Annotated in this window: 54 protein-coding genes, 2 tRNA genes and 1 pseudogene (2 of these 57 only partly in view); 27 read left to right on the top strand and 30 right to left on the bottom strand. The window is 61.4% G+C overall.

Features of this window, described 5'->3' with window-relative positions; genetic code table 11:
* From P3T43_RS22560 to P3T43_RS22550, 3 genes are all read left to right on the top strand, one after another.
* Positions 1-846, top strand: the 3' portion of a protein-coding gene (locus P3T43_RS22560) for a recombinase family protein (RefSeq protein WP_429283253.1). 771 nt of this gene lie to the left of the window's left edge; 846 of the gene's 1,617 nt are visible here — the last part of the coding sequence; its start codon lies beyond the left edge, outside the window; its stop codon occupies positions 844-846.
* Between the two features lie 121 nt (positions 847-967).
* Positions 968-1,156, top strand: a complete 189-nt coding sequence (locus tag P3T43_RS22555; RefSeq protein WP_429283252.1) for a hypothetical protein — start codon at positions 968-970, stop codon at positions 1,154-1,156.
* A gap of 92 nt (positions 1,157-1,248) precedes the next feature.
* Positions 1,249-1,752: a hypothetical protein gene (locus tag P3T43_RS22550; protein ID WP_429283251.1), complete on the top strand. Its 504-nt coding sequence runs from the start codon at positions 1,249-1,251 to the stop codon at positions 1,750-1,752.
* A 60-nt stretch (positions 1,753-1,812) separates the two neighbouring features.
* Here the strand turns inward: P3T43_RS22550 and P3T43_RS22545 are convergent, their stop codons facing one another.
* On the bottom strand, positions 1,813-2,232 hold the full coding sequence (locus P3T43_RS22545) for a hypothetical protein (protein WP_429283250.1): 420 nt from the start codon (positions 2,230-2,232) through the stop codon (positions 1,813-1,815).
* Between the two features lie 65 nt (positions 2,233-2,297).
* Positions 2,298-2,673, bottom strand: a pseudogene (locus P3T43_RS22540) (transposase); the annotation flags it as partial.
* Between the two features lie 311 nt (positions 2,674-2,984).
* On the opposite strand from P3T43_RS22540, the gene nthA reads away from it, so the two are divergent.
* Genes nthA through P3T43_RS22525 form a run of 3 tightly spaced genes read left to right on the top strand, consistent with a single transcriptional unit; the run spans position 2,985 to position 4,691 of the window.
* Positions 2,985-3,653, top strand: a complete 669-nt coding sequence (gene nthA, locus P3T43_RS22535; protein WP_429283249.1) for a nitrile hydratase subunit alpha — start codon at positions 2,985-2,987, stop codon at positions 3,651-3,653.
* On the top strand, positions 3,650-4,321 hold the full coding sequence (gene nthB, locus P3T43_RS22530; protein ID WP_429283248.1) for a nitrile hydratase subunit beta: 672 nt from the start codon (positions 3,650-3,652) through the stop codon (positions 4,319-4,321). The genes nthA and nthB overlap by 4 nt, the downstream gene beginning before the upstream one ends.
* The gene (locus tag P3T43_RS22525) at positions 4,224-4,691 is read left to right on the top strand and encodes a nitrile hydratase accessory protein (RefSeq protein WP_429283247.1); all 468 of its coding nucleotides are present in this window, start codon (positions 4,224-4,226) and stop codon (positions 4,689-4,691) included. Before nthB ends, P3T43_RS22525 begins: the two co-directional genes overlap by 98 nt.
* 511 nt (positions 4,692-5,202) lie before the next feature.
* On the opposite strand, the gene P3T43_RS22520 is transcribed toward P3T43_RS22525, so the two are convergent.
* Both P3T43_RS22520 and P3T43_RS22515 read right to left on the bottom strand, forming a co-directional pair.
* Positions 5,203-5,880 carry an MgtC/SapB family protein gene (locus P3T43_RS22520; protein WP_429269921.1) on the bottom strand — a complete coding sequence of 226 codons (678 nt, stop codon included), beginning with the start codon at positions 5,878-5,880 and terminating at the stop codon, positions 5,203-5,205.
* 55 nt (positions 5,881-5,935) lie between these two features.
* A complete protein-coding gene (locus tag P3T43_RS22515; protein WP_429283300.1) occupies positions 5,936-6,367 on the bottom strand; it encodes an NUDIX hydrolase in 432 nt (143 codons plus the stop codon).
* Positions 6,368-6,564: 197 nt separating this feature from the next.
* Here P3T43_RS22515 and P3T43_RS22510 point away from each other — a divergent pair, with 197 nt between their 5' ends.
* Positions 6,565-6,738 carry a hypothetical protein gene (locus P3T43_RS22510; RefSeq protein WP_429283246.1) on the top strand — a complete coding sequence of 58 codons (174 nt, stop codon included), beginning with the start codon at positions 6,565-6,567 and terminating at the stop codon, positions 6,736-6,738.
* Between the two features lie 1,151 nt (positions 6,739-7,889).
* On the opposite strand, the gene P3T43_RS22505 is transcribed toward P3T43_RS22510, so the two are convergent.
* Positions 7,890-8,195 carry a hypothetical protein gene (locus P3T43_RS22505; RefSeq protein ID WP_429283245.1) on the bottom strand — a complete coding sequence of 102 codons (306 nt, stop codon included), beginning with the start codon at positions 8,193-8,195 and terminating at the stop codon, positions 7,890-7,892.
* On the opposite strand from P3T43_RS22505, the gene P3T43_RS22500 reads away from it, so the two are divergent.
* On the top strand, positions 8,194-8,652 hold the full coding sequence (locus P3T43_RS22500) for a hypothetical protein (RefSeq protein WP_429283244.1): 459 nt from the start codon (positions 8,194-8,196) through the stop codon (positions 8,650-8,652). The two genes, P3T43_RS22505 and P3T43_RS22500, sit on opposite strands and share 2 nt — an antisense overlap.
* A gap of 123 nt (positions 8,653-8,775) precedes the next feature.
* Here the strand turns inward: P3T43_RS22500 and P3T43_RS22495 are convergent, their stop codons facing one another.
* Positions 8,776-10,005: a tyrosine-type recombinase/integrase gene (locus P3T43_RS22495; RefSeq protein WP_429283299.1), complete on the bottom strand. Its 1,230-nt coding sequence runs from the start codon at positions 10,003-10,005 to the stop codon at positions 8,776-8,778.
* A gap of 173 nt (positions 10,006-10,178) precedes the next feature.
* Positions 10,179-10,263 (bottom strand) — tRNA-Leu (locus tag P3T43_RS22490).
* A 313-nt stretch (positions 10,264-10,576) separates the two neighbouring features.
* Here P3T43_RS22490 and P3T43_RS22485 point away from each other — a divergent pair.
* From P3T43_RS22485 to P3T43_RS22475, 3 genes are all read left to right on the top strand, one after another.
* Positions 10,577-10,888: a YkgJ family cysteine cluster protein gene (locus P3T43_RS22485; RefSeq protein ID WP_429283243.1), complete on the top strand. Its 312-nt coding sequence runs from the start codon at positions 10,577-10,579 to the stop codon at positions 10,886-10,888.
* A 116-nt stretch (positions 10,889-11,004) separates the two neighbouring features.
* Positions 11,005-11,589: a DUF1439 domain-containing protein gene (locus tag P3T43_RS22480; protein ID WP_429283242.1), complete on the top strand. Its 585-nt coding sequence runs from the start codon at positions 11,005-11,007 to the stop codon at positions 11,587-11,589.
* Between the two features lie 77 nt (positions 11,590-11,666).
* Positions 11,667-12,503 carry an undecaprenyl-diphosphate phosphatase gene (locus P3T43_RS22475; protein ID WP_429283241.1) on the top strand — a complete coding sequence of 279 codons (837 nt, stop codon included), beginning with the start codon at positions 11,667-11,669 and terminating at the stop codon, positions 12,501-12,503.
* Between the two features lie 110 nt (positions 12,504-12,613).
* On the opposite strand, the gene trmB is transcribed toward P3T43_RS22475, so the two are convergent.
* The 4 genes from trmB to P3T43_RS22455 form a co-directional block, all read right to left on the bottom strand.
* Positions 12,614-13,426, bottom strand: a complete 813-nt coding sequence (gene trmB / locus P3T43_RS22470; RefSeq protein WP_429283240.1) for a tRNA (guanosine(46)-N7)-methyltransferase TrmB — start codon at positions 13,424-13,426, stop codon at positions 12,614-12,616.
* A gap of 163 nt (positions 13,427-13,589) precedes the next feature.
* Positions 13,590-13,663: transfer RNA gene (locus tag P3T43_RS22465), tRNA-Gly, on the bottom strand.
* A gap of 195 nt (positions 13,664-13,858) precedes the next feature.
* Complete coding sequence (locus tag P3T43_RS22460) at positions 13,859-14,422, bottom strand: YggT family protein (protein ID WP_429283239.1); 564 nt, start codon at positions 14,420-14,422, stop codon at positions 13,859-13,861.
* Between the two features lie 146 nt (positions 14,423-14,568).
* A complete protein-coding gene (locus P3T43_RS22455) occupies positions 14,569-15,507 on the bottom strand; it encodes a Rossmann-like and DUF2520 domain-containing protein (RefSeq protein WP_429283238.1) in 939 nt (312 codons plus the stop codon).
* Positions 15,508-16,350: 843 nt separating this feature from the next.
* On the opposite strand from P3T43_RS22455, the gene P3T43_RS22450 reads away from it, so the two are divergent.
* Entirely contained in the window at positions 16,351-16,662 is a 312-nt protein-coding gene (locus P3T43_RS22450; protein ID WP_429283237.1) for a hypothetical protein, read from the top strand.
* 161 nt (positions 16,663-16,823) lie between these two features.
* Positions 16,824-17,789 (top strand): threo-3-hydroxy-L-aspartate ammonia-lyase, encoded by a 966-nt coding sequence (locus tag P3T43_RS22445; RefSeq protein WP_429283236.1) that lies wholly within the window; start codon positions 16,824-16,826, stop codon positions 17,787-17,789.
* Positions 17,790-17,805: 16 nt separating this feature from the next.
* Here the strand turns inward: P3T43_RS22445 and P3T43_RS22440 are convergent, their stop codons facing one another.
* Positions 17,806-19,374, bottom strand: coding sequence for a UbiD family decarboxylase (locus tag P3T43_RS22440; protein WP_429283235.1), 1,569 nt, complete (start codon positions 19,372-19,374; stop codon positions 17,806-17,808).
* A gap of 578 nt (positions 19,375-19,952) precedes the next feature.
* Between P3T43_RS22440 and P3T43_RS22435 the strand changes: the two genes are divergently transcribed.
* Positions 19,953-21,104 carry a transglycosylase SLT domain-containing protein gene (locus P3T43_RS22435; RefSeq protein ID WP_429283234.1) on the top strand — a complete coding sequence of 384 codons (1,152 nt, stop codon included), beginning with the start codon at positions 19,953-19,955 and terminating at the stop codon, positions 21,102-21,104.
* Between the two features lie 94 nt (positions 21,105-21,198).
* Here the strand turns inward: P3T43_RS22435 and P3T43_RS22430 are convergent, their stop codons facing one another.
* The 4 genes from P3T43_RS22430 to ribBA form a co-directional block, all read right to left on the bottom strand.
* On the bottom strand, positions 21,199-22,392 hold the full coding sequence (locus P3T43_RS22430) for a pyridoxal phosphate-dependent aminotransferase (RefSeq protein ID WP_429283233.1): 1,194 nt from the start codon (positions 22,390-22,392) through the stop codon (positions 21,199-21,201).
* A 99-nt stretch (positions 22,393-22,491) separates the two neighbouring features.
* Entirely contained in the window at positions 22,492-22,926 is a 435-nt protein-coding gene (nusB, locus tag P3T43_RS22425; RefSeq protein WP_429283232.1) for a transcription antitermination factor NusB, read from the bottom strand.
* A complete protein-coding gene (gene ribH / locus P3T43_RS22420) occupies positions 22,923-23,441 on the bottom strand; it encodes a 6,7-dimethyl-8-ribityllumazine synthase (RefSeq protein WP_429283231.1) in 519 nt (172 codons plus the stop codon). Before ribH ends, nusB begins: the two co-directional genes overlap by 4 nt.
* A gap of 76 nt (positions 23,442-23,517) precedes the next feature.
* A complete protein-coding gene (gene ribBA, locus P3T43_RS22415; RefSeq protein ID WP_429283230.1) occupies positions 23,518-24,654 on the bottom strand; it encodes a bifunctional 3,4-dihydroxy-2-butanone-4-phosphate synthase/GTP cyclohydrolase II in 1,137 nt (378 codons plus the stop codon).
* A 279-nt stretch (positions 24,655-24,933) separates the two neighbouring features.
* Between ribBA and P3T43_RS22410 the strand changes: the two genes are divergently transcribed.
* Complete coding sequence (locus tag P3T43_RS22410) at positions 24,934-25,701, top strand: hypothetical protein (protein ID WP_429283229.1); 768 nt, start codon at positions 24,934-24,936, stop codon at positions 25,699-25,701.
* Positions 25,702-25,876: 175 nt separating this feature from the next.
* Here P3T43_RS22410 and P3T43_RS22405 read toward each other — a convergent pair whose 3' ends face one another.
* The 7 genes from P3T43_RS22405 to hemL all read right to left on the bottom strand — a co-directional run bounded on the left by P3T43_RS22405 (position 25,877) and on the right by hemL (position 32,440).
* On the bottom strand, positions 25,877-26,638 hold the full coding sequence (locus P3T43_RS22405; RefSeq protein ID WP_429283228.1) for an ATP-binding cassette domain-containing protein: 762 nt from the start codon (positions 26,636-26,638) through the stop codon (positions 25,877-25,879).
* A complete protein-coding gene (locus P3T43_RS22400; RefSeq protein ID WP_429283227.1) occupies positions 26,635-27,609 on the bottom strand; it encodes an ABC transporter permease subunit in 975 nt (324 codons plus the stop codon). The genes P3T43_RS22405 and P3T43_RS22400 overlap by 4 nt, the downstream gene beginning before the upstream one ends.
* A gap of 89 nt (positions 27,610-27,698) precedes the next feature.
* Entirely contained in the window at positions 27,699-28,679 is a 981-nt protein-coding gene (locus tag P3T43_RS22395) for an ABC transporter substrate-binding protein (protein WP_429283226.1), read from the bottom strand.
* 284 nt (positions 28,680-28,963) lie between these two features.
* On the bottom strand, positions 28,964-29,245 hold the full coding sequence (locus P3T43_RS22390) for a hypothetical protein (protein WP_429283225.1): 282 nt from the start codon (positions 29,243-29,245) through the stop codon (positions 28,964-28,966).
* Positions 29,246-29,322: 77 nt separating this feature from the next.
* Positions 29,323-29,940: a riboflavin synthase gene (locus tag P3T43_RS22385; RefSeq protein ID WP_429283224.1), complete on the bottom strand. Its 618-nt coding sequence runs from the start codon at positions 29,938-29,940 to the stop codon at positions 29,323-29,325.
* 16 nt (positions 29,941-29,956) lie between these two features.
* Positions 29,957-31,090 carry a bifunctional diaminohydroxyphosphoribosylaminopyrimidine deaminase/5-amino-6-(5-phosphoribosylamino)uracil reductase RibD gene (gene ribD, locus P3T43_RS22380; RefSeq protein WP_429283223.1) on the bottom strand — a complete coding sequence of 378 codons (1,134 nt, stop codon included), beginning with the start codon at positions 31,088-31,090 and terminating at the stop codon, positions 29,957-29,959.
* A 57-nt stretch (positions 31,091-31,147) separates the two neighbouring features.
* The gene (gene hemL / locus P3T43_RS22375) at positions 31,148-32,440 is read right to left on the bottom strand and encodes a glutamate-1-semialdehyde 2,1-aminomutase (protein WP_429283222.1); all 1,293 of its coding nucleotides are present in this window, start codon (positions 32,438-32,440) and stop codon (positions 31,148-31,150) included.
* A gap of 364 nt (positions 32,441-32,804) precedes the next feature.
* Between hemL and P3T43_RS22370 the strand changes: the two genes are divergently transcribed.
* Positions 32,805-34,025: a Bcr/CflA family multidrug efflux MFS transporter gene (locus tag P3T43_RS22370; protein WP_429283221.1), complete on the top strand. Its 1,221-nt coding sequence runs from the start codon at positions 32,805-32,807 to the stop codon at positions 34,023-34,025.
* Positions 34,026-34,860: 835 nt separating this feature from the next.
* Here P3T43_RS22370 and P3T43_RS22365 read toward each other — a convergent pair.
* The 3 genes from P3T43_RS22365 to zwf (P3T43_RS22355) all read right to left on the bottom strand — a co-directional run bounded on the left by P3T43_RS22365 (position 34,861) and on the right by zwf (P3T43_RS22355) (position 39,106).
* A complete protein-coding gene (locus P3T43_RS22365) occupies positions 34,861-36,777 on the bottom strand; it encodes a bifunctional transcriptional regulator/glucokinase (protein WP_429283220.1) in 1,917 nt (638 codons plus the stop codon).
* Complete coding sequence (pgl, locus tag P3T43_RS22360; RefSeq protein ID WP_429283219.1) at positions 36,755-37,459, bottom strand: 6-phosphogluconolactonase; 705 nt, start codon at positions 37,457-37,459, stop codon at positions 36,755-36,757. Before pgl ends, P3T43_RS22365 begins: the two co-directional genes overlap by 23 nt.
* A 186-nt stretch (positions 37,460-37,645) precedes the next feature.
* Complete coding sequence (gene zwf / locus P3T43_RS22355) at positions 37,646-39,106, bottom strand: glucose-6-phosphate dehydrogenase (protein WP_429283218.1); 1,461 nt, start codon at positions 39,104-39,106, stop codon at positions 37,646-37,648.
* Between the two features lie 505 nt (positions 39,107-39,611).
* Here zwf (P3T43_RS22355) and P3T43_RS22350 point away from each other — a divergent pair.
* The 5 genes from P3T43_RS22350 (at position 39,612) to P3T43_RS22330 (ending at position 45,823) form a co-directional block, all read left to right on the top strand.
* Complete coding sequence (locus tag P3T43_RS22350) at positions 39,612-40,859, top strand: ABC transporter substrate-binding protein (protein WP_429283217.1); 1,248 nt, start codon at positions 39,612-39,614, stop codon at positions 40,857-40,859.
* Positions 40,860-41,007: 148 nt separating this feature from the next.
* Positions 41,008-41,949 (top strand): carbohydrate ABC transporter permease, encoded by a 942-nt coding sequence (locus tag P3T43_RS22345; RefSeq protein ID WP_429283216.1) that lies wholly within the window; start codon positions 41,008-41,010, stop codon positions 41,947-41,949.
* On the top strand, positions 41,939-42,796 hold the full coding sequence (locus P3T43_RS22340; protein ID WP_429283215.1) for a carbohydrate ABC transporter permease: 858 nt from the start codon (positions 41,939-41,941) through the stop codon (positions 42,794-42,796). Before P3T43_RS22345 ends, P3T43_RS22340 begins: the two co-directional genes overlap by 11 nt.
* A gap of 116 nt (positions 42,797-42,912) precedes the next feature.
* Complete coding sequence (locus P3T43_RS22335; RefSeq protein WP_429283214.1) at positions 42,913-44,031, top strand: ABC transporter ATP-binding protein; 1,119 nt, start codon at positions 42,913-42,915, stop codon at positions 44,029-44,031.
* Positions 44,032-44,272: 241 nt separating this feature from the next.
* Positions 44,273-45,823 (top strand): hypothetical protein, encoded by a 1,551-nt coding sequence (locus tag P3T43_RS22330; RefSeq protein WP_429283213.1) that lies wholly within the window; start codon positions 44,273-44,275, stop codon positions 45,821-45,823.
* 31 nt (positions 45,824-45,854) lie between these two features.
* Here the strand turns inward: P3T43_RS22330 and zwf (P3T43_RS22325) are convergent, their stop codons facing one another.
* A complete protein-coding gene (gene zwf, locus P3T43_RS22325; RefSeq protein WP_429283212.1) occupies positions 45,855-47,318 on the bottom strand; it encodes a glucose-6-phosphate dehydrogenase in 1,464 nt (487 codons plus the stop codon).
* 397 nt (positions 47,319-47,715) lie between these two features.
* On the opposite strand from zwf (P3T43_RS22325), the gene P3T43_RS22320 reads away from it, so the two are divergent.
* Genes P3T43_RS22320 through P3T43_RS22300 form a run of 5 tightly spaced genes read left to right on the top strand, consistent with a single transcriptional unit; the run spans position 47,716 to position 51,544 of the window.
* The gene (locus tag P3T43_RS22320) at positions 47,716-48,549 is read left to right on the top strand and encodes a transporter substrate-binding domain-containing protein (RefSeq protein ID WP_429283211.1); all 834 of its coding nucleotides are present in this window, start codon (positions 47,716-47,718) and stop codon (positions 48,547-48,549) included.
* A gap of 40 nt (positions 48,550-48,589) precedes the next feature.
* Positions 48,590-49,306, top strand: a complete 717-nt coding sequence (locus P3T43_RS22315) for an amino acid ABC transporter permease (protein WP_429283210.1) — start codon at positions 48,590-48,592, stop codon at positions 49,304-49,306.
* Between the two features lie 23 nt (positions 49,307-49,329).
* Entirely contained in the window at positions 49,330-49,980 is a 651-nt protein-coding gene (locus P3T43_RS22310; RefSeq protein ID WP_429283209.1) for an amino acid ABC transporter permease, read from the top strand.
* Positions 49,977-50,738 carry an amino acid ABC transporter ATP-binding protein gene (locus P3T43_RS22305; protein ID WP_429283208.1) on the top strand — a complete coding sequence of 254 codons (762 nt, stop codon included), beginning with the start codon at positions 49,977-49,979 and terminating at the stop codon, positions 50,736-50,738. Before P3T43_RS22310 ends, P3T43_RS22305 begins: the two co-directional genes overlap by 4 nt.
* A 44-nt stretch (positions 50,739-50,782) precedes the next feature.
* Positions 50,783-51,544, top strand: coding sequence for an IclR family transcriptional regulator (locus P3T43_RS22300; RefSeq protein WP_429283207.1), 762 nt, complete (start codon positions 50,783-50,785; stop codon positions 51,542-51,544).
* 33 nt (positions 51,545-51,577) lie between these two features.
* On the opposite strand, the gene P3T43_RS22295 is transcribed toward P3T43_RS22300, so the two are convergent.
* The 3 genes from P3T43_RS22295 to trxB form a co-directional block, all read right to left on the bottom strand.
* Entirely contained in the window at positions 51,578-52,198 is a 621-nt protein-coding gene (locus P3T43_RS22295) for a trimeric intracellular cation channel family protein (protein ID WP_429283206.1), read from the bottom strand.
* A 13-nt stretch (positions 52,199-52,211) separates the two neighbouring features.
* Positions 52,212-52,970 carry a Smr/MutS family protein gene (locus P3T43_RS22290; protein WP_429283205.1) on the bottom strand — a complete coding sequence of 253 codons (759 nt, stop codon included), beginning with the start codon at positions 52,968-52,970 and terminating at the stop codon, positions 52,212-52,214.
* Positions 52,971-53,218: 248 nt separating this feature from the next.
* Positions 53,219-54,220, bottom strand: a complete 1,002-nt coding sequence (gene trxB, locus P3T43_RS22285; protein ID WP_429283204.1) for a thioredoxin-disulfide reductase — start codon at positions 54,218-54,220, stop codon at positions 53,219-53,221.
* Positions 54,221-54,559: 339 nt separating this feature from the next.
* On the opposite strand from trxB, the gene P3T43_RS22280 reads away from it, so the two are divergent.
* On the top strand, positions 54,560-56,285 hold the 5' portion of the coding sequence (locus P3T43_RS22280) for a DNA translocase FtsK (RefSeq protein ID WP_429283203.1). Its footprint extends 596 nt past the window's final position; the window shows 1,726 of its 2,322 coding nt (coding positions 1-1,726); its start codon is at positions 54,560-54,562; its stop codon lies beyond the right edge, outside the window.

Below are 56,285 nucleotides of genomic sequence, written 5' to 3'. Positions count from 1 at the left end.
CAGATTCTGCGCAACGAGAAGTACATCGGCACAAATATCTATAGTCGCACCTCGTCGAAACTCGACTCGGCCTGGGAGCAGCTACCTGAAACGGAGTGGCTCCGGGTACCCAATGCTTTCGAGCCGGTTGTCGATAGGCGTGCTTTCGCTGCGGTCCAGAAGAAGCTACGCCAGGCCCGGCGTGTTCCGACGCGGGAGGAGCTTGTCGCGGATCTTCGCAAGGTAATCGCGAGAGCCGGAACCCTGAATCAGGCCACATTGCAACGATATGCAAGTGCACCGTCTGTCAAGAGTGTGATGCGGGAGTTCGGAAGCCTTTACGAAGCCTACAAGGTGGTCGGGTACACGCCCAAGCTGAATCCGGAGCGATCCGAAAACCGATTTTTCGAACGTCGAATGGAACGGCTGTTGGCCGATATCACAATCGAGGCACTGGAAAGACTGGGACATGACGTAGCGTACGCGAAGCATACGGATACGCTGTGCATCGATCACGCGCTGAGGCTCCAGCTCGTGGTGAGAAGCCCATGGTTGATTCACGACCACCTGCCTTACTGGGTTGCCCGCTGGCCAGACTGTTTCGCCATCGACTTCCTGATATATGGCCGGATTGAGAGAGCCGGTACAACACTACTTGACTTTCACGTCTTCCCACGCGGCAGCCTCAAACCTGGAACGTACACGGTGATTCACCGCAATGGTATATCGCACTTCGAGGCCTTCAGGCGCGAGGACCTCAAGGCACTTATCGAACTTTCGGATGCGGTTCCGCTCGAGTCACTAAACGACGCTACCTTGCGCAATAGAGCCTCTATCAAATCGGGAGCCTCTCGTGGACCAGAGTAAATCAGCAAGCGGGCACATCACCCATCGGAGATGGACAGAGGCGGGTCCGGCCGCACCCCAATACACTGGAACGCGCACTGTTCCGCGCAAACCGGCACGTACAAGGGAAAGGAATGCACTTATGCATGAGCTGACGCGGCAGCAGACCGCAGTGATGACCATGGAAGCGACCTGTGCCGAAAGCACCTTGTTGGCAAATATCCTTGAGGCGTTGCTGTCTGACGCCGATTTCGTCACAACACTTACGGCTCATGGATTTGACACTTTACCGCGCGTTCTCTACGAGCGCCTGCTCCAGGGACGCTCATGACCTCTCACCCACCAGACGCACCCGTAGCCGAATCAGGAACGGCGCGAGGAGGGCATGTCACTGAGCCACATCTTTGTGAGGCAGCCGCATTGATGGTCGAGGGAACCAGGCTACCCGTCAGAACCATCGGCGCAATCACGCAGATGACACCTGCGCGCCAGTTTGTCGTGGTCAAATTGATGTGCGCCTGCAATAACTTTGGAGGCGATTTCGCGCGCGCACTGCTGTCAGCGACGCCGCGGGCGCAGATGATCGCATCCGGGCCGCACAAACGGTCAGGGGGCGACCGTGCAAGGCGGTTCGCCGGAGCCGAGTGTCAGCTTCTCGAAATGCTTGAGCGTGCAAAGAACCTTGCGACTGGGTACAACATCGAGCTCGTCTACCTGGCGGTCGCCGGCAGCGCGGTGAGAAGCTGGCTGCTTAACGATGATGTGGTCGCCTGGATTGCCTCGCGTTATCCGATGTACCTTCCGAACCTTATGCGCCTAGCGGGTAACGCGGACGAGGCGAAGGAGGCAAAACGTCCGATGACGTTACCGTATGGACGAGAACGGGTAATAGTCCCGAAGAAAAAATTAACAGAAAAGCGCAATTAACCATCCGCTACCGTTGGATCAACACCAACACATATCACTCCGTCAATTGAGGCCATCTGCTTAGTTATGGCCGCCTGTGTCGTCGCCCTCGGCCAGGTGTTCGCAGCAGATGTCACATATCCCCCGCACAACTGGTAACTCGTAGTCCAATGCCCAGCCATCCGTGAACAGGGTGGCAAGCATTGCTTTGTCGCGGAAACATGAAAACGCGAGGAACTGCGGCGCAAGATCCACTGAGGCGCGTGCCAGTTCGATCCGCTCTTGCCACCCGCAGGCTTCCGGAGCTGATCCCAGACCGATGCGCGCGGCCTCAACCAGGTGATCTGTTCTCAGCCACTGTCCGGTCGTTGCACGTCCCACGAGTTGGGCAACTACAAGATAGCAGAGCAAACGCGTCCGGGCAGCGGGTTGGAGCCTGTATAAATTGTCGTCTGTCACATCGCTCTCGCAAGTCGCCGCACCAGTCTGATAATAAAGCATGCCGCTTTCAGGCTAATTTCGCATAACGCCAAGACTTAAGGTCATTCGCATTTTATCGACTGTCGCTCCAGCAACTCCTTCTTTAGCGCACCGCGGGCCTGTATATAAAGGCTCCGGTAGATCGTCCCGTGCGACACCTGATAGTCCTTGTTGACCGCGTATGAGTGCTCGAGCCAACCGGCAATCTGTTCTGGCGCCCAGCAACTGAAGTTTGCTGGCCACGACCCGGGCGAGTTCACGGTTCCTGACGAGCTTACATTCCTTGAGACGGCGGGCACGATCCCAGGCAAGCGCGTCAGCCTGATTTGCCCGATAACCCTGCGATCCACCATTTCTCCGGATTTCCCGGCTGATGGTCGAAGGTGCCCGTCCGAGCCAGCAGGCCACCGCACGGATCTAGTGTCCGGCCATCAGTGAAGGCGATATCTCCTCGCCGAGGGTGATAACGCTACGTGCTGTCAACGCCGACGGCGACGTCACGCGGCGAGTTTGAATGGACGTACATAAAAATTGCGATTGTCGCTTGCGGGGGAACGCGGCCCGTCGCCGCTACCAGGATAGGGCTTAGCCCCAGCGGGAAAAAACGCTCACATCCATCAGAGCCCGTAGCCGCCTGTTCACGGCGGACTGACATTACTAACCGCGAACTCGTTTCCGCTGTCGGGTGGTTCGGCGGCGCACCCAACGGTTTTGCATTTGCGTCCTGTACCAACCATACTGGTTCTGTCTGGCAATCGTCCGAGCGGACTTCGATGAGCCGAAACGATCCTGAAGGCAACCCGCAAGAACATGTGCATGCCGACGCTCACGACCACAACGGTAGTCCGTTGTCGGAAATGGATTTGCGCGTGCGTGCGCTGGAGTCCCTGCTAGTAGAGAAGGGGTACGTAGATCCCCATGCCCTGGATATTCTGATCGAGACATACGAACACAAGGTCGGGCCGCGTAATGGCGCGCGCGTGGTCGCGAAGGCATGGCGCGACCCGGCGTACAGGCAATGGCTGTTGGACGATGCTACCGCCGCAATTGCTTCGCTCGGCTACACCGGCAGGCAGGGCGAACACATGGTGGTGCTGGAGAACACACCCGCCCTGCACAACATGGTGGTCTGTACACTGTGTTCGTGCTATCCATGGCCGGTGCTTGGGCTTCCGCCGGTTTGGTACAAGTCGGCGCCGTATCGGTCGCGTGCGGTTATCGACCCGCGTGGTGTATTGAAGGAGTTCGGCTTCGAATTGCCCGCCGAAGTGGAGTTTCGAGTGTGGGACTCCACCGCGGAGGTTCGGTATCTGGTGTTGCCCATGCAGCCTCCCGGAACCAGTGGCTTCTCTGAGGAGTCGCTGGCTGAATTGGTGACACGTGACTCAATGATCGGCACAGGATTGCCGAAGACACCGGAATCGAACAGGGAGCCTGCGTGAACGGCGCACAAGACCTTGGCGGCATGCAGGCATTCGGCCCGATACAGTCGGAAGCCGACGTCTCTCTCTTTCACACCGACTGGGAGCGCCGGGTGCTGGCGATCACGCTGGCGATGGGCGCGGTCGGCAAATGGAACATCGACATGTCTCGTGCCGCACGCGAGAGCTTGCCACCTGCGCAATACCTTTCCAGCAGCTACTACCAGATCTGGTTCGAAGGACTAAAAAAGCTGCTGTTGAGTACGGGGCTGGCAACGGCGGAGGAAATCTGGACTGGTGAGTCGAGGAGTGCGGCGACGCCAGTCCCTCGTGTAATGAGGGCCGACGAGGTAGCCTTCGCGTTGCTCCGCGGCAGTCCTGTTAATCGCCCCGCGACCACCGGCGCACGCTTTAAGGTCGGTGACAGGGTACAGACTCATCAGCTGAATCCATCCACGCATACCCGTCTGCCGCGCTACTGCCGCGGCAGACGAGGGCGCATTATCGCAGTGCACGGCGCGCACGTTTTCCCCGATGCCAACGCGGTTGGGCTCGGCGAACAACCGCAATGGCTCTATACGGTGTGCTTCGATGCCGCCGAACTCTGGGGGACGAATACGACAGCGGCATCGGTCTGCGTCGATTGCTGGGAGCCGTATCTCGACGACCCGAACTCCGGGTCTACCTGACATGACCTCCGCCCGGTCGAAGTTGCCTGAAAAACGTACCGCCTCGCCAGCGTTGCCTTGCGACGACGCAGGGCCCGTTTTCAGTGCGCCGTGGGAAGCCCAGGCGTTTGCCATGACAGTCGCCTTGCACAAGCGCGGCATGTTCACTTGGGCGGAATGGGCAGAATGTCTGAATCAGGCAATCTTTGATGCGCGGGTCGCTGGTGACCCGGATCGTGGCAACACCTACTACAGTCATTGGCTGACGGCACTGGAGCACATCAGCACCATCAAGGGACTGGTGACAGACGACGTGCTCCGGCAGCGTCGCAATGCGTGGGACGACGCTGCACGCCAGACCCCGCATGGGCAGCCGATCGAGCTCAGGTGAAAATGCCCCTTCCACGCCAGTGAGAGGTCTGTATCCGGCGTCCCTTGCTTAGAATGCTTCCCAGAATTTGTCTTGCGTCGGGGTTCGGCCACAAGGAGTCCGTCAATGCCGAACGGCGGATGGCTGGTGACCGTTTATAAGCAGCCCTTGACGTATTTGTCGAACCAACGAGCTCCCTTGTCAATCGGCGATGCTATCGGCAAGGGAAAACAGGTCGTGCGAGATCAGTGAGTCTCTTGCCCGAAGAGGTCGTCAACGATTCTGCGTGCCGCACTGTAGCCGCCCATGAGCGCGTCGACCTCGGTATCGAATGGGCGGCCCCCAGCCTCACCAAATCTAAGCGGAGAAAAGATCGCAACCGCATTGCCGGCCTGGAAAACCCGGACGACAGCGACGTACCCAGGACGGGCCTTCGGCTGCTTGATTGGTAGAAAGTTGAAGTCTGACTCAACAGCTACCTGAAGAGTGAAGCCGTGATATTCATACGTTCGCATCATGAGCCGTTCCGCTGTTACTTTTCCTGGCGACACTCGCGAACGCCTGTCATCGCGCCAAGCCGTGCACAGATGGCTGCAAACTCGTTTGAAGATGCGCGAGACAGCGCAATCTGGACGTCGTCAAGCTCAGGGTCATCCTCAGACTGTTGAACAATGAACTGTTTGACCCGAATGCTCCCTATGCCCAGCGCGCGATGCAAACTGTCCAGTGAAACGCTTCCCCGTTCCGCCAGCAGTTGTATGTTGCGCTGTTGTTTGACCGAGATAAAGCGCCGCTCAAGCGGCTTAACCCCGGCGAGAATAACGAGAATGATGATCGTGGCACCAAAGGCCGCGGTGTACATCCCTCCGCCAACGGCGAGCCCGATTCCCGCTACTGACCAGAGGCTGGCGGCCGTTGTAAGACCCCGGACAACCTCTCCGCGGAGAAGAATCGACCCGGCGCCAAGAAAACCAATCCCCGACACCACCTGGGCGGCAACGCGCGACGGGTCCAGCACAACGTTTTTCTGGGTCAACGCGTCTGCGAAGCCGAACGCGGACACCATCATCATCAGTGACGCGCCGACACACACCAGCATGTGCGTACGCAAACCAGCGGCCCAGTTCAGTCGCTCGCGCTCAAAGCCAATGACGCTTCCGAGCAGCGCCGCCATGAGAAGACGGGACAAGATTTCGAGATTACCTATCACACTGAAAGTCCAGATAGCGTCCGTTCATACCGTATTACCGTTTTGGCACGAGCGGCTAGACGGTCGTTTGCACGCTAGCCACAGTTTCAGTGCCAAGGTCGACGGCGGGGAGCACTATTGTGACATTTTTGTGACTAATCAGCAGCCGGACAATTTCTCTGGTCGGCACGCTTGTGACGACGTTAGATACGTGAGATGGGCGAATCCAGCGGCACCGCGAGATCTCATTGCTCGCAGCGGGTGTCAGGTGATGCGGCAGGTCCACCAGGAACACGTGATGCCGCTTCGTCAATCCGCCAAATTCAAACAGAAACATGAAGTCGTCGACACCAAGGGCTGTTTCCTCAGTCAGCTCTCGTCTTGCCGCCTCTATCGGTGACTCGGAGCGCCGGATTGTGCCGCCCGGTAGCGACCAGCGCGACCGTCCGCGAGTCACGAGGAGTATTTTGTCGTGCTGCCTGCACACGATGGTCGCTCTTTCTTTCATCGTCACCCAAACTTCCTTCCGGTGCTATCTTTTAATGGTTGAATCGCGGCTTCCGTTCGATACGGGGTTGGACGGGTACCGCACTCGCTCGATTCGGGAATGAGCTTGCTGATAAAGAACCCTGACACCGCCTTCGCCCGTCAGGAAAACCAGCCGGCCATCTGCCCTCGACGTTATTGTGACGGGGAGAATATTCGATGAAAACCCGCAAGTCATTCGAGATCTGCTTGCCGCTTGTCTTGTGCGTGGCGGCATGCCTGGTGTCCCTGCCGACTCTCATCCTTACCCTCATCTGGCTCACTCTCGGTGCCGCTTCGATAGGCTACCGCTCTCTGGCTGAATTGCCCACCGATGGCATCCCGCGCCAGTGACTTCGCGGTCCCCGCAGCATATGCCTTTGGTTCTACCACCTGACATGGTGGCCATGGTACATGCGGGCTGAACTACGGGAGATCGCCGCTCGGGTCGGACAAGCTATCGAGTCGGGTTACCACCGACTCGCCCCAAAGGAGAGGCCCAGCAAGTCAAAACGAGGTTCCGACAGCGACGATAAGTAAGGCCGGGCGTCTGGCACGGTCAGGCCGAGATTCAGCGAACGGGTCAACCAATGTCCGGTTTCGAAGGTGGATGAGGCGTTCGACCGCGGCCGCTCTACGGCCGAGTTGGGTCGATTTCACCCACTCGTCGGCATGGTCGCTGCCGTTCGATTCGTGCTTGTGACAAATGACCGGTCTGGACCCTTGACCGGCCGCCTGAACTCGGTTCGTTTAACGTCAGCAATGGCCGACAAGCGTGCGTCGCGCATCGCGCGGGTTTCGGGGTGGACCAGCCCTTTGAGTGATTACTGCATGGCTCAGGCGAGCGGCAGAAAAGTGGTCGACGGACACTGCCTGACGACGACCGATCGGCAACTCGCGGCCGAATTCCGTCTGATACATCCGGCTGATACCAGATAGCCGCCCTCCTTGGTGAGGCTCGGCGAGAAACGTGCGCGCCGGGAGCGTTCGTGCGGAACCACCTCACGCGTATAGGTCACTCGCTCGAGACGCTCGGCCTCCATAAGCAGCGCGCAGATACAGTGACGTGTTCGTTGCCGATACGTTGCGAGGCAATGGATTGTGAGCGCTGGGCGCGTGATGCGGGGGCTGGCGTTGCTACGATTGCGATAGCGTGACAGCGCAAGCCTGTCGAAATCGACTCGCATTTGCTTCGGGGGACGAAATCGACTGTCTCTCCCGATGCCGTCAACGTTAGTGGGCCGATGTCGCAATGCGCATGGCGCCCAAAACCGGCGGTTGCCTATCCTGCAGTACCTATTTTCTTTGTTGTTTTTATCGTGCGATTTCAAATGTAATTGGATCAGCGTAGGACGCTGTTGAATCGTTGCTAAGTGGAGTGCTAACCGGATCGACACTATTCGCGTACTGGTGCGCCCTCTGTTCTCAACGCAGGACAAGTACGAGCAAACTGTGAAGCAATCGTCTCAGATCCAGTGGTGACGCGCGAGAGTAAGTACCTTAGATCAGGCGATGTAGAAATGATTGACCGTCGGTTTCGGCACAAACCAACCCGGCATCCCCTGCTCGCCTACAGAACTACATATTTCAATTCTCACGCGCAAGTTTGCGGTAAAGCAGCCAACGACGACTGCCGTTGCATGCTCACCACGAAACAAAAAATAGTGCGTTGTTCCAACGAATTCCATACGTGGTCGAGGTAGTCCTAATACGTCAACGTTCGACGTGACTGCGGCATTGACGCACTCGCCGATGGCGTAGACGATTGGCTCAAACCCTCTCGTCACCAAATGCAAACGGAAGGTCGTCATGCCTGCATCGAAGACTTACACAAAAGCGCAATGGGATGAGTTTGCCCGACGACTCGATGAGTTACCGGAAAAGCCACCATCGGAACAGCGCGTCACCGTACGCGATGCAATGCCGAAGTTTCGCGCCCATATCAATGCAGCTCGTGCGAAGGGGTATTCGCTTGAGCAGCTAATCGATCAGGCGAAGGAGGCAGGTATGGACATAACGGCGAGTGCGCTTCGCTACGCGCTCCAGGATACGACGAAACGACGAACGCACACCCGCCAGATACCTGGCTCGCAACAATCGCAACGCAAAGTGAACCCGCCTGTCACTCGTTCAGACCCGCAGAAGTTCGGTCAGCAGTCCGGTACGCCTTCGCGAGCAAAGAGAGAGCCCGGCAACAACAAACCCGGATCGATGGTCATTCACGACGAATTCAGTTTCGAGATCAGACCGGATACGGAGAATCTTTGAACACGAGACGATGAAGACTATCCCGATAATCGAACCTGTTTCGACCATGTGAAAGTTGACTCAGCGCAGCAGCATCAGCGGATGCGCACGCATTGGCACGCCTGAAGTCGCACAACGCAGTCGTCAAGTCGCAGCTTTCCCGCTTCCAATACCAATAACCTGCGCACCTAAACGGAGGCGATCCAGATAGTCCGCCCATTTCTGCATCATTGCCCGGCGTTCCTTGATGAACTTTGTGCGGTTATAGGCTGTGCCAAGGTTGTCCGGCACTGTGTGCGCGAGTTGATGCTCGATCACTTCCGGTTTCTGATCGAGTTCCTCATGCAGGATCGTGCGCGCCATCGCACGAAAGCCGTGTCCCGTGATCTCCGTGCGGGTGTCGTAGCCGAGCCGGCGCAGTGCTGCATTGATCGTGGCCTCGCTCATCGGTCGCTTGCGATCGCGCGCGCCCGGGAACACATAGCGGCCTGCACTCGTAAGTGCGTGCAGTTCATGCAGAATGGCGATCGACTGTCTGGAAAGGGGCACCACATGTTCAGTCCCAGTCTTGGTGACGAGGTAGCGCCATTCGCCCTTGTCCAGATCGAATTGGGACCATTCAGCCTGGCGAAGCTCACCGGGCCGGACGAACAGTAATGGTGCAAGCCGGAGCGCGCAGAGGACAGGGAAGGTGCCAGCGAACCCGTCGAACGCCCGCAGCATCTCGCCGACCTTGGTCGGCTCTGTGATTGAAGCGAAGTGGGTTGTTTGTGCCGGGGGAATCGCGCCGACCAGATCCCGAGCGGGGTCGGCCTTGCAATGTCCCTCCTTGATTCCGTACCGGAATACCCGGCTGATCTCGCTACGCACACGATGGGCTGTGAAGCGGGCGCCGCGATTATCGACGCGCTTTAGGACAGCCAGAACGTCTGGCGCGTCGATGTCGGTAACTGGGCGCTTGCCAAGCCACGGGAACACGTCGTTTTCCATGCGGGCGAGCGTCTTCACGTGCTGGGCTGGCTCGACGCTGCTCTTGCGTTCGTTCATCCAGCCGCGCGCGACTGCCTCGAAAGAGTTGGACGCGGCGAGCCTGGCGGCTCGTTTTTCGAGGCGTTTGACGTTACTTGGGTCCAGTCCAGCTGCCAGCTTTTCGCGGGCCTCGTCTCGCTTTTTACGCGCTGCCGCGAGTGACACGTCCGGATAGACACCGAGCGCTAGCGTCTTGTCCTTGCCCGCAAACCGGTAGTTCATCCGCCAGTATTTCGCGCCGGACTTGTCGAGCTGGAGATACATGCGGCCACCGTCTGCGAGGCGGTTGCCGATGCCATCCGAGTTGTAGCGGGCGTTCCTAACCTGGACATCGGTCAACGACATGGTGGTATCTTTCTCCGGAAAATTCCAGAAACGAGCCAGATACCACCAAAAATACCACCAGATACCACCAGCTGTCGACGAGTCAACGCGGATCGCCGGGGAATAAAAAACCCCGCAAGACATTGATCTTGCGGGGTTTTTCGGAATTTATCGGCTCTCGCCGGAACAGCTTTTGGTGCCCAGGGCCGGACTCGAACCGGCACGCCTTGCGGCGGGGGATTTTGAGTCCCCTGCGTCTACCTGTTTCACCACCTGGGCTTGTCTTGCGACACGTGCGCATGGAACTGCGCGCGGCGGGAAACGCAGATTATGTCCGAAAATGTCGCGCCGGGCAAGTTGCCTGCCAACTACGACCACTCTGGCCTTTGCGGACCCAACCGGCCTGCGCCGCGCAGCCGGTTGATGCCAGCCGTGCGCCCATGCACGAGGGTTCTCGCCGACGCTTCGCGCAGGTCGGCGCGCGCGCCCCGCATTGTGTACAAAGGTCGTCGACGGCGCAGTGGCACAATGCGGGGTTGGCGTGCCGTTGGGGCATCGTCCACGCGTGTTGGGGCGTTTCAGGAAGAGTGTGGTGACTGTCGAATCTCCGTTGAATGTTGCGGCTCATGCCTGCCGTCCCGATTGCGGCGCGTGCTGTATCGCGCCGTCGATCTCGAGTCCGATTCCGGGCATGCCGCACGGCAAGCCGGCGGGCGTGCGCTGCGTGCAGCTCGGCGACGACCTGCGCTGCGCGATCTTCGGTCAGCCCGAGCGGCCGGCCTGCTGCTCCGGCCTGCAGCCGCAGGACGAAATGTGCGGCGCGACGCGCACGGAGGCGCTCGCCTGGCTCACTGAACTTGAAACGCTGACGCAACCTGCCGCACGTGGCCGCCGGCTCGGCTGATGCAGCGGCGCTGCGTACTTGCGGCTAACGCTGCTGCTGCACTAACGGCGGTGCCGCGCCAATTGACAACCATGCTTCGATCCCCGCAACGGGGCTGTCTCAACAGGAGAATGTGCATGACTCAACCCGTTGCGCCGACCCGGCGCCGATTCCTGCTCGCGGCCGCTGCGGCTGCGGCTATCTCGGTGTCGCTGGCGGCTTGCGCGGCATCGACTTTTCCGTTCATCCCGTCGCACTACACGTTCTCGCAGCAGCAGGTGCAGGAAGCCGTGCAGCGCAAATTCCCGTATCAACGGACGATCTCGCAGGTCTTCGACGTGGCGCTGACCAACCCCGTGGTCGGCTTCCTGCCGGACACCCATCGCGTCTCGGTGCGGCTCGACGCGCACCTGGCGAGTCCCTTCCTGCGGCAGCCGGTGGACGGCGTGTTCACGTTGTCGAGCGAGCTGGCCTATGACGAAGCCAGCAAGTCCGTGGTGCTGAAGACGCCCAACGTCGACAGCGTCAATGTCAGTGGCGACGCGCAGGCCTATACCCAGCAGATCAACGCCGCTGCAGCATTGCTCGCCACCCAGCTGCTGACCAACTACCCCATTTACACCTTCAAGCCCGAGCAGTTGCAATTCGCGGGCGTCCACTACGAACCCGGTACAATCACCATCCTTACAAACGGCATACGCGTGCAGATCGTCGAGAAATGACGCGTGCGGCCGCCAGGGCCGCGCGTCGCTTGCCGGACTAGCCCTGATTCGACAACCGTTGGCGATGAGAGGGATGGATGGACGGGTTACTGGCTGGCAAGGCGCTGATTCTGGGGATTGTCGAAGGTCTGACTGAATTTTTGCCGGTGTCGAGCACTGGTCACCTGATCGTCGTGGGCAATCTGCTCGGTTTCAACGGCGAGCATGTAAAAAGCTTCGATGTCGTGATCCAGCTCGGTGCGATTCTGGCGGTGTGCTGGGAGTATCGGCGGCGCATCGGCAGCGTCGTGGCTGGCCTGCCGGCGCGGTCCGATGCGCGGCGTTTTGTACTCAACGTGGCGATCGCAAGCATTCCGGCGGTCGTACTCGGCCTGCTGTTCGAAAAGGCCATCAAGGCCGCTCTGTTTTCGCCGCTGCCGGTGGCTTACGCGCTGGTGGCGGGCGGTCTGGTGATTCTGTGGGCGGAGGCGCGGCAGCGCGCACGGGGCAGTGTGCCGTCGCGCGTGCAGTCGGTCGACGCGCTGAGCCCGCTCGATGCGCTGAAGGTCGGCCTGGCGCAGTGTTTCGCGCTGATTCCTGGCATGTCGCGCTCCGGCTCGACCATCATCGGCGGCATGCTGTTCGGCCTCGAGCGCCGGGTGGCCACCGAGTTTTCCTTTTTCCTCGCCATGCCGATTATTTTCGGTGCGACGGCCTTCGAGTTGGTGCGGGGCTGGCATCTGCTATCGGCAGATGTAGTGGGGATGTTCACGCTGGGATTCGTCGCGGCGTTCATCAGCGCTTTCGCCTGCGTGCGCTGGTTGCTGCGCTACATTGCTGCGCATGATTTCACGGTGTTCGCGTGGTATCGGATTGCGTTCGGCGGGCTGATTCTGCTGCTGGGGTATGTCAGCGCGCTGGACTGGTCGAAGTAATGGGCTCTTTCCTGGCCGCCTGCACGGCTTGCGCCACTCGCGCCATAAACGAAAAGGTCCGCGTTTGAGCGGACCTTGCTTGACGCTTTTGACTGGCGGCTGGCGGATAACTAACTTCCCACGCGCCGCCTGAGAACCAGGTCCCAGACGCCGTGGCCGAGCCGCAAACCGCGTCGCTCGAATTTCGTCACCGGACGATACTCCGGGCGCGGCGCGTAAGCGTCGGCCGTGTTTTCGAGCGCGGGGTCCGCGCCGAGCACTTCGAGCATCTGCTCGGCGTAGTTTTGCCAGTCGGTGGCGCAGTGCAGATACGCGCCCGGCTTCAGGCGCGACACGAGCAGCGCGACGAACTTCGGCTGAATCAGACGGCGCTTGTGATGACGCGCCTTGTGCCACGGATCGGGGAAAAAGATGTGCACGCCGTCGAGGCTGTCCGGCGCGATCATATGCTCGAGGACTTCGACGGCATCGTGCTGGATGATGCGGATATTCGACAGTTCCTGCGCGCCTATCAGCTTGAGCAAGGCGCCCACGCCCGGTTCATGGACCTCGACGCCGAGAAAATCGTCCCCGGGACGATGCGCCGCGATTTCAGCGGTCGTTGCGCCCATACCGAAACCGATTTCCAGCACGCGCGGAGCCGCGCGGCCGAACACGCTGTCCCAGTCGGGCTGCTGCGGCGCATAGGGCAGCACGAAGCGTGGACCAAACTCGTCCATGGCGCGGCGCTGGCCGGTGGATACACGCCCCGCGCGCGTCACGAAGCTGCGGATGCGGCGCAGACGCAAGGCCTCTTTGGGATCGTCCGACTCGCTCGCTGCGCTGCCGTCTTCAGCTTGCGGCGCGGACGGTTCGAGGTTGGTGTCGTCGGCGGTTTGGGGGAGCTCGCCTGGCTGGCCGGCTTGATTCGGATCGTGGATCATCTTCGATGGCTACAAGGGTAGCGGCAAGGGTGAGGGCGGTGGCGCGGCGGGCACCGGAAGGCGCGAGCGCACGGTTTGCCACACATTACCGCCCTCAGTATGAAAAAGCCGCCTTCTTGGAGGCGGCTCTCGTGCTGGAATTCCGCTGACGGCCAGCTGAATGTGGAGCGGGCGATGGGAATCGAACCCACGGCTCTAGCTTGGGAAGCTAGGGTATTGCCATTATACGACGCCCGCAGAGCGCGTCATTTTACGCGGGTTTGGGTCATTTAGGCAAATCTGGCGCGGGTGGACTGGCCCGAAAGCACGGTCAACAATGAATCTCCCCTCCGGCACGGCCGCGTGATGCACAACGATGGCTACCCGCAGCGGTGCGAGGCGCATCAAGGTCGCGTCGAGGTCGCAACACTGCGCCGCGACCTCGACAGCCGCTCAAATAACGAAATACGTCAGTTGCACAGCGGCTCGCGTGACGATCATCAACAGCACCTGCACGATCACGAACAGCAGGATCGGCGACAGGTCGATGCCGCCGAGATTCGGCACGACGCGGCGCAGCGGATTCAGAAACGGCGCGGTGAGCTGGAACAGAATCGGCATGGCGGGCGAGCGCGGATTGAGCCACGACAGCAGCGCCATCAGGATGGTCAACCAGATGATGAGGTTGAGCGCCCACTTGATGAGCGTCAGCAATGCGACGATCAGCAAGGTTGGCCAGAGCATGAGCGGATCCACGCCGGTCACGGCCACCATCAGCACCACATAGACAATCGCGGCGATCAGCGCGGCGAGGACGCTCGCCCAATCGATACGCCTGGCACTGGGCACGATATGCCGCAGCGGCAGCACGATCCAGTTGGTGGCGTGCAGCACGGCGTTCGAGACCGGGTTATACGGCGGCAGGCGGACGACTTGCAGCCATGCGCGCAACAGCAGCGCCGCGCCGAACAGCGTGAAAACGGTATTGAGCAGAAAACGGGCGATATCGCCGAACATCTTGGGTCCTTTCCTTCAGGTAGCGTTGTGTGGTGTGCGAAAAGGTTGCTAGGCCGTGACCTTGGTCATTATGTGTTTTCGTCGATCGATCCCGGCGCGCGCCACAGACGGACTGTGCCCCGCGCCGGTCGTCACATTATCACGGCTTACTTGACGCTAGTACCCGCCAGAACGTGATTCACCGAACGCTCGAGCGATTCCTCGACAGCCTCGTCGATGGCGTCGAGCGTCGCCGGCGGCGTGGCGCGACGGCGCGCCAGCGCCACCGCCCGCCGGGTCATCAGTCCGTACAGCGCCGCATGGTCGCCGCCGAGCGCTTCGAGCAGTGCGAGCTGTGCGCGCACGACGCCCGTATCGCCGCGCGACACCGGGCCGGCGAGGGCGCCTGGCAAGCCTTTGTCGCGGGCTGTCTGAAGCGTGCCGGTCAGCATCGGCAAAAGCGCGCGCAACGCGTCTTCTTCCGCAAAGCCGAGCGTGCGCCAGAGCGCCACACATTCGGCGAGGCTGCACAGCGCGAAGCTGGCCGCGTAGTGCGCCGCACCGTGGTAGAGCATGCGGCCGCCGGCCGGAATCGACAGTGGATGGCAATGCAGCGCCTGAGCGAGCGCCGTCAGTGCCTGCTTGAGCGCGCCATCGGCTTCGATGGTGATGGAGCAGCCGCCGATGCGCTCGATATCTGCGAGATCGCCGCTAAACAGGTAGAGTGGATGAAAACCACCAATCGATGCACCGTGCGACTGTGCCGTCGCAAGCAATTCCACCGGCGAGGCGCCGCTGCAATGCACCAGCGCGCGCAGCCGTCCGGTCGAGCCGTTGGCGCTATTGAAACGCAAAGTGTTGGCCGTCGAACCGATACTGTCATCGGGAACGGATAGAAAGACGATATCGGCAGCGTCGACAACGTTTTGCGGCTCGTCGTACGCTGTGCATCGCTCGATCTGACCGGCGAGCCGGCGCGCCGATTCCGGCGTGCGGCTGGCAATCGCCGTGACCGGATAACCGGCCCGGGTGAAGCCGAGCGCAAGGCACCGCGCAAGGCGTCCCGCGCCAATGAAGCCGAGACGCGGCAAAGAGGACTGGGACATGGTTCCTGCTCCAGGCAGCACGATGAACTTGAACGGAAAGCTGGAGTATCGCGCATTCATTCAGCGCTCGCGAGCCGGGGCCGTGCCCCGTGCAGCGCAAGCTGGGCAAGCGTCATGAGTACGACGGTGCTTTCCTCGGATCAATTCTGCGCGATATGAGGCGCATGGTGGAGTATCGGCCCGCGTGAACCCCGCAGGCCCGGAAACTGCTCACAATGAATTTGGTCAATGGAGTATGGGGTTGCTGTTCGAGTTTTTTCTGTCTCGCAGTCAGATTCGGGAGGTCATTATGAGCATCTTTTCTTACCGAAAGCACTTGCGTTTCTTGACGCATTCACAGCGCCGACTTTGGTGGGATCAAAAAAAGCGCCTGAAGCCACGCGTCAAGATCAGTGGGGCTTACGTACCGCCGAATATCACCCGCGAGTTCACTTACGTAAAAGTAGGTTGAACATTTGTCCCTCAAAGAATGAGCAATGCCTGGCCATCGCGCCAGGCATTTTGCGTTTACAGCTCAGTGACGGTTAACTGATGGCTGCCGTGTCCAATCGCACAAACGCTGAAGTGAATTTGTAATTAAAGATTACCGGTAAAGATCGTTTGATGAAGCGTCGCCCGGTAATTCCTGCTCGATGCTGTGAGCGACCCCGCGCAAACCCTTGGTTATCGAGATATCGCGCGTCGCATGCGCTTCGCAACATCGTGCTGCGTATTTCAGCGCCTACACACGGATTGCAATTTGCAACAAATGTGCACACCCGTGCCGATCCTTTTTCGATACATTGAATTCCATAGCATGCACGTCATGCGACACGGTCATCCGGCCGCGCTTGGAGAAGAAAAGTGAAAAAGATCGTTCCGCTTGTTGTTGCCGCTGCACTGGGTGTGGGCTTCGCAACCGCCGCGCAGGCACACGTGTCCGTTGGTATCGGGATCGGCGTGCCGCTCGCGCCGGCTTACCCGGTTTATGCCGCGCCGCCGCCGGTGTATTACGCACCGCCGCCGGTGTATGCGCCGCCTCCCGTTGTGGTGGTTGGAGGAGGTTACGGTGGCTACTACGGCTATCACGGCGGCCCGTACTATCACCGTGGCTACTACGGCCATGGTTATTACGGTCACGGTTACGGTTATGGGCACGGCTACTATCGCCGCTAACAACCGCGCATGGGATATGCGCTGCGGAATTTGACCCGCAGCGCACGAGTCACCGCAACGGCGTAACGCAGGCTTGATTGCCGCGTTGCGCCGTTTCTATTTTGTGGCCGAAGCTGGGAGAATCCTTTCAGTTCATCCTGTTGCCCTGGAGTTCGCCGCCCATGCATATGCTCCCTGCTCCGACCTATGTCGATATCGTCGACGCCGCCGCGCGACTCGAGGGCGTCGCGCATCGCACGCCGGTTCTCACGTCCACGACGGCGAACGAACGTACCGGCGCGTCGCTCTTCTTCAAGTGCGAGAATTTTCAGCGCATGGGCGCGTTCAAGTTTCGTGGCGCTTATAACGCGCTATCGCAATTCGACTATGCGCAACGGGATGCAGGGGTGCTGACTTATTCGTCGGGCAATCACGCGCAGGCGATCGCGTTGTCGGCGCGCCTCGAAGGCATTCGCGCGACGATCGTCATGCCGCACGACGCACCCGCCGCGAAGGTCGCCGCCACGCAAGGTTACGGCGGCGAAGTCATCATCTACGACCGCTACAAGGAAAATCGCGAAGAGATCGGCCAGCGGCTTGCGCGCGAACGCGGCATGACGCTGATTCCGCCGTACGACCATCCGCATGTGATCGCCGGGCAGGGTACGGCGGTGACGGAACTGATCGAGGAAACCGGTCCGCTGGATCTGCTGTTCGTGTGTCTCGGCGGCGGCGGTTTGCTTGCCGGCAGCGCACTGGCGGCGGCCGAACTCAGCCCGCATTGCAGAGTCATTGGCGTGGAGCCGGAGGCCGGCAACGATGGTCAGCAGTCGCTGGCGCGCGGGGAGATCGTGCGCATCGAGGTGCCGCACACCATTGCGGACGGCGCAGCGGCGACCCATCTGGGCCTATACACCTTCCCGATCATTCAGCGTCTGGTAGAACAGGTCGTGACGGTGACGGATGCTCAACTGATCGAGGCGGTGCGCTTTTTCGCGCAGCGCATGAAGCTCGTCGTGGAGCCGACCGGTTGCCTCGCCGCCGCAGCCGTGATGAGCGGCATCGTGCCGGTAGAGGGCAAGCGGGTCGGCGTGCTGGTCAGCGGCGGCAATGTGGATTTGGCACGCCTCGCAGAATTTCTCGGCTAAGGCTGTGTGGATAACACTACAAGCCCAACTCGCTCCACAACGCATCGACGCGCCGTTTGACGGCGGCGTCCATCTCGATTGGACGGCCCCATTCCCGATCGGTTTCGCCGGGCCACTTGTTGGTGGCGTCGAGACCCATCTTCGAACCGAGACCCGCTACCGGCGAGGCAAAATCCAGATAGTCGATCGGCGTGCGGTCGACCAGTACCGTGTCGCGCACCGGATCGATGCGCGTCGTGATGGCCCAGATCACTTCTTTCCAGTCGCGAATATTCACGTCCTCGTCGACCACGACGATAAACTTCGTATACATGAATTGTCGCAAGAAACTCCAGACGCCGAACATCACCCGTTTGGCATGTCCGGGGTAGCTTTTCTTCATCTGCACGATCGCCATGCGGTAGCTGCAACCTTCGGGCGGCAGATAGAAATCGGTGATCTCGGCGAACTGCTTCTGCAACAGCGGCACGAACACTTCGTTGAGCGCCACGCCGAGCACGGCGGGTTCGTCAGGCGGTTTGCCGGTGTAGGTAGAGTGGTAGATTGCGTCGCGGCGCATCGTGATCCGCTCGACCGTGAACACCGGGAACCACTCCTGTTCGTTGTAGTAGCCGGTGTGGTCGCCGTAGGGTCCTTCGAGCGCATGTTCGTATGCCGCGCTCGCCCCTTTCGCCGGGCGTGGTGGCGCGCCGGCCGGTGCCGGCTCGGGCGTGCCTTCCTGCGGATAGATGAAGCCTTCCAGAACGATCTCCGCGCGCGCCGGCACCTGCAGCGTACCGACGCCCGGTGTGATGCATTTCGCGAGTTCGGTGCGTGCGCCGCGCAGCAGGCCCGCGAACTGATATTCGGAGAGCGTGTCCGGCACCGGCGTGACCGCGCCGAGGATGGTGGCCGGGTCGGCGCCGAGCACGACGGCCACCGGGTACGGCTTGCCCGGGTTCTGCAGCGCGAACTCGCGGAAATCGAGCGCGCCGCCGCGATGCGCGAGCCAGCGCATGATGAGTTTGTTACGGCCGATCAGCTGCTGGCGGTAAATGCCTAGATTTTGGCGGCTCTTGTTTGGGCCGCGTGTAACGGTCAGGCCCCACGTGATCAGCGGGCCGGCGTCGCCCGGCCAGCAGGTCTGGATTGGCAGCTTTGCGAGGTCCACGTCGACGCCTTCCCAGACGATTTCCTGGCAAGGCGGCGCGCTCACCGTTTTGGGCGCCATGTCCCAGACCGCCTTGGCAAGCGAGAACAGCTTGCCGGCGTCCCTGAGGCCCTTGGGCGGTTCCGGCTCCTTCAATGCCGACAACAGCCGTCCGACGTCGCGCAGTGACTCCAGCGCGCCGCTATCGCCGTCCTGCTCCCCGCTTTCGATCCCCATGCCGAGCGCGACGCGCCGCGGCGTGCCGAACAGGTTGCCGAGTACCGGGAACGCATGGTTCTGCCGGCTTTCAAACAGCAACGCGGGGCCGCCGGCGCGCAGCACGCGGTCGCATAGCTCGGTCATTTCCAGGACGGGCGAGACGTGTTGCGGGATACGGCGCAGCTCGCCTAGCGTTTCAAGACGGCCAACGAAGTCGCGCAGGTCTTTGTATTTCATCGGGTACGGAGCAAAGCCGCAGAGCGCGGCGGAAAAGTGGGGCGCGACGTCAAACGGCGCGCAGGAACGATTGTCGATTTTACCTGCGTTAGTTAGCGCACGTTCTTGACGCAAAACTGTAACTGAGCCGAAACGCGCACGGCGCGCGGGTTTCAGGCCGCTGAACAGTGTTCGTTATTACAATTAGTTATAGATTTGACCATCTATAGTGTTGACGAACTATTTAAGCCTGCTAAAATCCGGTCACATTGGTTGCAGGGCGTGAACCTTTTTACCGCCGCCCCCCGGTCCTTACGACGCAACGCGTCACCGCTTACCGACCCCCTGCACGGTATTTGTCGGCTTTTTGCAGTCCTCGTCAGCGCGACCTAGCGCTGGATTTTCGCGTGGGAGTCTCTGCGTGCGTGCTTTTTAGGCACGACGCTGAGCTTTTCAAGATGGCTCCCACCGACGGTTATGCCGTATTCCCGACGCCGCAGCTGCCCTAACCAGAGCACGCGACGTCTTGATTCTGCGAATGTGTTTTGATGCCGGCTCAACCGGCGGGGTTCGCAGATCATGCAAGATGGGAGATCTGAATGAACGCCTGGTTAACGTGGCGTCCCGACGAAAAATTAGCGCATGCCATGCGCGGTGTTTTGCGTCGCGGTACGCGTATGAGTCATCATCTGTTCAGCATTGTTGGCGGTTCCGCCGTCGTGCTGGCGCTCGCGCTGTGGCTGATGCCCGCCTGGCGCGGTACGCTGGCTGCCAAACTGATGCCGGTCATTTCTGCCGCTGTGCAGGCCGGCCCCGCCCGTTTGTTGCAGGGCAACCCGCTGCCGTCGTTCGCGCCCCCCAACGTGGTGCAACCGTCCGACGATTCGCTATCCGCCAATACGGCCCCGAGCGACGCCAGCAATGGCGCAAGCAGCACCAATACGAGCTATGACGGCGCCTTTGACGGCAGCGGCACGAGCGGTCTCGGTGTCACGGCATTCAACGCGCTCGACCCGCATTCGGTACAAAGCATCAGCGCGCTGGCGCGTCTGATTCCCGCGCAGCGCGTCGCCGCCGACGCCCGAGACGACCGCGTGCTGGTCTCCACCCGTGAGCAGGATATGGTGGCGTCCTATCTGGCCCGGCGCTATCGCGTCGCCCAGGAGCCGGTGAGCGAACTCGTGAAGGCGGCGTTCGATACCGGCCGCGAAGTCGGACTCGACCCGCTGCTGCTGCTCTCCGTGATGGCGATCGAATCGGGCTTCAACCCGTATGCCGAAAGCGGCGTGGGTGCGCAAGGCCTGATGCAGGTGATGTCGAAGGTGCACTCGGACAAGTTCCAGTATTTCGGCGGCGAAAGCGCCGCGCTCGATCCGCTCGCCAACATCAAGGTTGGGGCGCTCGTGCTGAAGGACTGCATCGCGCGTGGCGGTACATTGCCGGGCGGCCTGCGTCTCTATGTCGGTTCGACCTCGCAGGACGACGGTGGTTATGGCGCGAAGGTGATGGCTGAACGTGGCCGTCTGCGTGACGTGGCGCGCGGCCGCAAGGTGCCGATCAATGCACCGCAAGCGCCGGTGACGACTACGGCGTCGGTGGCGACACCGGCTGCTGCAGCGCCGGGCAAGCGGGTTCAGGTGACGCTCGAAGCGCATCCGCTGACCGCCGCCTCGCCGGTGAAGGCGCCGGAGCAGGACGACGCCAGCGCTACGGCGACCAAGCATGCTTCGACGTCGGAATTCGGCGCCTGAGTGACTGCAGAGGTATCGCGGTAAAAACAGCACTGGTAGTACAAATCAGAAAGGCACCCGCGGGTGCCTTTTTTCATGGCTCGACGCTTTTGGGTCAGTGGCCGAAAAACCCGTGCAACCGTTCGACTGCTTCTTCGAGCTTTGCATACGCCGTGGCATACGACAGGCGGATATACGAGCGCGGAGCATGATTGCCGAAATCCATGCCCGGCACCAGCACGACGCCCGCGTCTTGCAGCATGGCTTTGGTGAGCGCAGCGCTGTCGCCGGCGGCCGCGTGGGAGACCTGGCTACAGTCCGCGTACACATAGAACGCGCCGTCCGGCATCACCGGCACGGAGAAGCCCAGCGATTCGAGCGCCGGAGCGATGAAATCGCGGCGCCGCTTGAACTCGATACGGCGTGCTTCGTAGATCGCGAGCGTGTCCGGTTCGAAGCAGGCGAGCGCGGCGTGCTGCGCCAGCGCTGAGGCGCAGATAAAGAGGTTCTGCGCGAGTTTCTCGAATGCGCCGACCAGCGACGGCGGCACCACGAGCCAGCCAAGGCGCCAGCCCGTCATGTTGAAGTACTTCGAAAAGCTGTTGACGGTGATCACGTCCTCGCCGAACGACAGCGCGGAGACGGGCGGCTCGCCGTAGCTCAAGCCCTGGTAGATCTCGTCGACGATCGTGAAGCCGCCGCGCGCGCGAACCGCTTCGACGATGCGCTTCAACTCCGCAGGCTCGATCGAGGTGCCGGTCGGGTTCGACGGAGACGCAAGCAGTACGCCGCGCGTGCGTTCGTTCCAGAGGCGCTCGACATCGGCTGCGGTCAACTGGAAGCGCTCCGCCGGGCCGCTTGGCACCAGCACGGGCTTGCCTTCGGCAGCGGCGACGAAGTGCCGGTTGCACGGATAGCAGGGATCGGGCATCAGCACTTCATCGTCGCGATCGACCAGCGCCGCGCACGCGAGCAGCAGCGCAGCCGAAGCACCGGCGGTGACCACGATGCGGGCAGGATCGACCTCGATGCCATAGGCCTGCGCATAGTGGCCGGCAATGGCCTCGCGCAGCGTATGCAGTCCGAGTGCGCTGGTGTACTGCGTGACGCCGCGGCGCAGCGCGCTCGCGGCCGCTTCGATGACCAGTTCGGGGGCGGTGAAATCGGGCTCGCCGATTCCCATGTGGATGATGTCGCGCCCCTCGCGCTCCAGCAGGGCGGCTTCCTTCGCCAGTTCCATCACGTAGAAAGGCTGGATGGCGTCGACACGCGCAGCAAGCCGCACCAATGGTTCGGTCACGGAGTTCATACAGTCAGTACAGTAAGTGCAATTTCAAAAGCCAGGCGGGTGGTGCGAGGTAGCGCCGCCCGCCGCCCTGCCGTGCGGGGCAGGGTCTGGCGAGACGGCTTAGCGCTTGCGGGCCGCCTGCGTTTCGTCGACGCGCAGTTGCGCTGCCAGCTTGTCCAGCACGCCGTTGACGTACTTGTAACCGTCCGCGCCGCCAAAGGTCTTGGCGAGTTCGACGGCTTCGTTGATGACAACGCGGTACGGAATGTCGACGTGATTCTTCAACTCGAATGCCGCGACGAGCAGCACCGCGCGTTCAACCGGCGAGAGTTGCTCGATCGGGCGGTCGAGACACGGCGTGAGATCGGCCGACAGCGCTTCCGAATCGCGGATCACGCCGTGCAGCAGCGCATCGAGGTGCTCGTGGTCCGCCTTGTCGAAACCTTGCGCGCCGCGCAACTGCGCGTCGATCTCGCCGCCGGGCGCGCCCGACAGCAGCCACTGATACAGCCCCTGCGTGGCCAGTTCGCGGGAACGTCGGCGAGCGCTTTTCATGCCTGTTCCTCTTCGTCGTCCTCTTCTTCTTCCTCGTCGTCATCGTCGCCGCCGAGCTGTTCGAGGGCGACCGAGAGGTTCGCCATTTCGACGGCCACGCGTGCGGCGTCACGACCCTTTTCGGTCATGCGCGCGACGGCTTGTTCGTCGCTTTCAGTGGTCAGCACGGCGTTGGCGACCGGAATGCCGAAATCGAGGCCGACGCGCGTGATGCCGGCGCCGCTTTCGTTCGACACCAGTTCAAAGTGGTACGTCTCGCCGCGAATCACCGCGCCGAGCGCGATCAACGCGTCGAACTGGCCGCTTTCGGCCAGCTTTTGCAGGGCCAGCGGGATTTCCAGCGCACCCGGCACGGTGACGAGCAGCACGTCTTCACCGGTCACGCCGAGGCGTTCGAGTTCTTCGATGCACGAATCCGCGAGGCCGTTGCAGACGGGCTCGTTAAAGCGCGCCTGGACGATGCCGATACGCAGGCCGTCGCCGTCGAGGTTCGGTTGGTATTGTCCGATTTCCATAGTCAGTCCGTAGTGTGTTTGAGTAAGCGCCAAGGCGCGTGAAATGGTCGGATCAGCGTTGCAGCGCGGGTGCCGGTCAAGGCGTTTGCGGCGACTGGGAAGGGCAGCCGGGCATCGGCACGAAGCCTGTGACTTCGAGACCGTAGCCCGACATGCTGCCCAGCTTGCGCGGGTTGGACAGCACCTGCATCTTGCCGACACCCAGTTCGCGCAGGATCTGCGCGCCGATGCCGTAAGTCTTGAAGTCGACCGGACGGCGCTTGAGCGCGTCGGCCTTGTCCTTCGAATCGAACGCCTTGAAAACGTCGATCAGGTGATCTTTAGAATCGCCGCAGTTCAGCAGCACGACGACGCCAAGATCGCGTTCCGCGATCTCTTTCATCGCGGCGTCCAGCGTCCACGAGTGGGTGGACGTGCTCACTTCGAGCAGATCCAGCACCGACAGCGGTTCATGCACGCGTACCGGGGTTTCCTGCTCCGGCGTGGGATTGCCGCGAACCAGTGCGATGTGCGGCTGGCCGCTCGGCTGGTCGAGGTACATCACCGCGCGGAACGGGCCGTGCGCGGTCTGCATGGTGCGCTCGCAGATTCGCTCCACGATCGATTCGGTGCGGCTGCGGTAGTGAATCAGGTCGGCAATCGTGCCGATTTTCAGGCCGTGTTCCTGCGCGAACTCCATGAGGTCGGGCAGACGCGCCATCGTGCCGTCGTCCTTGATGATCTCGCAGATCACCGCGGCGGGCGTCAGACCCGCCAGCGCCGTGAAGTCGCAACCGGCCTCGGTGTGGCCGGCGCGCACTAGCACGCCGCCAGGCTGCGCCATGATCGGGAACACGTGACCGGGCTGGACGATATGCTCGGCCCGCGCGTCGTGCGCGACGGCGGCGAGGATCGTGCGGGCCCGGTCGGCCGCCGAAATGCCCGTGGTGACGCCTTCAGCCGCCTCGATACTAACGGTGAACGCCGTGCCGTACTGGGTGCCGTTGCGGTAGGTCATCAGCGGCAGGTTCAGCAGCTTGCAGCGTTCCTGGGTGAGCGTCAGGCAGACAAGCCCCCGGCCGTAGCGAGCCATGAAGTTGATCGCTTCCGGCGTGACGAATTCGGCGGCGATGACCAGGTCACCCTCGTTTTCGCGGTCTTCTTCGTCGACGAGTATCACCATCCGGCCGGCTTTCAGTTCGGCGATGATCTCAAGTGTGGAGGAGAGCGTCATGGTGGCGAGAATTTCGGGAAAGCGCGTATTTTACGCCAGGCGCGGGTCCGCGTCGTTCCCCCGAACGGGATAGGCCATTTGGCGCGGTGCGGCGGAGTTTTAACGGGGCGAAACATGGCCGCGGCTGGTCTTCGGTAAACTGTGGCATCTGCCATGCAGCAAATCGACGGATTACCATCCGTTCAGGGGCGCCGGGCATCTCCAGGTCCTCTTTGGTGACTGCGCCTTTGTGCGGCGCGGTCGTTCATCGCTTCGCCAAGTGCTTCAAGTCGAATCAACATGTCATTTTTCGGAATCGGTCTTTACGTCATCGTTGCACTGTTCTTTGCCGTGCATGTGGTGCGTACTCAACAGAACATGTACTGGCTATTGCTGCTGTTCGCTTTTCCGCTGTTAGGCAGTCTCGTGTATTTCTTTGCGATCTATTTGCCGGGGCTGCGTGGGTCGCGCGGCGGGCGGGCTGCTACGCGGGCCATTTCGCAGCTGGTGGATCCGAATCGGGCCGTGCGCGAGGCGCGGGCTAATTTCGACCGTGCGCCGACTGTCGAGCATCGGATGCGGCTTGGGGCGGCTCTGCTGGGAGCCGGTCAGCCTGAGGAGGCGCTCGAGCATTATCAGGCGGCTGCCAATGGGCCTTTCGCTACTGATCCGGCGTTGCTGTTTGGAATGGCCAAGGCGCAGTATGCCGTGCGGCAGTATGCGGCCGCTGAAGTGAGTCTGGGGCGCTTGTTCGATGCCAGTCCGCAGGCGCGTCAACAGCCTGAGCCGGCTTTACTCTATGCGCGGACCCTCGCCGCGCTGGATGCGCCCGGGACGCGGGCTGCTTTTGAGCAATCGCTTGCCTGTGCTAGTGATGCGGCGCCGCGGTGTCTGTTTGCGGATTGGCTCGCCGCGCAGTCGAGTGAGGCTGATTTGCAGCGGGCTCACGGGCTTTATGCGGATATCGCTCAGGATGCCAGGCATTGGCCTCGGCATGCGCGTGAGCATAATCGGGAGTGGTTGATGCGGGCTCAGGCTGCATTGGCTGGGGCGCCTTCGCGGCGCTGAAGGGTTGGTTGTTGTTGTTCCTTTCTGGTTTTGGCCTTTCCTTGGTTTGTTTGTGGTTTATTTGCGTTGCCCCTGTGCGGGGCGGCACCTACTTTCTTTGCCGCCGCAAAGAAAGTAGGCAAAGAAAGCGGGCTCACACCGCCAGCTCGTAGCGAGCCATCTCGGTCTTCCGTCTCTATCCCGGGCTCACGTAGGTGTCTCCTACCATCAGGTGCACGACCTCGTCGCCGTTGGTTTGCTGAACCTGTCGCTCGCCCGCTACCTCGCCGCGGCGCAGGACTACGATGCGGTCGGCGATTGCAAAGATGTCGTGCAGGTTGTGCGAGATCAGAATCACCGAGACGCCCTGCGCCTTCAACGTCGCAATCAACTCCATCACCTTGCGTTGTTCCGGCACGCCTAGCGCCGCGGTGGGCTCGTCCATGATGAGCACCCGCGCGTTCCAGTAGATGGCCCGGCCTATCGCAATCGCCTGGCGCTGGCCGCCTGAGAGCATTTTCACCGGACCGCCCAGTTTGCCTTCGGGAATCACGATGTCGAGACGCTCCAGCACCTCGCGTGCAACCTGCGCCATGCGCGATCGATCGATCACCTGGAAGCCCAGTTGCCGGCGTAACGGCTCGCGTCCGAGGAAGATATTGCTGCCCACGTCGAGGTTGTCGGCCAGTGCAAGGTCCTGATAGATCGTCTCGATGCCGCGCGCACGCGCGTCCTGCGGATCGCGCAATTGCAACGGCGCGCCGTCGAACAGCAGTTCGCCCTGATCCGCGCGGTATACGCCGGACAAAATCTTGATGAGCGTCGATTTGCCCGCGCCGTTGTCGCCGGCGAGCGCCAGCACTTCGCCCGGCAATAGCTGCAATGACACGTGCTTGAGCGCCTCCACGCCGCCAAAGCGGATCGAGACGTCGCGTACCTCCAGTATCGGCGTGCTCATTGGGCGCCTCCCAGACGATCCTTGTATTGATCGATCAGTACCGAGAGGATGATGACGATGCCCACCACGATGAATTGCCAGAACGCGTTGACGTCGATAAACACCAGACCGAACTGGATCACCGCGATGATCAGCGCGCCAATCAGCGTCCCAACCACATTGCCGGTTCCGCCGAACAGGCTCGCGCCGCCAATCACCACCGCGGCGATCGAATCGAGCAACATCGGTTCGCCGGCGTTGGCGGCCCCCGCGGCAAAGCGCGCGGTATAAATGATCCCGCCCACCGCGGCGAACGCGGCTGCGATCAGATACACCACGAGCAGATGACGCTTTACATTGATGCCGGCGCGTACTGCCGACTGCGGATTGCCGCCGATTGCGTAGGTGTACTGGCCAAACCGCGTCTTCGAGAGCAGCAGATGCATGATCACCAGCAACACGGCGGTCAGCACCACTGGCGTCCAGCCGGCGCCAAGCCAGACGAGGCCGGTGTTGTCCACCGAAACGGTCATGCCGCTGCCGGCCGCCAGAAAGCCCGCACCGCGAGCCACGCCGTACATGCCGAGCGTGCCGATAAAGGCCGGCACGCCGAGCCACGCAATCAGCACGCCGTTGACCAGACCAGGAATCAGACACACCACGATGGTGAGTGGAATCGACGCGATCAGGATCCACGGCGAGCCGCTGCCGAACAGCGTGAACTGCGCCACACAGACGGCCGCGAGGCCCATCACGAAGCCGGCGGACAGATCGATGCCGGCCGTGATGATGACGAAAGTCTGGCCGATGGCCAGCAGCAGCGGAGCGGCGGCGGCCAGCCCGATCGATTGCAGGTTGTAGGCATTAAACAGAAACGATCGATGAGCCGAGATTTGCGCGAATCCCTCGAAAAAAGCGAGCAGAGCGCACAGGAACAGCCACGGCCATAGTTTGGTAATCAGCGCGATCTTGTCGAGACGCGAGTTATCCATGGAGTTATCCGCGTTATCAGGAGCAGAACCCGCGTGCGCAGCCGCGCACGCGGTGGAGACGATCTGGCGTGTCAGCCAGCCTGCTTCAGCTAGTTCGAATAGATGTACTGCTGCATGTCGGGCTGGTCGATATTGTTTTTATCGAGGACCTCGAAGCCCGTACTCTTGAGCGTGGGGATCTTCTTGCCATGGATCACATCGGCGGCGAACTTGACACCGTAATAGCCGATTTCATCCGGACGCTGTGCAATGGCGATATCGACGAGGCCGCTTTTGATCTGCTTGTCGATACCCGGCACCGCGTCGAATACGACCACCTTGACGGAGCCTTGTTTGCCGGCCGCCTTGACGCCCTGGGCCGCGCCGCTGCCGGAGAACGTGTTGGCGCCGAACACGCCGGCGAGGTTCGGATTGCGCGCCAGTACCGCGGCGACGTGGGCCGCGGCCTGATTGGCGTCATCCTCGTTGTAGAGCGTCTGCAGCACGGTGATGTTCGGATGCTTCTTCATCTCCTCCGCGAAGCCTTCCGCGCGGGCGTCGGTGCTGGAGATGCCAGGCTTGTTGTTCTCGCAATAGACGGTGCCCTTGTCGCCGATGGCTTTGGCAAGCGCGCGCGCGGCGACCCGGCCGCCTTCCAGGTTGTCCGAAGCAATATACGAAAGCGGGAAGTCCGCGTCGCCCTTGCCGGTCTGATAGTGGCCGTCGCCGATATAGGTGTCGACGGTGATGACCTTGATGCCGGCGTCGGCGGCTTCCTTGAGCGGTTGAATCAGCTGTTGCTTGTCGACCGGCGAAACCAGCAGGACGTCAGGGTGTTTGGCGATGAACGCCTTGAGGATCGGCACCTGTTCACTGGTGTTCCACTCTTTGGGAACCTGGAAAAGCAACTCGACGTTTTCTTCCTTGGCAGCCCGTTCGGCGCCGCGATGCATCGTGAAGTAGAACGGATCCACCACGCCCGGCAGAAGTGCCACCACCGGATGCGCGGCATCCGCGTGCGCCAGACCTGACAGCGAACCAACCATGATCGTTGAGACGACAACCATACAGCGGGAAACGAATCGCTTCATTTTGTCTTCCTCCAGGTTTTTTGAGTCCGACACGCGACGCCCGACTTGTTCTACACGCTCCATGGCGACGGCAATCGGCTGTCGGCCAGTATAGGCGTGAGTGCTGTCAGTGACTATTGGTATGACGAGGCTTGTTGCGATGCAACGGGTAAAGCGGATAGCGAGTTCGACCTGCAAGGGCCGAACTGCTTCAAGGAAGGGTGGCGCGACGGGTGTCGCCTGCGCGGCGCCCCGCAACGCCAGATGAAGGTTTGTGAGTCCGAAAGATTCGCGCAGCTTACGGATCAGGGATAAAGCGTATCGCGTGGGAAGAACATCTTCGGTTCGTAGGCGGGCAACCTCACCGTTGCGCCTGCCGGGGTCAGCACGACATTGCAGGTCTGATCGATCTGCTTACCCTGCCTGTAAATGAACGCACCGGGGCCGCCATCGCATGCGGCTGTACTTTGGATGAGGCGCAACTCACGCCCGTTCGAGAGCGATCTCGTGATATCGAACCCGTCCGCATAGGCGGCGGTGACGCCGACGAGGGCGGCGACTCCGATTACGACTTTCGCGATCTGCATGATGGAGATCTCCGAGGTCGGCTGGGTCGTGCGCAGTGGCCAGCCGCCGACGGGCCGCAGCCGCTGCGGGCAGGCATCTACTGCTGCTGCGTGGACAGCATCCGCTCCACATACCGCGCAATCAGATCGATCTCCAGATTGACCTTCGTGCCGTCCCGCAGATGCTTGAGCGCAGTCACTTCCACCGTGTGCGGAATCAGGTTGATCGAAAATTCGCAGCCGTCAGCGCGATCCGTCACCGAATTGACCGTCAGGCTCACACCATTGACGGTGATAGACCCTTTATACGCCAGATAGCGGCCGATTTCACGCGGCGCCAGCACGCGTAATTCATGCGACTCGCCCACCGGCGCGAAATGCGTGACCGTCCCGAGTCCGTCTACGTGACCCGAGACGATATGCCCGCCCAGCCGGTCATGCGCACGCAGCGCCTTCTCGAGATTGACCTCGCCGGGCTCGCCGAGTCCGGCCGTGCAGTTCAGGCTCTCGCGCGAGACGTCCACTTCAAATGAGTTCGACGTCTTGGCCACCACCGTCATGCAGGCGCCCTGAATCGTGATGCTGTCGCCAAGCTGGACGTCTTCGAGATCGAGACCGCCTGCGTTGACATTCAGGCGTACGCCCGCATCCCCGTCGGTGCCGAGGGGTTTGACTGTTTCGATGCGGCCGACCGCCGCGACGATTCCGGTAAACATCGTGCTGATTCCTTGGTTAATTCTCAGTAGGGTGGGGCGCGGAAAGCGGCGCGAAGCGCGCCAGAATCCGCAGATCGTCACCGATCCGGTCGACGGCGTGGAAGTTCAGGCGCAGCCGGTTATCGAGCGCTTGCGGGGCGATCAGACTGAACATGCCCATCGAGTCGATGCCGAGCAGACTCGGCGCCAGATAGACCAGCAGCTCGTCGACGCAACCCTCGCGCAGCAACGAGCCGTTCAGCTTGTAGCCGGCCTCGACGTGCAGTTCGTTGACCTGACGTTCGCCGAGCACCTTCAGCATGGCGGGCAGATCCACTTTGCCGGCCGCATTCGCCATTTGCACGATTTCCGCGCCACGCTCGCGCAGCACGTCGGCACGTGCGGTGTGACGCTCATCCAGATTGCCGCAGAAAATCAGCGTCGGCGCTCCGGCGAGAATCTGCGCGGTGGGCGGCACATCGAGCTGGCTGTCAATCAGGACGCGTTGTGGCTGGCGCGGCGTATCCACGGCCCGCACGGTCATACGCGGATCGTCTTCCCGCACGGTGCCGATGCCCGTCAGGATCGCCGACGCGCGGGCGCGCCATGCGTGACCGTCGGCGCGTGCGGACTCGCCGGTGATCCATTGGCTCTCACCGGACGGCAAGCCGGTGCGGCCGTCGAGCGAGGCCGCCACCTTCATGCGCACCCATGGCCGGCCGCGCGTCATGCGCGACACGAAGCCGATATTCAGTTCAGACGCTTCATGGGCGAGCAGGCCGCAGCGCACTTCGATGCCCGCGTCGCGCAGCATCTTGAGGCCGCGTCCCGACACCTGCGGGTTCGGATCTTCCATGGCCGCGACCACGCGTTCCACCTGCGCCTCGATCAGCGCATTCGCGCACGGCGGCGTGCGGCCGAAGTGGCTGCACGGTTCGAGCGTGACGTATGCCGTGGCGCCGCGCAGATCGTGGCCGCGTGAACGCGCATCCTTGAGCGCCCGTACTTCGGCATGGTCCTGGCCGGCCGGCTGCGTGAAACCTTCGCCGATCACTTCGCCGTTCTTGACCAGCACGCAGCCCACGCGCGGGTTCGGATCGGTCGTGTACATACCGCGCTTCGCCAGAGCGAGCGCGCGTTCCATATGGACGAAATCGGTTTGCGAGAACATCGGCGTCCGTTGAGTGCTGTGGCGTGTGCGGTCGTAAGGGATGGGCAGGCGTTTGCCTCAGGCGGCCAGCGCGGCGAAGGCGGCACCGGCCGCTTCGAGCGTCGCGTCGATGATCGCGTCGTCGTGAGCGATCGACACGAAACCGGCCTCGTAAGCCGACGGTGCGAAGTACACGCCTGCGTCGAGCATCTTGTGGAAAAACGCGTTGAAACGCGGCACGTCGCTCGTCGTAACTTCGGCGAAGCTGGTCGGGACCTTGTCCGCGAAGTACAGGCCGAACATGCCGCCGAGCGCATCCGCCGCGAACGGCACTTGTGCTTCACGAGCCGCCTGGCTGAGACCTTGCACGAGACGCGCGGTGCGTGCGGTGAGGGTGTCGTAGAAGCCGGGCGCCTGGATCAGTTGCAGCGTCTTCAGACCAGCCGCCACGGCAATCGGGTTGCCCGACAGCGTGCCTGCCTGATAAACGCCGCCAAGCGGCGCGAGGTGGGCCATGATGTCGCGGCGCCCGCCGAATGCCGCTGCCGGCATGCCGCCGCCGATGACTTTGCCGAGGCAGGTGAGGTCCGGCGCAATGCCGTAGACCTGCTGGGCGCCGCCCAGCGCGACGCGAAACCCGCACATCACTTCGTCGAAAATCAGCACAGAGCCGTACTCGGTGCACAGGCGCCGCAGGGCGTTGAGGAATTCCGGCGTGGCGCGCACGAGGTTCATGTTGCCCGCGACCGGTTCGACGATCACCGAAGCGATCTCGTTGCCGAAGGCCTTGAACGCTTCTTCGAGTGCGGCGATATTGTTGTATTCGAGCACCGTGGTGTGCTTGGCGATATCCGCCGGCACACCGGCCGAAGTCGGGTTGCCGAACGTCAGCAGGCCCGAGCCGGCCTTGACCAGCAGACTGTCTGCGTGACCGTGATAGCAGCCTTCGAACTTGACGATCCGGCTGCGGTTGGTGAAGCCGCGTGCGAGGCGCAGGGCGCTCATGGTGGCTTCCGTGCCACTCGATACCATCCGCACCTGTTCGATCGACGGCACCAGCTTGCAGATTTCCTCGGCGATCACGACCTCGGATTCGGTCGGCGCACCGAACGAGAAACCGTTGACCAGCACCTTCTGCACGGCTTCGAGCACTTCAGGATGGACGTGGCCGAGGATCATCGGGCCCCAGGAACCGATGTAGTCGATATAGCGCTGGCCGTCGGCGTCCCAGAAGTAAGCGCCTTGCGCACGCTCGATAAAGCGCGGCGTGCCGCCAACCGAGCGGAAGGCGCGCACAGGCGAGTTGACGCCACCGGGGATGGTGCGCTGGGCGCGTTCGAAAAGAGCTTCGTTCCTGGAATTGCTGGACATGGACGTTGGACCTGTCTGATATCGGATAGGGATGCACCGGGGCGCGCGGGATCGACCGGCAGCCGGGGCGGCTTGCCCGGCCTGCTCGCCCGCTGCGCGGCGGCTGAATGGTTATCTGAAATTGTACCGGAGTCGCGGGTAGTCGGCCGGGGGCCACGGCAGAGGGAAGTGCAGCGGCGCAGGGGGCGGGGTCGGTTGGCGGCTTCGAGGCGCGTCCGGCACCTCTGATACTGAGCGCCCGCACAACGCCCGGTTAACCGTCGCGTACAATTGCGGCTGCCCATGCAGCAGGTTACGGCTGCGATTTTCACCGTTTGCTCAAGGTCCGACGCATAGGTTGGCGGGCCGCTTCTCCTGGATTCCCATGTCTCACGTCACCCGCCGCCGGCCCGATGGCCGGCTGATCCTGTTGCTCGGCGCGTTGGCTGCGTGCGGACCGATCTCCATCGACATGTACCTGCCGAGCCTGCCATCGATCGCGCAGGCTTTCCTGGTCAGCACGAGCGCAGCGCAGACGACGCTCACGAGTTTCATGCTCGGCTTCTCGATGGGGATGCTGCTATACGGACCGCTTTCCGATTCGTTTGGCCGTCGACCGGTGCTGCTGGGCGGCATCATCATGTATGCGCTGGCGAGCATTGCGTGCGGACTGTCGTTCTCGATTGGTTCGCTGGTGACGTTCCGCTTCGTGCAGGCACTAGGGGCGGGCGCAGCATCGGTGCTCGCGCGGGCGATTGCACGCGACGCGCACGAGCCGACGGATGCGGCGCGCGTGTTGTCGATGCTGGCGATCGTCACCTCGATCGGGCCGCTGCTGGCGCCGCTGATCGGCGGTCAGTTGTTGCTGCTGGGCGGCTGGCGGGTGGTCTTCGTTGCGCTGACGCTGTTCGGAACTGTGTGCGCGGCGACGGCATTCCTGAAGGTGCCGGAGACGTGGCCGCGAGAAAAGCGCAAGCATTCGGCGGTGCTGCAGTCGTTCGGGGCGTATGGAAAGCTGTTGCGCGACCCGGTGGCCTGGGGGCATATGTTGTGCGGCGGGATGGCGTTTGCCTCGATGTTCGCATACATCACGGCGACACCGTTCGTGTACATCGAGTACTTCCATGTTTCCGCGCAGCACTATGGGTTTTTGTTTGGGCTGAATATCGTCGGGATCATGTTCGGCAACTTCATGAACACGCGTTTGATTGGGCGCTTGGGATCGTTGCCGATCATTTCGTTTTCGGCGACGGTCAGTTGTGTGGCTTCCCTGTTCGTTTCTTTGGTCTGCCTGACCGGGTGGGGCGGGTTATGGTCGATCGTGGCGGGGCTGTTTTTCGTGGTTGGCGTGGTGGGGTTGTTGTCGGCTAATTGCACGACGGATCTGATGCATCGGTATCCGCATAATGCGGGAGCGGCTGCCGCGGTGTTTGGGGCTGTGCAGCTGGCGCTGGGGGCGGTTGCCAGTCTTGCTGTGGGTCTGTGGCAAGGGGCGTCGCCAACCGGCATGGGGGTCACGATTGGCGTGGCCGGCGTGCTGTGTTATTGCGGGCGGTTGCTGGTTGTGCGGTGGCATGGGAGGGGAGCGCCGGGGGCGGGGGTTTAGGTTTTTTTGCCTGCGGCGGCCTGGTTGTTTTTTTGGGGCGTTGGCCTTTTCTCGTGTTGTTATCGGGCTGTCTTGCCTGCGGCGCTTGGGGCTGTTTTCTTGTCGCGTTGGCCTTTCCTTGTATTGTTAGTGGTCTATTCGCTTCGCCCCTGTGCGGGGCAGCACCTACTTTCTTTGCCGCCGCAAAGAAAGTAGGCAAAGAAAGCGGGCTCACACCGCTAGCGCTTAGCGAGCCATCTCTCTCTTGAGTCGGAAACGGCCCAACACGAGAACAGCCTTCGCACAGCACGCACTAGTGACAAGGCAGTCATGCGTTCCAGCGTTGCGCTGCGCGCCCCGCCGTCGGGTATAAAGCGGCTCTGCTTAATTTGTAGGGATGCTAACTAAGTTGGCTTCTTTCAGGTGTTGCAGTCTGTAGGTTTTGCGTTTCGGGGTGTTGTAGTGTGGGGAGCTTTTGCGTTCCGCCAACGCCGGCCTTCCCGGGCAAACCCATCCGCGACGCACTGGTGCGGAGTGGGATGGATGAGCCCTTTGTCACTAAGGTGGGTGGTGCGAGAGAAGGTCTCGTGTTGGGCCGTTTCCGGTTCAAGAGAGAGACGACCTGCTAAGCGCTAGCGGTGTGAGCCCGCTTTCTTTGCCTACTTTCTTTGCGGCGGCAAAGAAAGTAGGTGCCGCCCCGCACAGGGGCGAAGCTAATAGACCGATAACAAAGCAAGGAAAGGCCAACGCCGTAGGCAAACAACCAAACACGACCTGACCAGACCACTAACAAATCAAGGAAAGGCCAACGCCGCAGGCAACCCACCGACCCCGCCGGCAAGGCAAAAAACAACCCCTAATCCCTCGCCGAAGAAGCCGCCCCATGACTCAACCAGTCGAGCACAGCAGTCGCATCATCATCCGCCCCGCTACGAGCCTTGGCGACAGCCTCAGCCACATCTTCACTAGGCACAGCCCGCCGAATAGCGACCCCAACAGCCAGAATATCAATCATCACCAGATGCAGAATCCGCGAAATCATGGACAACTGCGACTCGCGAATTTCAATGTGATCGGTCTCCAGCGCAACCGTAGCCCGTTTCGCCAACGGCGTATTGCTAGACGTAATCGCAATCACCTGCGCTCCAGCCTGCATCGCCACTTCCAGCACGCGCAGCAATTCAGGCGCACGTCCTGACTTCGACACTGCAACAATCACATCGCCCTTGCCAAGCAGCGCCGCCGACGCCGCCTGCATGTACAGATCGCCATAAGCAATCGTCGGGATTCCGAAGCGGAAGAATTTGTAGTGCGCATCCTGCGCGACAATATTCGAATTGCCGAGCCCATAGAACTCAATACGTCGCGCGCCGTTCAACAGATCGATCGCCCGCTCGACATGCTCGAAGTTCAAATGCTCGCGCAACTGCAGAATCGCCGAGATCGTGTTGTCCAGCACCTTCGCGCCAAAATCCGTTGCCGTGTCGCCCAGGTGCACCTGGCTGTGACTCACCGGAATCGTTCCGGTCAAACCCGTCGCCAGTTTCAGCTTGAAATCCGACAGTCCCTGGCAACCCAGCGAGCGGCAGAAACGGATCACCGTCGGCTGGCTCACGTCGGCCTTGCGCGCAATGTCGACGATCGGATCGTTGATGATCGAACGCGGATGATTCAACGCCAGATCCGCCACGCGCCGCTCCGCCGGCGTCAACGCATCACGCATCTGGCGGATCCGCTCGAACACCGCGGAGGAACTGCCGCCCGCGCGATTCGACAACTGCTCCGCCAGAATCGCGGAGACGCCGAGGAACGCCGGATACTCGGCGGTAATCACATAGGTGGGTACGTTCTGCAGATACGCCTCGAAGCGGCCCTTCGCCTCGAAGCGCTTGCGGAACGACGACCGCGCGAAGAACTCGCCCAGCCGCGGCACCACGCCGCCGCCAATGTAGATGCCGCCAAGCGCGCCCAGCGTCACCGCAATGTTGCCCGCGAAAGTGCCGAGGATGCCGCAGAACACGTCCACCGATTCCGCCGCCAGCGGCTCGCCCTCGAGCGCGCGCTTGACTACGTCGGACGTATCGAAGTTCGAGGGCACACGCTTCTTGTCGCGTGCCGCCAGCGCCCGATAAATCACTTCGATGCCAGGGCCGGCCGCGACGCGTTCGAACGACACGTGCGGCCATTTCTTGCGTGCGTACTGCAGCACCAGATCTTCGCGTTCGTCAGCCGGCGCGAAGGTGGCGTGGCCGCCTTCACTGCCCAGCGCAATCCAGCGGTCGTCGGCGGGAATCAGGCCGGAGACGCCCATGCCCGTTCCCGGCCCCAGCAGGCCGATCACGCTATGCGGCCGACGCGTGCCGCCGCCCACCTGCACGCGCTGCGAATCCGTCAGGCCCGGCAATGCCATGGCCAGCGCGGTAAAGTCGTTGACGACCAGCAACGTGTCGAAGCCCAGCGCGCGGCGCGTGGCTTCGATTGAGAAAGTCCAGTCGTGGTTGGTCATGCTGACCTGGTCGCCGTCGACCGGATTCGCAATCGCAATCGCCGCGTGGTTCACACGGCCGATCTTCGTGTCTTTCAGGTACTTCTTGATGACCTCGGCCACACCCGGATAGTCGGCGCACGGATACACCTGCACCTGCCCAATCTCGCCCGGCCCTGTCTCCAGTGCAAAACGCGCATTCGTGCCGCCGATGTCGGCTAACAGCCGCGGTCCGTCGGCGTGCTGCCCCGCGCCAGGGACAGCGTTACTTTTCACACCAGTAGACATCGAGTCTCACTCCCTTGTCGTTTGCCAACTGTGAGATGGCATTTTTTTGTGGCGCAGCGGCGGCGGCATTCAGCACATCCAGCTTGCGCGGTCCTGCAATCAACAGAAATAGCCGGCCCATCTGCTTCAACGCGGACATGGACCAGCTCACGCGCGCATGCGGCGCGCTGCCGGGATGGACCGCGACAAAGCGCTCGGGCGTCGTGATGGAAAAGTCCCACTCCGGCGAATCCGCGAAGATCGACGCCGTATGGCCGTCTTCGCCCATGCCCAGCACGGCGACATCCGGCAAGGTGCGGCGCGGGTCGGCATTCAGCGCGGCGACGTGCGCCTCGAGCGACTGGCTGGTGTCGACCAGCGGCCAGAAGGTCGCGCCTTGCGCGGCGTTTTGCAGCATCGTTTCGTGCGCAAAACGCGAATTGCTGGCGCTGTCCGTGTCGGGGACCCAGCGGTCGTCGACCAGCGTCACGACAATGCGCGACCAGTCGAACGGTTGCGTGGACAACGTCTGCAGGAACGGCCGCGGACTGCTGCCGCCGGACACGGCAAGCGTTGCATGGCCCGTGCCGGTAGCGGCCGCGGTTGCCTGAGCGGCGAGGGACGCGTGTAAAGCGTCGCCCACCGCTTTCGCCAGTGCGTCCGATTGGGCGCGCTGGTCGTCGAAAGCGTGAAGCTCGATCACATCTCCTCCGTACTGCTTTTTGTTGGGTCTGCGCAATATGCCTTGACGCACTGCAACGACTGCGTGCTGGACGCTGTCCGCTGCTGCCATTGCGCCCGTCAAGGTGCCACCCCGTTCAGTCCATCGTTCAGGTCTTGCAGGCGGCGCAAGCGGCGCGCGCGTTCAGGCGCGCCGCATCGCCACCTATCAGTTTTCTTCTTCGAGCCAGCAGGTTCCATGCTGCGCCAGCATCGCGCTCGACGCCGCCGGTCCCCACGTGCCTGCTGCATAAGGTTTCGGCGGCTTGTTGGCGGTCGCCCAGTCATTCAGGATCGGTTCGACCCAGCGCCATGCCGCTTCCTGCTCATCGCGCCGCACAAACAGCGCGAGCCGGCCATTGATCACGTCGAGCAGCAGACGCTGATACGCCTCCATCTGGCCTTCGCGGAAGAACTGGTCGAACGCGAGGTCGAGGTGGACACTGGCCAGGTTCATGCCCTCGCCGGGCTGCTTGGCGAGGCAATACAGGCGAATCGTTTCGTTCGGCTGCAGCCGGATCACGAGGCGATTGGCACCCGGGCGCAAGGCGGTGGGGCCGAGCGCCGAGTGCGGCACCGGACGGAAATTCACGACGATTTCAGCGACGCGGTCCGCAAGGCGCTTGCCGGTGCGCAGGAAGAACGGCACGCCGGCCCAACGCCAGTTTTCGATTTCAACCTTCAGCGCAACGAAGGTCTCGGTGCTCGTATTTTCCTTGACACCCGGCTCGCTGGCGTAAGCCGGCACCGAAGTGCCGCGGATGCCGCCCGCATGATACTGGCCGCGCACGGCGATCTTGCTGATGTCGCGCGGATCAATGGGCTTCAACGCGCGGAGGACGCGCAGCTTTTCGTCGCGAACCGAATCCGAGTCCATCGAATGAGGCGGTTCCATTGCCACGATCGAAAGCAGTTGCAGCAAATGGTTCTGCACCATGTCGCGCAGCGCGCCGGTGTTGTCGTAGAAGTCGCCGCGCGCTTCCACGCCCAGTTCTTCGGCAATCGTGATCTGGATGCTTTCCACCCACTCGCGGCGCCACAGCGGTTCGAACAACGCGTTGCCGAAGCGCAGCGCGAGCAGGTTCTGCACCGGCTCCTTACCGAGGTAGTGGTCGATCCGGTAGATCTGCTCTTCAGCGAAGATTTCGCCCACGGCGTCGTTGATCGCGTTGGACGACTTCAGGTCGTAGCCGAGCGGCTTTTCCAGCACGATGCGCGAATTCGTATTCAGGCCGACCGCGGCCAGCGCACGGCAGATCGGCACGAACAGCGAGGGACCGGTGGCGAGATAGAACACGCGGATGCCCGGCAGCCCGCTGACCGCGTCGCGCAGCAGCGCGAAGTCCTCGGCCTTGCCGAGGTCGAGCTTGACGTACTGGATGCGCTCGAGGAAACCGGCCCACGCTTTTTCATCGAGGCCGCCCTTGGAGACGTGCGGCTTGACGTGTTCGTTCACCCATTCGATATACCCTGCGCGATCTTCGACATGACGCGTCACCCCAACGATCTTGCCGCCTTCCGCCAGCATGCCCGCACGGTGTGCTTCATACAGTGCAGGCAGAATCTTGCGCATCGACAAATCGCCGGTCCCGCCGAAGAGAACGAAGGTAAAACTTGAATCGGTAAACATGAGTCTCCGTCGATATCCAGGGGGTCGCCCCAGGCGACCGTAGTCCGATAAAATTTTTTTTGACACTGAATTGTAGTTTAACTACAATCCAAATCAAGAGGTAGCGATAAATCGATGAAAAAAGCGTGCGTGCTTAGGCAAGATGCGCGTTTTCCCGAATCGGACCGCGTCCCTTCATGTTAATAGACATTGCGTTTTTGCACGTGTTAGCCGCCTTCGGGGCGGCACCTGCGCGGTGATGTCAGGGTTAACCTGTGAGGAACCTCGAGTCTGCCGCGCGCGACGCGGGCAGGCAAAAATCAAAAGAGGAGACAGTCAAGTTGCATCCCGAACCACTCATCTTCTGAGCTTCCTGCGGCCGAACGTCGGCTCGCCGGCACATGCGTGCGCATGCGTCTGCCCGAGGCTCGATCGCCCAGTGTTTTGCCTGTTTTGAACCAACCACAGCACCCTGGAGAATCAGGGGCCATTCGTTTTTTGTTCAGGTGTCTGGAGGAGATAAGCAATGAAATTTCGCGCGATCATGGGCGCTTTGTGCGCCGCAGGTCTGATGTGTGGTGTAACCGCAGTGCAAGCTGCCGAGTCGATCGAAGTGCTGCACTGGTGGACCTCGGGCGGCGAATCGAAAGCCGTCGGCGTGCTGAAAGACGACATGCAGAAGCAGGGCTACACCTGGAAGGACTTCGCGGTTGCGGGCGGCGCAGGTGCTGCGGCCATGACGGCATTGAAGACGCAAGTGATCTCGGGCAATGCACCGAGCGCTGCGCAGATCAAGGGTCCGCTGATTCAGGAATGGGCGGAGCAGGGCGTGCTGGTGCCGATCGACTCGGTCGCGGGTGACTGGAAGAAGAACCTGCCGCCGCAGATCGACAAGGTCGTGCACGCAGATGGTCACTACGTCGCAGCACCGTTCTCGGTGCACCGTGTCAACTGGATCTGGATCAACAAGGCAGCACTCGACAAGGTGGGCGCAAAGCCGCCTACCACGTGGCCGGAATTCTTCGCCCTGGCTGACAAGCTGAAGGCTGCCGGCATTCAGCCGGTCGCTGCCGGCGGTCAACCGTGGCAAGACCTGACGCTGTGGGAAGACGTGGTGCTGTCGCAAGGCAATGACTTCTACAAGAAGGCGATTGTCGACCTCGACCAGAAGACCCTGACGTCGCAGCAGATGGTCGGCGTGTTCGACACGGTCCGCAAGATCGAGTCGTACATGGACAACGGCCGTACCGGTCGTGACTGGAACCTCGCAACGGCCATGGTCATCAACGGCAAGGCCGGCATGCAGTTCATGGGCGACTGGGCGAAGGGCGAGTTCGCGAACGCGAACAAGACGCCGGGTACGGACTACATTTGCGCACCGGTGCCGGGCACGTCGAAGGGTTACACCTTCAACGTCGACTCGTTCGTGTTCTTCCAGCAGAAGGGTGCGAAGGAAGCCACGCCGGGTCAACTGGCGCTGGCCAAGACGATCATGAGCCCGGACTTCCAGGAGCAGTTCAGCCTGTACAAGGGTTCGATTCCGGTTCGTCTGGGCGTGAACATGGACAAGTTCGACGCTTGCGGCAAGCAGTCGTACGCGGATGAACAGACGGCCATCAAGGCTGGCGGTTATGTTCCGTCGCTCGCGCACGGTATGGCTCAGCCGGATGCAACGGCTGGTGCGATCACCGACGTGGTGACGAAGTTCATGAACTCGGACCAGGATTCGAAGAGCGCGGTTGAAGCGCTCGCGAAGGCTGCGAAGACGAAGTAAGCAAGGTAGCAGGGCGCCCGGTTGCGACTCCACGCGCAGCCGGGCGTTTGCCTCACGCATGAAGATGTACCCAGAGTCACAGCCGTTGCCAGCCAGTATCGCGCGATCACCGCGCTGAAACCGGCGGCACAGTTTCAGGAGTCGAGTAGTGACTGCTTCTCTTAGCGGAAACGGGAAATCCACGCGCACCGTGGCCCGCCGCACGTCGCCGATGGCGGCGCTCGCCGACCGCTGGATTCCGAAGCTGGTGCTTTCTCCCAGCATCGTGATCAGTCTGGTCTTCGTTTACGGCTTCATTGTCATCACCGGTTATCTGTCGCTGTCGAATTCGCGACTGATGCCACGCTACGATTTCGTCGGTCTCGACCGTTATCGGGAGTTGTTCGATAACGACGTATGGTGGACCTCCGCCGCCAACCTCGGCTGGTTCGGCATTCCGTTCATTGCGATTTGCGTCGCGCTGGGCCTGTTCCTGGCCATTCTGCTCGACCAGCGGATTCGCAGCGAAGGCGCCTTGCGCGCGGTGTTCCTGTATCCGATGGCGCTGTCGTTCATCGTGACCGGCACGGCATGGCAGTGGATTCTCAACCCGAATCTCGGCATGCAGAAGGTGTTGCACGACTGGGGTTGGACGAGCTTCCAGTTCGACTGGCTCGACAATCCGGACCGCGCGATTTTCTGTATCGTGATCGCAGCAGTGTGGCAATCGACAGGCTTCGTGATGGCACTGTTCCTCGCTGGTCTGCGCGGTGTTGATGCGGAAATTTTCAAGGCGGCACAAGTGGATGGCGCAACCTTGCCGACCATCTACCGCAAGATCGTGATTCCGAGCATGCGTCCGGTGTTTTTCTCGGTGCTGCTGATTCTCTGCCACATCACGATCAAGACCTTTGACCTCGTCGTCGCGTTGACGGCGGGCGGCCCGGGTACCTCGTCGTCGCTGCCGGCGATGTTCATGTACACGTTTTCGTTTAACCGCGGGCAACTGGGTGTCGGCGCAGCATCGTCGATGATGATGCTTGCAACCGTCGTGGCCGTACTCGTGCCGCTGATGTATATGGAATCGAGGAGCACGCGTAATGCAGCCTAAGATGACGATCAGCCGTGCCGTCATTTATGCGGCGCTGATTCTGTTTGCGTTGTACTTCCTGTTTCCGTTGTACGTGATGTTGTCCACGTCGTTCAAGGACATCGATCAACTGCGCACCGGCAACCTGCTGACGCCGCCTTCGCATCCGACTTTCGCGCCGTGGATCAAGGCATGGAGCCAGGCCTGTACGGGGGTGCGTTGCGACGGCATGGAGCCGTTCTTCATGAACTCAGTGCGCATGGTGATTCCGGCCGTGCTGCTCTCGTCGATCATCGGTGCGTTCAACGGCTATGTGCTCACGCACTGGCGCTTCCGCGGTGCGGACCTGCTGTTCACGATGCTGCTGGTGGGCTGCTTCATTCCGTTCCAGGCCATTCTGTTGCCGATGGCGCGTTTTGAAGGTTTGCTGGGCCTGTCGAACACGGTGAGCGGACTGGTGCTGGTGCACGTGGTGTACGGCATTGCGTTCACGACGATGTTCTTCCGCAACTTCTACGTGAGCATTCCGGCGGAACTGGTGAAGGCGGCGCGGATCGACGGTGCGGGCTTCTTCCTGATCTTCTCGAAGATCCTGCTGCCGGTTTCATTGCCGATTTTCATGGTCTGCCTGATCTGGCAATTCACGCAGATCTGGAATGACTTCCTGTTCGGTATCGTGTTTTCGGGCGTCGATTCGATGCCGATCACGGTGGCGCTGAACAACCTCGTGAATACGTCGACCGGTGTGAAGGAATACAACGTCGACATGGCAGGCGCGATTATCGCGGCGCTGCCTACGTTGCTCGTCTACATCATCGCCGGCCGATACTTCGTGCGCGGCCTGACGGCAGGCGCAGTGAAGGGCTAACCCAAAACGATTGCCGCAGCGCGCCGCGTGGCCGCTGTGGCGAGAACCGGCATCCGGCCTGCGCCGCCAGAGGGCGACGTACCTGAAGCTGTACCAGATACAAGAGGATTCACAGCATGGCAAGCCTTTCCATCCGTGACGTGTACAAGACCTACCCGAACGGGGTGCCGGTCCTGAAGGGTGTCAACATCGACATCGAAGACGGCCAGTTCCTGATTCTCGTGGGCGGCTCGGGCTGCGGTAAGTCGACGCTGCTCAACATGATCGCCGGTCTCGAGACCGTGACGAAGGGCGATATTCAGATCGACGGCAAGACGGTGAACAACCTGTCGCCGAAGGATCGCGATATCGCGATGGTGTTCCAGTCTTACGCGCTGTATCCGTCAATGACGGTGCGGGACAATATCTCGTTCGGCCTGGGTATCCGCAAGGTGCCGAAGCCGGAACAGGCACAGATCGTCGATCGCGTGTCGAGCATGCTGCAGATCCAGCATTTGCTGGATCGCAAGCCGGGCCAACTGTCCGGCGGTCAGCGCCAACGGGTGGCGATGGGGCGTGCGTTGGCGCGCGACCCGGTGATGTTCCTGTTCGATGAGCCGCTTTCCAACCTCGACGCGAAATTGCGTATCGAGATGCGTTCGGAAATCAAGTTGCTGCATCAGCGTCTGGGTACGACGATCGTGTATGTGACGCACGATCAGATCGAGGCGATGACCTTGGGCGACCGGATTGCGGTCATGAAGGATGGCGTCGTGCAGCAGTTCGGCGCACCGCAGGAAATCTATGATTCGCCTTCCAACCTGTTCGTGGCTGGGTTTATTGGCGCGCCGCCGATGAACTTTATCCAGGGCAAGCTGGTTGAGCAGGGTTCGGGCGTTGGCGTTGAGATCGATACCGGGGTGAATCGTTCCGTTCTGAATCTGCCGTTCAACACGCCTAAGGTCAAGGGGCATGTGGGCAAGGAAGTGATCCTCGGTCTGCGGCCGGAGCGGATCACGGATGCACGCAGCGCGCACAACGTTGAAGGTGGGCAGTTGCAGCCGATTGAAGTCAAGATCGACGTGATCGAGCCAACTGGTCCGGATACGCTGGTGTTTGCTCAGGTCAATGGCAAGCGTGTGGTAAGCCGTGTACACCCGGCTTCGGATCCGAAGCCGTTGACGAATATGACACTGCTGTTCGACGTGTCGAAGGCCGTGCTGTTCGATCCCGCTAATGAAGAGCGGATTGCTTAAGGGTTAGTTGCGGTAGGTTGAGTAAAGACGAAAAGAGCCCCATGCGTTGAGAGACGCGTGGGGCTTTTGTTTTTGGGCAGGGCAACCGACGATCGCTTCGCATCGGTCAAGCGAAGTTGAGCGACAGACGGTTGCAGGGTTTGGGCGTAAAGATTTACAAGTTCCTGTCGATATACTGACTGAAGTCTTTTGTCGGACGAATGATTGTGATCAGGCATCGACACTAACCACCCACCGCACTATGACCACCTTATCGTCATTGAACGTCAGCCTTCCGCCAACGGTAACCACGGTAACGCCAGTATCGAATACCGGGAGCAGCCTGAGTTCGACAGCCAGCGCCGCAGCGAAGGATGCAATCACCGGGAGCGGGTCGACCATCGTCACGATTCCCTCGGCGAGCGGCGAATCGCCCATCCTCTACACGCAGCAAGGAATCCTGGCGGGCGCGGAATCGACCGTCACCTGGGCTCACAGCAGTAACGATGCCGTGTCCCTCGCGATGGCGGGCGATTACCTGTCCGGTACGATGTCCGGCCAGTTCTACAACCTGGGAAGCGCGCTGCTCGATCGCTTCAAGACCACGGATAGCAATTTCTCGCAGTCGGTCACGGTCGCTTCAGCGGGCGCGACCAGTGCGCTCGGCGGATCCGGACAAGGTCCGCAAGGCGAAATCAAACTGACCGTTGTGACCGCTAGCGGCGTCAAGGTCGAGATCGATATGGATAGCGAGGATGGCACGCTCGCGGTCAACATGAAGAGTAGCGGGACGCTCAGCCCCGCCGAGCGAAGCGCTCTCGCCAAGCTCAGCGGCGGCTTCCAGCATGCGATCGACGGTCTGAATGCTTACCCGCCGAAGCTGGATCTGACCGATCTGTCGCAGTACGACACGTCGGTATTGTCGTCGGTGAATATGCAGGTCAATGTGACGGGCGACGGCGAACACAACCTATCAGCCAATATTTCCCTGAACGGCTCCGCGAGAAGCGTGAGCGTCACGGACCCGGACGGCACGATCAATCTTAAAGTCGATACGAGCAATTCCGCCATCTGGGGTTCGGGCAAGCAACGCGAGCAGGCTATTGCCAGCTATCTGGCGCAGTTCGACAACGCCAGCACGAAGGGTCACGGAAACGCCGAGTTGATGTCGATGTTCAAAGACGCATTCACACCGCTGAACAGCGACTATGGCACGTCGTCGCAACAGCTTCCCGGTACCGCCTATGTGCCGTGGCTCGCGCAATCGGACCACGCCATGCTGACGGGGCTGGCGGATTTCACCGGCTCGGTGACCGACATCCGTGTGTCGTCCAATCCGTTGCAGGAGAATCAAACGGATAGCTTTTCCTATCAGGTCTCGCAAAGCACCCGCACTCAAGGCGATTTGCAGAACGGGACGATTGCGCAAACCCAGCAGTCGCATCTGCAGGCGAGTTATCACGAGGGGTTATCCGGCGGACCGGTCCATCTCGGCAATACGTTAGCGTCGCAGAACTACAAGTACTTCCAGGTCGACGACGACGCGAGCAGCACGGTCAACATCGCGTCACAGCGCAACGAGTTACGTCAGACGTCGTTGAACCAGTCGTCCAGTCAATCCACGCGCCAGTCCGAGTATCAGCAAGGTGTATTGGTATCGGATACCACCACGCCGACGAGTACGTCCAGTTCGAAGGATCTGCTCAAGTTGCTGCAGCCTCTCGTTAGCGATAACGAGGCCGCAGAGAACACCGGCGCGTGGCAACAGGCGCTTTCGGGTGTGCACGCAATGGTTTTGCTGAACGCGAGCTGATCAGTGCGCGGCAAAGGGCCTGGCGGCTCCCTCAACTTCCCAGCTTGTTCGGATCCCGCCAGGCCCTTTCAAACGGCAGCCTCCACGCCCTTGGCGCGACAAGCTGATGGATCGCATTCGGCCCCCACGAGCCGGGCGAATAGAACCTCACGGGCGGTGGCGACTCAATCAACGCGGTCGATACCTGCCACAACCGCTCAATCCCTTCCGCAGTCGTGAACAAGGTCCGATCGCCCCGCATCGCATCGAGAATCAACCGCTCATAAGCTTCGAGCACATCGCCGATCATGCCGGTATCATGCATGGCGAACTGCAAGCTGAGCTTGTCGAGCCGCATGCCGGGCCCAGGCCGTTTGCCATAAAACGACAGCGACATCTTCGAGGCGTCCGCGAGATCGAACGTCAGGTGATCCGGTCCCTGCGCACCGACACCCGAGCCAGCGGGAAACATACTCTTGGGCGGTTCACGAAACGCAATGGAAATGATTCGTTGTCCTTCAGCTAGCCGCTTTCCGGTGCGCAGATAAAACGGCACGCCCGCCCAACGCCAGTTGTCGATAGAACATTTCAAGGCAATGAACGTTTCCGTTTCCGACTCGGGATTCACCCCATCTTCGGCGCGATACCCAGTGTATTGACCGCGAACCACATCGCCCGGTTGAATGGGCAGCATGCTGCGGAAGACCTTGTTCTTCTCTTCGCTGATCGGCGCCGGCTCGAGTGAGGTGGGTGGCTCCATGGCCATGAACGCAAGAATCTGGAACAGATGCGTCACCACCATGTCGCGAAACGCGCCGGTCTGCTCGTAGAATCCGGCGCGCTTGCCGAGCCCGAGCGTCTCCGGCACATCGATCTGAACGTGGTCAATGAAGTTGCGATTCCAGATGGGTTCGAAGAGGCCATTCGCAAAGCGGAACGCGAGAATGTTTTGCGCCGGTTCTTTGCCGAGGAAGTGGTCGATGCGAAAGATCTGCTCTTCTTCGAATACTTCGTGCAGCCTGGCATTCAATGACATCGAACTCGCCAGATCGGTGCCAAAAGGCTTTTCCATGATGATCCGCGAGCGCTCGACGAGGCCCGCCTCCTTGAGCATGCGCACGGCGGACAAGGCCGCGTTGGGCGGCACGCTCAGATAGTGCAGCCGCCGGCATTCGCCCTCGAACGTCTGCTCGGCCCGCTCAACCGCAGCCTTGAGCGCCTGCGCGCCCGCCGCCAGCGACAGATAGTCGAGATGCGCGGCAAAGGTTTCCCATTCAGCCTCGACGATTGGGCGCGAGGAAAACTCGTCGAGCGCTTCGCGGGCCGTGCGGCGAAATTGATCCGGTTCGAGGTCGTCGAGCGCGACCGCAATAATCCGGCAACCGGGGATGAAGCCCGCACTCGCGAGATGGAACAAACCGGGTAACAGCTTGCGTCGCGCAAGGTCGCCGGTGGCGCCGAACAGGACGACCACCTGCGGAAACCGCGGACCGACTCCAGGAGAGATCTTCGCCATCGTGCAAATCCTTCGAGGTTAGGACGTCAAACGAAAAGGTGATCCGAAGAGCGAAACCCGGCCAGGGTTCAAGCCAGCAATTCTACGCGGCGAAAACTGGAGCGGGCCGCCGGAGTGCGGTCGGATTCGGCAAACGCGCGAAATGCGGTCGGGTTTAGAGCCTCCCCGCATCCGCGAATCACGCCCGGCGAGGCTGGCGTTTACCCCATTGCAACAATTTTTTTCCCATGAAACACTGCTCTCCATCTGCTGTGTCGGACTGTAATCCGGTATATCAGACAAACGAATATTGACGTGCGATCACTCCAGCCCAACCCTCGGAACATGCCGAGAAGGTCAGGCTGATCGCCGTATCCGTCCACGTGTGGACTTCTCACTCCAGATCGGGATCGAAAAAATGAGAATCGTCAGGGAAAGCGCAAGATTCGCGTGCTGGTTCGCGGTGGCAGGTCTATTGGTGTTGGCTGGTTGCACGAAGATCGCCACGCCAGAGGCGGGCGGCGCGGCCGACTCGGCACTCAAGCAGGTCCTGCAGCGCGGGACCTTGCGCGTCGGCGATTGTTTGACCTTCGCGCCATTCGGCTTCTACAACAAGGACGGTCAGCCCGACGGCTACGACGTCGACCTGGCGAAAGAACTGGCCAAGCAGATGGGCGTCAAGCTCGAAGTCGTGAATACGACCAGCGCCAACCGCATCCCGAATCTGCAAACCAGCAAGGTGGACGTGGTGTTCTGCAACTTCACCCGTAACCTCGAGCGTGCCAGGGAAATCTCCTTTACGAATCCTTACGTGGTGGCGAGCGAAGCGTTGCTCGTGAAGAAGAGCAGCGGCATCAAGTCCATCAACGACATGTCGAATCGCACGATTGCGACCGTCAAGGGTTCGACGAACGGCGACGAAGTGCGCGCACTGAACATGCAGGTCAAGATTCAGGAATTCGACAGCTCCGAGGCCGCGATCCTGGCCGTCAAGCAAGGGCAGGCCGACGCGATGATCGAAGACAACAACTTCCTCGCCTATCAGGCCACGCTCGATCCGGATCTGACCGTGACCAATGAAGCGCTGGTGCCGCTCGAATACAACGCGTTCGGCGTCAAGCAGGGAGATCAGGTGTGGCTCGATTACCTGAACCTGTTCCTGTTCAACACCAACGCCTCCAAGCTGAACGCGCAGCTCTACAAGAAGTGGTTCGGTACGGACCCGCGCTTCCCGCTGAATCCGCAGTATTGAATCCGGGCGTGCGCAACGTCGGTTGAAAGACGGAGGAACCATGAGTTATGAATGGCTGACCCTTGCGGGTTACTGGAACGATTTCGTTCGTGCAGCGTGGCTCACGCTTCAGATCACGCTGCTGGCCTTCATCCTCGCGATGCTGCTCGGCTTGCTGACCGCACTGGCGAGCGCATCGCCCGCGCGGCTGTTGCGCGGGATCGCGAGTGTCTATATCGAAGCGATCCGCAATACGCCGGTGTTGCTGCAGATCTTTATCGTGTTCTTTGGCTTGCCGTCGCTCGGCATCACGCTTAACGCCTATACCGCCGGTGTCATCGCCTTAGGGGTGAATGTCGGCGCGTACCTGGCCGAGGTGTTTCGCGCGGGCATCCAGTCGGTGCCGCGCGGCCAACTCGAGGCAGCGTCGATCCTCGGCTTGGGGCGCTCGCAGATCTTCGTCGAGGTCGTGCTGCCGCAGGCCGCGCGGGCGGTTTATCCGGCGATCGTCAACAACCTGATCCAGTTGCTGCTCGGCACCTCGCTGCTGTCGGCGATCGCGCTGCCGGAGTTGAGCGGGACGGCGACGGTCATCAACGCGCGCACGCTGCTCTACATCCAGACTTTCACGATCACGCTGATCGCCTATCTGGTGCTGAGCAACGTGCTTTCGTGGGTGGCGGACCAGATCGGAACCCGCGTGTTTCATCCGCCGCTGGTGCTGAAGAAACGTCCGCGCCGCGCCTTCTTTTTCGTGCGACAGACCGACCACACCTGAGCGCTCAAATCCGGAGATCGAACATGTCAAGCGAATTGCTCACGACCAGCCTCGCGATCCTGATTCAGGGTCTCGTGGCGACACTTCTTCTGTCCGCGGCATCGATTGTCGGCGGGACGCTGATCGGGTTGCTCGCCGCCGTATTGCGCTCGTTTGGACCGTGGGGCACGCCGCGCGTCGCGAGGCTCTATACCGAGCGGTTTCGCGGTACACCGGTGCTGATTACGCTGATGTTCATTTATTTCGGCGTGTCGTACTTCGGCTATGCGATCGATGTTTTCGCCGCCGGCGTGGTGGGCTTGAGCGTCTATCAAGGGGCCTATATTGCCGAGATTTTCCGCTCCGGCATCGAAGCCGTGCCGAAAGGACAGTGGGAAGTCTCGCAGATCCTCGGGCTCAGCAAGACGCAGGCTTTCTTCTCGGTGGCGCTGCCGCAGACCGGAAAGATCGTGGTGCCGCCGCTCGTCGGCCAATACCTGTCGCTCATCAAGGACACGTCGATCGTCAGCATGATCGGCATGTCGGAATTGATGCATGCGGGTCAGGCGATCGTCGACCGGGTCGGCAAACCGGTCGAAATCTATGGACTCGTTGCCGTGCTTTATTTCGTTGTGTGCTTTCCACTGTCGCAGTGGGTGCGCCACCATGATCGTAGAAGGAGCCTGTTGTCATGACCGCCACTACCTCAAGCGCCGCTACCCGGCCCATCATCAACCTCAGCGGTGTCAGCAAGTCGTTCGGCGCGACCCAGGTGCTGAAGGAGATCAACCTCGATGTGCGGCCGGGCGAAGTGCTCGTGCTGATCGGCGCATCCGGCTCCGGGAAAAGCACAGTACTGCGTATCATGAGCGGCCTGGAAACGGCCGACGCAGGCGAGGTCTGGGTGAACGAAGTGCCGCTGCACGATGCGCGCCGCGCTAAAGAGATTCGTGGTCACGTCGGTATGGTGTTCCAGCAGTTCAATCTGTTTCCGCACAAGAGCGCGCTGGGCAACGTGACGCTCGCGCTGATCAAGGCACGCAAGATGAGCCCGGCGGACGCGCGCAAGCGTGCGATGGACGCGCTCGAACGCGTGGGTCTCGCCGACCGCGCCGCTCACTATCCGAGCCAGCTTTCTGGCGGTCAGCAGCAGCGCGTGGCAATTGCCCGAGCGCTTGCGGTCGAGCCGGGCATCATGTTCTTCGATGAAGCCACGTCCGCGCTCGACCCGGAACTGGTCGGCGAAGTGACCGAGGTGATGCGCGGCCTGGCACGCGACGGCATGACGATGGTTGTCGTCACGCACGAGATGGGCTTTGCGCGCAAAACGGCGGATCGGGTCGTGTTCATGGACAAGGGTGTGATCGCGGAGCAGGGCGCGCCTGAGGACATTTTCGTGAACCCGCAGAACGAACGCACCCGCCAGTTCCTGGCCCGTGTCCTCGACCATTGAGCTTGCGCTAAACTTCGAACCCCATCGCCGACGGAGTGGAAGGCATGTCAGCACCCGAGTCATCAAGAGCGCGAGGCGTCGACCGCGTCGTCGGTATGTTCAGGCAGCTCCATATTGCACGACGTCCCATGACGATGCGTGAGCTGATCGAGGCGACCGGCGCGCCGCGCTCGAGCATCTACGAACTGGTCACCATTCTCACGGAAGCCGGCTGGCTCGAAACCACCGCCGACGGCGGCGTGTTTTTCGGCCGTGAAATGCATTACTACGGCGCCGACTACGCAGTGCACAACGATCTGATCAGCCGCGCCCACCAGGCGATTCTCGCGCTCGTCCGGAACCACGACGAGACCGCGCAGTTGTGCATGCTCGAGGGCAACAAATACACCGTGGTGTTGTCGGAGAACAGTTCGCGGCCGTTCAACATCAGTTCCGACATTGGCGTGAAGGTGCCGATTCCATGGACCGCAACCGGCCGCCTGCTGCTCGCGCACCTGCGCGCGGATGAGATTCGCGCGTTGATCCCTGACGAAGACTTCGTACTCGACAACGGCAGGCGGGTGGATTTCGAGGACTTTCTGCGCGACGTCGAACGCGCCGCGGAACAGGGCTACTGTTGCACGGAAGGTCTTTCGCACACCTTTCGATACTGCATGGCAGCGCCGATACGTGAGCGGACCGGTGTGCCCGTTGCTGCGCTTTGCTTCATGACGAGCCGCGATACGGCGCCGGAAAAGCGCGCCACGATGCTGGAAGATCTCATCCGGTCGTCGAAGGCGCTATCGCAGCCGCACGTACGTTTGTAAGAGCGGCGCGCATCGGCATTCAGGGCGCAACACTCAATGCGGCAGACGAACGTTGAATTTGAACGTGACGAGCCGCGCAAGCAGGATGAACGCCGTGGCGATCAGCACGCTATAGACCGTATCGAAGTTGAAGTAATCGAGCAGCAGATACAACCAGCAACCGATAAACGCACAGGTCGCATACGGTCGCGAGTCACGCAGGATGAGCGGCACTTCGTTGCACAGCACGTCGCGAATCACGCCACCAAATACGCCGGCCAGGACGCCGATCATCACTGAGGTAAACCACGGCATCTGCGCGTCGAGCGCCAGCGACGTGCCGGAAATGCTAAAAAGTCCGAGCCCGATCGCATCGGCTACTAACAACACCCGCTCCGACAGCAGTCGCGACGTCATCTTCAGCAACATCGGTGCGAACAGCGACATCACGAAGATCGCGATCACATACGGTTGATGCTCGACCCAATAAAACGGCCTGCGCTCCAGCAGCACATCGCGCACGGTGCCGCCGCCGAAAGCGGTTGCCATGGCTACCAGGAATGTCCCCACCGCATCGAGCTGGCGCGTGCGCGCTTCGATAAAGCCGGAGATCGCGTAGGCGAAAATCGCCAGCGCCTCCATGATGCTGAGCGCGAGCGTAAGCCTCGGATGCATTAGCGGAGTCCTGTCACGGTTTGGGATGCGCGACTTGCGCGCCCGGCTGCAGCAGCACGAGCACGGCGCCGGCACCGCCGTCATGCGCTCTGGCCTGGCAGAATGCGATGACTTCTTCTTTCTGCACCAGCCAGGCGCGAACCTTGCCCTTCAGTACCGGCTCCTTGCCGATCGAGCCCAGCCCTTTGCCATGAATGACGCGCAGGCAACGGAGTCCGCGCTTGCCCGATTCACGAATAAATTCCGCCAGCGCCTCGCGCGCTTCTTCCCTGCGCATGCCGTGCAGATCCAGTTGAGCCTGCACGATCCATGCGCCGCGCCTCAACTTGCGCACGACCTCCTGGCTGATGCCGGGTCGGCAGTACGAGAGCGTCTCATCGGTTTCGAGCAAGACCTCCGGATCGAACTCGTCCGAGATCGCTTCATGCAGCACGGCTTCTTCGTCGAGCTTGGTCTGGGTTGGCACGGGCGAGGGCGGAGTCCGCGCGGGCGGCACCCTGGGCGGCACCACGAGCGGTGCAATCGCGCCGATCTCGCGGCGGAACAGATCGGCGTCCGCCGACGCTTCACGCTGGGCCTGAACCGCCGCAGCGCGGTCGCGCTCGCGGCGCTCCGCATCGCCTTTCAGCGCAGCGCGCAAGGCGGCCAGGCCGGCCAGGCCCGCTGCCGGTTCAATCTTGGGTATAGCAGGCGCAACCGGTACGGGCGTCGGCTGAACAGCCGTCGCGCGGGGACGTTTAGGCTCGCTAGGGTGAGGCAGGTTCTTTGCCATAACGGTGACACGTTGGAAGGTGGATCGTCGCGTGGGGCTACGGCCTCCAGGGCCATGCATCCGAATACCAGGACACGCATGCAGCGGCGACGGGACATAGCGAAATGCAAAAGGGCCGTCAGCTTGCTAGCCGCGGCCCTTTCTGTGCTGCCTGCGGTAACCGGTAAGCACTCGGGCCCAAGCCCACGCGTCATTTTACCTGTCCCGCTTCACGAGGCCGGCCTGCTTGCCCGGCCCCAATGCGTCGATTAACGCTCGGCCTCGGCGCTCATGACGTGCTCGCCGGCCAATTCATCAATGGTTTCGAGGTAACGCTGGGCGTCGAGAGCCGCCATACAACCCGTACCGGCGCTGGTGATCGCCTGACGATAGACGTGATCCTGCACGTCGCCTGCCGCGAACACACCCGGCACGCTCGTGCCCGTCGCATTGCCCGACAGGCCGCCGTTGGTGATGATGTAGCCGTTCTTCATCTCCAGTTGGCCTTCGAAGATATCCGTGTTCGGCTTGTGGCCGATCGCGACGAACAGGCCCTGCAGCGCGAGGTCCGTTGCTTCGCCGGTCTTCGTATCCTTGATACGCAAACCCGTCACGCCGGATTGATCGCCCGTGACTTCGTCCAGCACGTGATTCCACTTGATATCGACGACGCCTTCCTTCTGCTTGGCCAGCAGACGGTCGATCAGGATCGGCTCGGCGCGGAACTTGTCGCGGCGATGGATCACGGTCACTTTCTTCGCGATGCCGGCCAGGTAGAGGGCTTCCTCGACCGCGGTGTTGCCACCGCCGATCACCGCTACGTCCTGCTGCTTATAGAAGAAGCCGTCGCAGGTCGCGCAGGCGGACACGCCCTTGCCCATGAACGCCTCTTCCGACGGCAGGCCGAGGTACTGCGCCGAGGCGCCGGTCGCGATGATCAGCGAGTCGCAGGTGTATTCGCCTGAGTCGCCAATCAGACGGATCGGCTTCTCTTGAAGCTTCGCCGTATGGATGTGGTCGAAAATGATTTCGGTGTTGAAGCGTTCGGCGTGTTCCAGAAAGCGCGCCATCAGTTCCGGGCCTTGCACGCCGTTGGCGTCGGCCGGCCAGTTTTCGACGTCCGTCGTGGTCGTCAGCTGGCCGCCTTGGGCGAGGCCCGTGATGAGGACCGGGTTCAGGTTGGCGCGGGCCGCGTACACGGCGGCGGTATAGCCTGCGGGGCCGGAACCGAGAATCAGGACTTTGGCGTGTTTCGTGGTGGATGCGGGCATGATCGAAATCCGTAAAAAGCGCTCGGCTCGCCCATGCGAGGCCGCGCGGCTACAACTGTTCTTGAACTGAACTGTAGGTGGGTATTAGTCGGGCATTATAAAGGTCCGTCAGCAGGCCTGCTTCATGAAGCTTCCTGATCGTCGCGATAGCCTTTTGCCGCCGCCGTTTGGCCCGAAAACGACGCTGTCTGGCCCAAGTTACCGTCATTTACAGCCTTGCGTGCGGCACTGCGTTTACAATAGGCCGCATCGATCGACCCGGCGGCCACGACCGGGCACCCAGCACCGCTGGGGGCGCTGCTTTCGGCCGCGAATCTGGCCGCACCCGCAACAGGATCAATGGCAAAAGCTCCTTATTCCGCGAGCGCGCAGGCATTGCCGCATCGCATGTCGCGCCTCTTCACCGAAATCCGCTGGATCCTGCAGGTGGCGCTCGGCGTTTTCCTGCTGATGGCGCTCGTCAGCTACAGCCGGCACGACCCGAGCTGGACGCACGCCGCCCAGGTGGACCGCATTGCCAACTGGGCCGGCCGCGTCGGCGCCTGGACCTCGGACATCCTGCTGCTCCTGTTCGGCCTGTCCGCCTACTGGTGGGTGGTGCTGCTCGGCCGGAGCATCTCGGCCAATTACCGCCGTATCACCCGGCACGAAACGGAACCGGAAGACAAGCCGCGCGATGCCACCTGGCTTGCCGAGATTTTTGCCTTCGTGCTGGTGCTGCTGGCTAGCGACGGCATCGAGGCGCTGCGGATGTGGTCGCTCAAGGTTCAACTGCCGCGGTCGAACATGTCGGGCGGCGTGATCGGCGAGGCCGTGGCGCGCGGTGTGTCGCACGCGCTCGGCTTCACGGGTGGCACCCTGGCGCTGCTGGTGGCGCTGGCTATCGGGTTGTCGCTGTATTTCCGCTTTTCATGGCTTTCGGTCTCTGAACGGGTTGGCGAATCGATCATTTCCGCCGTCACGTTTGCCCGTCTGCGCCGTGAAGCCGGCCGCGACCGCAAACTGGGCGAGGCCGCCGCCGTCAAGCGCGAGGGCAAGGTGGAGCAGGGCCGCGTGCGCATCGAGGAGCATGAGCCGGTCATGATCGTGCCGCCGGTGGTCACGCCGGCCAAGTCGGAGCGCGTCGAGAAAGAGCGTCAGGTGCCGCTGTTCACGGACCTGCCGGGCGATTCCACGCTGCCACCCATCTCGCTGCTCGACCCTGCGCCCGCCGCGCAGGAAACCATTTCGCCCGATACGCTTGAATTCACCTCGCGTCTGATCGAGAAGAAGCTGAAGGATTTCGGTGTCGAAGTGGGCGTGGTCGCTGCCTATCCGGGCCCGGTCGTCACGCGCTACGAGATCGAACCGGCCACCGGCGTGAAGGGCAGCCAGATCGTCAATCTGGCGAAAGATCTGGCGCGTTCGCTGTCGCTGGTATCGATTCGCGTCGTCGAAACGATCCCCGGCAAGAATTTCATGGCGCTGGAACTGCCGAACCAGCGTCGCCAGACCGTGAGCCTCTCCGAGATTCTCGGCTCGGCGGTTTATGCCGATGCGGCCTCGCCGCTCACCATGGGTCTGGGCAAGGACATCGGCGGCAAGCCGGTGTGCGCCGACCTGGCCAAGATGCCACACTTGCTGGTGGCCGGTACGACTGGCTCGGGCAAGTCCGTGGGGATCAACGCGATGATCCTGTCACTGCTCTACAAGGCCAGCGCCGAGCAGGTCCGGATGATCCTGATCGACCCGAAGATGCTCGAAATGAGCGTCTACGAAGGCATTCCGCATCTGCTTTGTCCGGTCGTCACGGATATGCGTCAGGCCGGTCACGCGCTGAACTGGGCGGTCGCCGAAATGGAGCGCCGCTACAAACTGATGAGCAAGCTCGGCGTGCGTAACCTCGCCGGCTACAACAACAAGATCGACGAGGCCGCGAAGCGCGAGGAAAAACTGCCGAATCCGTTCAGCCTGACGCCGGATGAACCGGAGCCGCTCACGCGTCTGCCGAACATCGTGGTCGTGATCGACGAACTGGCCGACCTGATGATGGTGGTCGGCAAGAAGGTTGAAGAGTTGATCGCGC

Origin of the sequence: Paraburkholderia sp. GAS41, assembly GCF_050436545.1 — a bacterium.
Taxonomy (GTDB): Bacteria; Pseudomonadota; Gammaproteobacteria; order Burkholderiales; family Burkholderiaceae; genus Paraburkholderia.
This window is presented reverse-complemented; position numbering and strand designations above follow the sequence as displayed.

Bases quoted from the DNA above. Each gene is read 5' to 3' on its own strand.
- P3T43_RS22555 (WP_429283252.1), top strand. From the start codon at position 968: ATGCATGAGCTGACGCGGCAGCAGACCGCAGTGATGACCATGGAAGCG.
- P3T43_RS22550 (WP_429283251.1), top strand. From the start codon at position 1,249: ATGGTCGAGGGAACCAGGCTACCCGTCAGAACCATCGGCGCAATCACG.
- P3T43_RS22545 (WP_429283250.1), bottom strand. From the start codon at position 2,232: ATGCTTTATTATCAGACTGGTGCGGCGACTTGCGAGAGCGATGTGACA.
- nthA (WP_429283249.1), top strand. From the start codon at position 2,985: ATGAGCCGAAACGATCCTGAAGGCAACCCGCAAGAACATGTGCATGCC.
- P3T43_RS22525 (WP_429283247.1), top strand. From the start codon at position 4,224: ATGCCGCCGAACTCTGGGGGACGAATACGACAGCGGCATCGGTCTGCG.
- P3T43_RS22515 (WP_429283300.1), bottom strand. From the start codon at position 6,367: ATGAAAGAAAGAGCGACCATCGTGTGCAGGCAGCACGACAAAATACTC.
- P3T43_RS22510 (WP_429283246.1), top strand. From the start codon at position 6,565: ATGAAAACCCGCAAGTCATTCGAGATCTGCTTGCCGCTTGTCTTGTGC.
- P3T43_RS22500 (WP_429283244.1), top strand. From the start codon at position 8,194: ATGCCTGCATCGAAGACTTACACAAAAGCGCAATGGGATGAGTTTGCC.
- P3T43_RS22505 (WP_429283245.1), bottom strand. From the start codon at position 8,195: ATGACGACCTTCCGTTTGCATTTGGTGACGAGAGGGTTTGAGCCAATC.
- P3T43_RS22495 (WP_429283299.1), bottom strand. From the start codon at position 10,005: ATGTCGTTGACCGATGTCCAGGTTAGGAACGCCCGCTACAACTCGGAT.
- P3T43_RS22480 (WP_429283242.1), top strand. From the start codon at position 11,005: ATGACTCAACCCGTTGCGCCGACCCGGCGCCGATTCCTGCTCGCGGCC.
- P3T43_RS22475 (WP_429283241.1), top strand. From the start codon at position 11,667: ATGGACGGGTTACTGGCTGGCAAGGCGCTGATTCTGGGGATTGTCGAA.
- trmB (WP_429283240.1), bottom strand. From the start codon at position 13,426: ATGATCCACGATCCGAATCAAGCCGGCCAGCCAGGCGAGCTCCCCCAA.
- P3T43_RS22460 (WP_429283239.1), bottom strand. From the start codon at position 14,422: ATGTTCGGCGATATCGCCCGTTTTCTGCTCAATACCGTTTTCACGCTG.
- P3T43_RS22455 (WP_429283238.1), bottom strand. From the start codon at position 15,507: ATGTCCCAGTCCTCTTTGCCGCGTCTCGGCTTCATTGGCGCGGGACGC.
- P3T43_RS22445 (WP_429283236.1), top strand. From the start codon at position 16,824: ATGCATATGCTCCCTGCTCCGACCTATGTCGATATCGTCGACGCCGCC.
- P3T43_RS22440 (WP_429283235.1), bottom strand. From the start codon at position 19,374: ATGAAATACAAAGACCTGCGCGACTTCGTTGGCCGTCTTGAAACGCTA.
- P3T43_RS22435 (WP_429283234.1), top strand. From the start codon at position 19,953: ATGAACGCCTGGTTAACGTGGCGTCCCGACGAAAAATTAGCGCATGCC.
- P3T43_RS22430 (WP_429283233.1), bottom strand. From the start codon at position 22,392: ATGAACTCCGTGACCGAACCATTGGTGCGGCTTGCTGCGCGTGTCGAC.
- nusB (WP_429283232.1), bottom strand. From the start codon at position 22,926: ATGAAAAGCGCTCGCCGACGTTCCCGCGAACTGGCCACGCAGGGGCTG.
- ribH (WP_429283231.1), bottom strand. From the start codon at position 23,441: ATGGAAATCGGACAATACCAACCGAACCTCGACGGCGACGGCCTGCGT.
- ribBA (WP_429283230.1), bottom strand. From the start codon at position 24,654: ATGACGCTCTCCTCCACACTTGAGATCATCGCCGAACTGAAAGCCGGC.
- P3T43_RS22410 (WP_429283229.1), top strand. From the start codon at position 24,934: ATGTCATTTTTCGGAATCGGTCTTTACGTCATCGTTGCACTGTTCTTT.
- P3T43_RS22405 (WP_429283228.1), bottom strand. From the start codon at position 26,638: ATGAGCACGCCGATACTGGAGGTACGCGACGTCTCGATCCGCTTTGGC.
- P3T43_RS22400 (WP_429283227.1), bottom strand. From the start codon at position 27,609: ATGGATAACTCGCGTCTCGACAAGATCGCGCTGATTACCAAACTATGG.
- P3T43_RS22395 (WP_429283226.1), bottom strand. From the start codon at position 28,679: ATGAAGCGATTCGTTTCCCGCTGTATGGTTGTCGTCTCAACGATCATG.
- P3T43_RS22390 (WP_429283225.1), bottom strand. From the start codon at position 29,245: ATGCAGATCGCGAAAGTCGTAATCGGAGTCGCCGCCCTCGTCGGCGTC.
- P3T43_RS22385 (WP_429283224.1), bottom strand. From the start codon at position 29,940: ATGTTTACCGGAATCGTCGCGGCGGTCGGCCGCATCGAAACAGTCAAA.
- ribD (WP_429283223.1), bottom strand. From the start codon at position 31,090: ATGTTCTCGCAAACCGATTTCGTCCATATGGAACGCGCGCTCGCTCTG.
- hemL (WP_429283222.1), bottom strand. From the start codon at position 32,440: ATGTCCAGCAATTCCAGGAACGAAGCTCTTTTCGAACGCGCCCAGCGC.
- P3T43_RS22370 (WP_429283221.1), top strand. From the start codon at position 32,805: ATGTCTCACGTCACCCGCCGCCGGCCCGATGGCCGGCTGATCCTGTTG.
- P3T43_RS22365 (WP_429283220.1), bottom strand. From the start codon at position 36,777: ATGTCTACTGGTGTGAAAAGTAACGCTGTCCCTGGCGCGGGGCAGCAC.
- zwf (WP_429283218.1), bottom strand. From the start codon at position 39,106: ATGTTTACCGATTCAAGTTTTACCTTCGTTCTCTTCGGCGGGACCGGC.
- P3T43_RS22350 (WP_429283217.1), top strand. From the start codon at position 39,612: ATGAAATTTCGCGCGATCATGGGCGCTTTGTGCGCCGCAGGTCTGATG.
- P3T43_RS22340 (WP_429283215.1), top strand. From the start codon at position 41,939: ATGCAGCCTAAGATGACGATCAGCCGTGCCGTCATTTATGCGGCGCTG.
- P3T43_RS22335 (WP_429283214.1), top strand. From the start codon at position 42,913: ATGGCAAGCCTTTCCATCCGTGACGTGTACAAGACCTACCCGAACGGG.
- P3T43_RS22330 (WP_429283213.1), top strand. From the start codon at position 44,273: ATGACCACCTTATCGTCATTGAACGTCAGCCTTCCGCCAACGGTAACC.
- zwf (WP_429283212.1), bottom strand. From the start codon at position 47,318: ATGGCGAAGATCTCTCCTGGAGTCGGTCCGCGGTTTCCGCAGGTGGTC.
- P3T43_RS22320 (WP_429283211.1), top strand. From the start codon at position 47,716: ATGAGAATCGTCAGGGAAAGCGCAAGATTCGCGTGCTGGTTCGCGGTG.
- P3T43_RS22315 (WP_429283210.1), top strand. From the start codon at position 48,590: ATGAGTTATGAATGGCTGACCCTTGCGGGTTACTGGAACGATTTCGTT.
- P3T43_RS22310 (WP_429283209.1), top strand. From the start codon at position 49,330: ATGTCAAGCGAATTGCTCACGACCAGCCTCGCGATCCTGATTCAGGGT.
- P3T43_RS22305 (WP_429283208.1), top strand. From the start codon at position 49,977: ATGACCGCCACTACCTCAAGCGCCGCTACCCGGCCCATCATCAACCTC.
- P3T43_RS22300 (WP_429283207.1), top strand. From the start codon at position 50,783: ATGTCAGCACCCGAGTCATCAAGAGCGCGAGGCGTCGACCGCGTCGTC.
- P3T43_RS22295 (WP_429283206.1), bottom strand. From the start codon at position 52,198: ATGCATCCGAGGCTTACGCTCGCGCTCAGCATCATGGAGGCGCTGGCG.
- P3T43_RS22290 (WP_429283205.1), bottom strand. From the start codon at position 52,970: ATGGCAAAGAACCTGCCTCACCCTAGCGAGCCTAAACGTCCCCGCGCG.
- trxB (WP_429283204.1), bottom strand. From the start codon at position 54,220: ATGCCCGCATCCACCACGAAACACGCCAAAGTCCTGATTCTCGGTTCC.